The 56108-nt window shown below is 65.6% G+C and carries 53 protein-coding genes and 3 tRNA genes (1 of these 56 running past the window's edge); 30 read left to right on the forward strand and 26 right to left on the reverse strand.

What is annotated here, in order from left to right:
- Window positions 1-100: 100 nt before the first annotated feature.
- The 12 genes from dnaA to NFU08_RS05525 all read left to right on the forward strand — a co-directional run bounded on the left by dnaA (window position 101) and on the right by NFU08_RS05525 (window position 13419).
- A complete protein-coding gene (gene dnaA, locus NFU08_RS05470) occupies window positions 101-1525 on the forward strand; it encodes a chromosomal replication initiator protein DnaA (RefSeq protein ID WP_174178545.1) in 1425 nt (474 codons plus the stop codon).
- 524 nt (window positions 1526-2049) lie between these two features.
- The gene (dnaN, locus tag NFU08_RS05475) at window positions 2050-3174 is read left to right on the forward strand and encodes a DNA polymerase III subunit beta (RefSeq protein ID WP_174178547.1); all 1125 of its coding nucleotides are present in this window, start codon (window positions 2050-2052) and stop codon (window positions 3172-3174) included.
- A 66-nt stretch (window positions 3175-3240) separates the two neighbouring features.
- Window positions 3241-4179 carry a phosphogluconate dehydrogenase (NAD(+)-dependent, decarboxylating) gene (gene gnd / locus NFU08_RS05480; RefSeq protein ID WP_217432530.1) on the forward strand — a complete coding sequence of 313 codons (939 nt, stop codon included), beginning with the start codon at window positions 3241-3243 and terminating at the stop codon, window positions 4177-4179.
- A gap of 46 nt (window positions 4180-4225) precedes the next feature.
- Window positions 4226-5437: a DNA replication/repair protein RecF gene (recF, locus tag NFU08_RS05485; RefSeq protein WP_251421250.1), complete on the forward strand. Its 1212-nt coding sequence runs from the start codon at window positions 4226-4228 to the stop codon at window positions 5435-5437.
- Window positions 5421-5981, forward strand: a complete 561-nt coding sequence (locus NFU08_RS05490) for a DUF721 domain-containing protein (protein ID WP_174178553.1) — start codon at window positions 5421-5423, stop codon at window positions 5979-5981. The genes recF and NFU08_RS05490 overlap by 17 nt, the downstream gene beginning before the upstream one ends.
- Before the next feature lie 380 nt (window positions 5982-6361).
- Window positions 6362-8449: a DNA topoisomerase (ATP-hydrolyzing) subunit B gene (gyrB, locus tag NFU08_RS05495; protein WP_104186667.1), complete on the forward strand. Its 2088-nt coding sequence runs from the start codon at window positions 6362-6364 to the stop codon at window positions 8447-8449.
- A gap of 54 nt (window positions 8450-8503) precedes the next feature.
- Window positions 8504-11179, forward strand: a complete 2676-nt coding sequence (gyrA, locus tag NFU08_RS05500) for a DNA gyrase subunit A (protein ID WP_174178555.1) — start codon at window positions 8504-8506, stop codon at window positions 11177-11179.
- Entirely contained in the window at window positions 11176-11865 is a 690-nt protein-coding gene (locus NFU08_RS05505) for a DUF3566 domain-containing protein (protein WP_174178557.1), read from the forward strand. Before gyrA ends, NFU08_RS05505 begins: the two co-directional genes overlap by 4 nt.
- 97 nt (window positions 11866-11962) lie before the next feature.
- Window positions 11963-12036 (forward strand) — tRNA-Ile (locus NFU08_RS05510).
- Window positions 12037-12105: 69 nt separating this feature from the next.
- On the forward strand, window positions 12106-12222 hold the full coding sequence (locus tag NFU08_RS05515) for a DLW-39 family protein (RefSeq protein ID WP_219816817.1): 117 nt from the start codon (window positions 12106-12108) through the stop codon (window positions 12220-12222).
- A gap of 71 nt (window positions 12223-12293) precedes the next feature.
- Window positions 12294-12369: transfer RNA gene (locus NFU08_RS05520), tRNA-Ala, on the forward strand.
- Between the two features lie 99 nt (window positions 12370-12468).
- Window positions 12469-13419 (forward strand): DMT family transporter, encoded by a 951-nt coding sequence (locus NFU08_RS05525; protein WP_174178560.1) that lies wholly within the window; start codon window positions 12469-12471, stop codon window positions 13417-13419.
- A gap of 21 nt (window positions 13420-13440) precedes the next feature.
- Here NFU08_RS05525 and NFU08_RS05530 read toward each other — a convergent pair whose 3' ends face one another.
- Complete coding sequence (locus tag NFU08_RS05530) at window positions 13441-14316, reverse strand: glycosyltransferase family 2 protein (protein ID WP_174178562.1); 876 nt, start codon at window positions 14314-14316, stop codon at window positions 13441-13443.
- A gap of 149 nt (window positions 14317-14465) precedes the next feature.
- Window positions 14466-15383, reverse strand: coding sequence for a hypothetical protein (locus tag NFU08_RS05535; RefSeq protein WP_174178564.1), 918 nt, complete (start codon window positions 15381-15383; stop codon window positions 14466-14468).
- A gap of 155 nt (window positions 15384-15538) precedes the next feature.
- Here NFU08_RS05535 and NFU08_RS05540 point away from each other — a divergent pair, with 155 nt between their 5' ends.
- The 3 genes from NFU08_RS05540 to NFU08_RS05550 all read left to right on the forward strand — a co-directional run bounded on the left by NFU08_RS05540 (window position 15539) and on the right by NFU08_RS05550 (window position 17972).
- Window positions 15539-16084 (forward strand): peptidylprolyl isomerase, encoded by a 546-nt coding sequence (locus NFU08_RS05540; RefSeq protein WP_174178566.1) that lies wholly within the window; start codon window positions 15539-15541, stop codon window positions 16082-16084.
- A 9-nt stretch (window positions 16085-16093) separates the two neighbouring features.
- Complete coding sequence (locus NFU08_RS05545) at window positions 16094-16972, forward strand: rhomboid family intramembrane serine protease (protein WP_174178568.1); 879 nt, start codon at window positions 16094-16096, stop codon at window positions 16970-16972.
- Between the two features lie 532 nt (window positions 16973-17504).
- On the forward strand, window positions 17505-17972 hold the full coding sequence (locus NFU08_RS05550; protein ID WP_174178570.1) for a carboxymuconolactone decarboxylase family protein: 468 nt from the start codon (window positions 17505-17507) through the stop codon (window positions 17970-17972).
- A gap of 239 nt (window positions 17973-18211) precedes the next feature.
- Here the strand turns inward: NFU08_RS05550 and NFU08_RS05555 are convergent, their stop codons facing one another.
- Window positions 18212-18823 (reverse strand): DNA-3-methyladenine glycosylase I, encoded by a 612-nt coding sequence (locus tag NFU08_RS05555; RefSeq protein WP_174178572.1) that lies wholly within the window; start codon window positions 18821-18823, stop codon window positions 18212-18214.
- A gap of 51 nt (window positions 18824-18874) precedes the next feature.
- On the reverse strand, window positions 18875-19126 hold the full coding sequence (locus NFU08_RS05560) for a cell division protein CrgA (protein WP_066280063.1): 252 nt from the start codon (window positions 19124-19126) through the stop codon (window positions 18875-18877).
- A gap of 174 nt (window positions 19127-19300) precedes the next feature.
- On the opposite strand from NFU08_RS05560, the gene NFU08_RS05565 reads away from it, so the two are divergent.
- The 3 genes from NFU08_RS05565 to NFU08_RS05575 are packed head-to-tail and all read left to right on the forward strand — an operon-like array spanning window position 19301 to window position 20903.
- Window positions 19301-20095, forward strand: coding sequence for a class E sortase (locus NFU08_RS05565; RefSeq protein ID WP_174178574.1), 795 nt, complete (start codon window positions 19301-19303; stop codon window positions 20093-20095).
- A 2-nt stretch (window positions 20096-20097) separates the two neighbouring features.
- A complete protein-coding gene (locus tag NFU08_RS05570; protein ID WP_174178577.1) occupies window positions 20098-20265 on the forward strand; it encodes a hypothetical protein in 168 nt (55 codons plus the stop codon).
- A complete protein-coding gene (locus NFU08_RS05575) occupies window positions 20262-20903 on the forward strand; it encodes an aminodeoxychorismate/anthranilate synthase component II (protein WP_174178580.1) in 642 nt (213 codons plus the stop codon). Before NFU08_RS05570 ends, NFU08_RS05575 begins: the two co-directional genes overlap by 4 nt.
- A gap of 16 nt (window positions 20904-20919) precedes the next feature.
- On the opposite strand, the gene pknB is transcribed toward NFU08_RS05575, so the two are convergent.
- The 7 genes from pknB to NFU08_RS05610 are packed head-to-tail and all read right to left on the reverse strand — an operon-like array spanning window position 20920 to window position 30349.
- Window positions 20920-22875 carry a Stk1 family PASTA domain-containing Ser/Thr kinase gene (pknB, locus tag NFU08_RS05580; protein ID WP_251421251.1) on the reverse strand — a complete coding sequence of 652 codons (1956 nt, stop codon included), beginning with the start codon at window positions 22873-22875 and terminating at the stop codon, window positions 20920-20922.
- A 15-nt stretch (window positions 22876-22890) separates the two neighbouring features.
- Window positions 22891-24621, reverse strand: coding sequence for a protein kinase domain-containing protein (locus NFU08_RS05585; protein ID WP_251421253.1), 1731 nt, complete (start codon window positions 24619-24621; stop codon window positions 22891-22893).
- Window positions 24618-26078, reverse strand: a complete 1461-nt coding sequence (locus tag NFU08_RS05590) for a penicillin-binding transpeptidase domain-containing protein (RefSeq protein WP_251421255.1) — start codon at window positions 26076-26078, stop codon at window positions 24618-24620. Before NFU08_RS05590 ends, NFU08_RS05585 begins: the two co-directional genes overlap by 4 nt.
- Window positions 26075-27472, reverse strand: a complete 1398-nt coding sequence (locus tag NFU08_RS05595; protein ID WP_174178589.1) for an FtsW/RodA/SpoVE family cell cycle protein — start codon at window positions 27470-27472, stop codon at window positions 26075-26077. The genes NFU08_RS05590 and NFU08_RS05595 overlap by 4 nt, the downstream gene beginning before the upstream one ends.
- On the reverse strand, window positions 27469-29124 hold the full coding sequence (locus NFU08_RS05600; RefSeq protein ID WP_377085138.1) for a PP2C family serine/threonine-protein phosphatase: 1656 nt from the start codon (window positions 29122-29124) through the stop codon (window positions 27469-27471). Before NFU08_RS05600 ends, NFU08_RS05595 begins: the two co-directional genes overlap by 4 nt.
- 2 nt (window positions 29125-29126) lie before the next feature.
- Window positions 29127-29609: an FHA domain-containing protein gene (locus tag NFU08_RS05605; protein ID WP_066272737.1), complete on the reverse strand. Its 483-nt coding sequence runs from the start codon at window positions 29607-29609 to the stop codon at window positions 29127-29129.
- The gene (locus NFU08_RS05610) at window positions 29606-30349 is read right to left on the reverse strand and encodes a DUF3662 and FHA domain-containing protein (protein WP_174178591.1); all 744 of its coding nucleotides are present in this window, start codon (window positions 30347-30349) and stop codon (window positions 29606-29608) included. The genes NFU08_RS05605 and NFU08_RS05610 overlap by 4 nt, the downstream gene beginning before the upstream one ends.
- Before the next feature lie 375 nt (window positions 30350-30724).
- Between NFU08_RS05610 and NFU08_RS05615 the strand changes: the two genes are divergently transcribed.
- Window positions 30725-30807 (forward strand) — tRNA-Leu (locus NFU08_RS05615).
- 196 nt (window positions 30808-31003) lie between these two features.
- Here the strand turns inward: NFU08_RS05615 and NFU08_RS05620 are convergent.
- From NFU08_RS05620 to NFU08_RS05630, 3 genes are all read right to left on the reverse strand, one after another.
- Complete coding sequence (locus NFU08_RS05620) at window positions 31004-31702, reverse strand: FadR/GntR family transcriptional regulator (protein ID WP_251421257.1); 699 nt, start codon at window positions 31700-31702, stop codon at window positions 31004-31006.
- A gap of 10 nt (window positions 31703-31712) precedes the next feature.
- Window positions 31713-32840, reverse strand: coding sequence for an L-talarate/galactarate dehydratase (locus NFU08_RS05625; RefSeq protein WP_174178593.1), 1128 nt, complete (start codon window positions 32838-32840; stop codon window positions 31713-31715).
- 104 nt (window positions 32841-32944) lie between these two features.
- Window positions 32945-33643: a TetR/AcrR family transcriptional regulator C-terminal domain-containing protein gene (locus NFU08_RS05630; RefSeq protein WP_251421259.1), complete on the reverse strand. Its 699-nt coding sequence runs from the start codon at window positions 33641-33643 to the stop codon at window positions 32945-32947.
- A 139-nt stretch (window positions 33644-33782) separates the two neighbouring features.
- On the opposite strand from NFU08_RS05630, the gene NFU08_RS05635 reads away from it, so the two are divergent.
- On the forward strand, window positions 33783-35171 hold the full coding sequence (locus tag NFU08_RS05635) for an NAD(P)/FAD-dependent oxidoreductase (protein ID WP_251421594.1): 1389 nt from the start codon (window positions 33783-33785) through the stop codon (window positions 35169-35171).
- A gap of 112 nt (window positions 35172-35283) precedes the next feature.
- Entirely contained in the window at window positions 35284-35766 is a 483-nt protein-coding gene (locus NFU08_RS05640; RefSeq protein ID WP_174178595.1) for a pyridoxamine 5'-phosphate oxidase family protein, read from the forward strand.
- 63 nt (window positions 35767-35829) lie between these two features.
- Here NFU08_RS05640 and NFU08_RS05645 read toward each other — a convergent pair whose 3' ends face one another.
- Both NFU08_RS05645 and NFU08_RS05650 read right to left on the reverse strand, forming a co-directional pair.
- Window positions 35830-36438, reverse strand: coding sequence for a DUF6919 domain-containing protein (locus NFU08_RS05645; protein WP_174178597.1), 609 nt, complete (start codon window positions 36436-36438; stop codon window positions 35830-35832).
- Window positions 36439-36498: 60 nt separating this feature from the next.
- Window positions 36499-37101 (reverse strand): hypothetical protein, encoded by a 603-nt coding sequence (locus tag NFU08_RS05650; RefSeq protein WP_251421261.1) that lies wholly within the window; start codon window positions 37099-37101, stop codon window positions 36499-36501.
- A 154-nt stretch (window positions 37102-37255) separates the two neighbouring features.
- On the opposite strand from NFU08_RS05650, the gene NFU08_RS05655 reads away from it, so the two are divergent.
- Complete coding sequence (locus NFU08_RS05655) at window positions 37256-37636, forward strand: VOC family protein (RefSeq protein WP_251421263.1); 381 nt, start codon at window positions 37256-37258, stop codon at window positions 37634-37636.
- A 31-nt stretch (window positions 37637-37667) separates the two neighbouring features.
- Here NFU08_RS05655 and NFU08_RS05660 read toward each other — a convergent pair whose 3' ends face one another.
- Entirely contained in the window at window positions 37668-38072 is a 405-nt protein-coding gene (locus tag NFU08_RS05660; protein WP_066272755.1) for a DUF5997 family protein, read from the reverse strand.
- Between NFU08_RS05660 and NFU08_RS05665 the strand changes: the two genes are divergently transcribed.
- Window positions 38071-38877: a LysR family substrate-binding domain-containing protein gene (locus NFU08_RS05665; RefSeq protein WP_174178616.1), complete on the forward strand. Its 807-nt coding sequence runs from the start codon at window positions 38071-38073 to the stop codon at window positions 38875-38877. The genes NFU08_RS05660 and NFU08_RS05665 overlap by 2 nt on opposite strands.
- Window positions 38878-38994: 117 nt before the next feature.
- Here the strand turns inward: NFU08_RS05665 and NFU08_RS05670 are convergent, their stop codons facing one another.
- The 3 genes from NFU08_RS05670 to NFU08_RS05680 are packed head-to-tail and all read right to left on the reverse strand — an operon-like array spanning window position 38995 to window position 40939.
- Entirely contained in the window at window positions 38995-39657 is a 663-nt protein-coding gene (locus NFU08_RS05670) for a DUF3618 domain-containing protein (protein ID WP_174182320.1), read from the reverse strand.
- Complete coding sequence (locus NFU08_RS05675; protein WP_251421267.1) at window positions 39654-40085, reverse strand: phage holin family protein; 432 nt, start codon at window positions 40083-40085, stop codon at window positions 39654-39656. The genes NFU08_RS05670 and NFU08_RS05675 overlap by 4 nt, the downstream gene beginning before the upstream one ends.
- Window positions 40082-40939 carry a hypothetical protein gene (locus tag NFU08_RS05680; protein WP_251421269.1) on the reverse strand — a complete coding sequence of 286 codons (858 nt, stop codon included), beginning with the start codon at window positions 40937-40939 and terminating at the stop codon, window positions 40082-40084. The genes NFU08_RS05675 and NFU08_RS05680 overlap by 4 nt, the downstream gene beginning before the upstream one ends.
- 273 nt (window positions 40940-41212) lie before the next feature.
- On the opposite strand from NFU08_RS05680, the gene NFU08_RS05685 reads away from it, so the two are divergent.
- The gene (locus NFU08_RS05685; protein ID WP_174182159.1) at window positions 41213-41743 is read left to right on the forward strand and encodes a MarR family winged helix-turn-helix transcriptional regulator; all 531 of its coding nucleotides are present in this window, start codon (window positions 41213-41215) and stop codon (window positions 41741-41743) included.
- A gap of 76 nt (window positions 41744-41819) precedes the next feature.
- Here NFU08_RS05685 and NFU08_RS05690 read toward each other — a convergent pair whose 3' ends face one another.
- The 5 genes from NFU08_RS05690 to NFU08_RS05710 form a co-directional block, all read right to left on the reverse strand.
- Window positions 41820-42155: a hypothetical protein gene (locus NFU08_RS05690; protein ID WP_174182155.1), complete on the reverse strand. Its 336-nt coding sequence runs from the start codon at window positions 42153-42155 to the stop codon at window positions 41820-41822.
- A 30-nt stretch (window positions 42156-42185) separates the two neighbouring features.
- Window positions 42186-43442 carry a D-arabinono-1,4-lactone oxidase gene (locus tag NFU08_RS05695; RefSeq protein WP_251421271.1) on the reverse strand — a complete coding sequence of 419 codons (1257 nt, stop codon included), beginning with the start codon at window positions 43440-43442 and terminating at the stop codon, window positions 42186-42188.
- Between the two features lie 156 nt (window positions 43443-43598).
- Window positions 43599-45347 (reverse strand): amidase, encoded by a 1749-nt coding sequence (locus tag NFU08_RS05700; protein ID WP_251421273.1) that lies wholly within the window; start codon window positions 45345-45347, stop codon window positions 43599-43601.
- Window positions 45347-46441, reverse strand: coding sequence for an agmatine/peptidylarginine deiminase (locus NFU08_RS05705; protein ID WP_251421275.1), 1095 nt, complete (start codon window positions 46439-46441; stop codon window positions 45347-45349). Before NFU08_RS05705 ends, NFU08_RS05700 begins: the two co-directional genes overlap by 1 nt.
- A gap of 60 nt (window positions 46442-46501) precedes the next feature.
- Window positions 46502-47212 carry an alpha/beta fold hydrolase gene (locus tag NFU08_RS05710; protein WP_251421277.1) on the reverse strand — a complete coding sequence of 237 codons (711 nt, stop codon included), beginning with the start codon at window positions 47210-47212 and terminating at the stop codon, window positions 46502-46504.
- Window positions 47213-47426: 214 nt separating this feature from the next.
- On the opposite strand from NFU08_RS05710, the gene NFU08_RS05715 reads away from it, so the two are divergent.
- Both NFU08_RS05715 and NFU08_RS05720 read left to right on the forward strand, forming a co-directional pair.
- The gene (locus NFU08_RS05715) at window positions 47427-49001 is read left to right on the forward strand and encodes a sodium-dependent transporter (RefSeq protein ID WP_174182144.1); all 1575 of its coding nucleotides are present in this window, start codon (window positions 47427-47429) and stop codon (window positions 48999-49001) included.
- On the forward strand, window positions 48998-49135 hold the full coding sequence (locus tag NFU08_RS05720) for a methionine/alanine import family NSS transporter small subunit (protein WP_013599219.1): 138 nt from the start codon (window positions 48998-49000) through the stop codon (window positions 49133-49135). The genes NFU08_RS05715 and NFU08_RS05720 overlap by 4 nt, the downstream gene beginning before the upstream one ends.
- 70 nt (window positions 49136-49205) lie before the next feature.
- On the opposite strand, the gene NFU08_RS05725 is transcribed toward NFU08_RS05720, so the two are convergent.
- Entirely contained in the window at window positions 49206-51161 is a 1956-nt protein-coding gene (locus tag NFU08_RS05725; RefSeq protein WP_246256432.1) for an adenylyl cyclase, read from the reverse strand.
- A 292-nt stretch (window positions 51162-51453) separates the two neighbouring features.
- Here NFU08_RS05725 and NFU08_RS05730 point away from each other — a divergent pair, with 292 nt between their 5' ends.
- The 4 genes in view from NFU08_RS05730 to NFU08_RS05745 are tightly spaced (at most 2 nt apart) and all read left to right on the forward strand, a layout consistent with a single transcriptional unit that may run on beyond the window.
- Complete coding sequence (locus NFU08_RS05730) at window positions 51454-52746, forward strand: ABC transporter substrate-binding protein (RefSeq protein WP_174180810.1); 1293 nt, start codon at window positions 51454-51456, stop codon at window positions 52744-52746.
- 2 nt (window positions 52747-52748) lie between these two features.
- On the forward strand, window positions 52749-53741 hold the full coding sequence (locus NFU08_RS05735; protein WP_251421279.1) for a carbohydrate ABC transporter permease: 993 nt from the start codon (window positions 52749-52751) through the stop codon (window positions 53739-53741).
- Entirely contained in the window at window positions 53738-54655 is a 918-nt protein-coding gene (locus NFU08_RS05740; RefSeq protein ID WP_174180806.1) for a carbohydrate ABC transporter permease, read from the forward strand. Before NFU08_RS05735 ends, NFU08_RS05740 begins: the two co-directional genes overlap by 4 nt.
- Window positions 54652-56108 carry the 5' portion of a glycoside hydrolase family 1 protein gene (locus tag NFU08_RS05745; RefSeq protein ID WP_251421281.1) on the forward strand. 28 nt of this gene lie beyond the right edge of the window, so only the first 1457 of its 1485 coding nucleotides appear in the window; its start codon is at window positions 54652-54654; its stop codon lies beyond the right edge, outside the window. Before NFU08_RS05740 ends, NFU08_RS05745 begins: the two co-directional genes overlap by 4 nt.

Raw genomic sequence — 56108 nt, forward strand, 5'->3', positions numbered from 1 at the left:
CGGACTGTGCATAACCCTGTGGATGAAGCTGAATCCATCCTGGTTCATGACTTGCGGCTGCAGGCAATGCAGGCAAAGCAAGTTTTGAGGGAACCGATTGATGACAGTAGACGAAGCCAACCACGCCAATACTGTCGGAAGTTCCTGGCGGCGCGTTGTCAGCCTGCTGGAGCAGGACCACCGTGTTTCACCACGTCAGCGGGGCTTTGTCATCCTCGCCCAGGCCCAGGGCCTGATCGGTTCCACCCTCCTGGTGGCCGTCCCCAACGAGCTCACCCGCGAAGTGCTCCAGACCCAGGTCAAGGACGCACTGGATGATGCGCTGCACAACGTCTTCTCCGAGGACATCCGGTGCGCCATCGACGTCGATACCGATTTGGTGCCCATCCACACGGAACCTGAACCCGTCGTCGTCGAGCCGTCCTTCTCTGCGGACCAGCTGATCGAGCAGAAGCCGCAGCCGATGCTGCCCAGCACGTCGCACGAATTTGGCCGGCTGAACCCGAAGTACGTCTTCGATACCTTCGTCATTGGTTCGTCCAACCGCTTTGCCCATGCTGCCGCCGTCGCAGTGGCTGAAGCACCGGCCAAGGCGTACAACCCGCTGTTCATCTACGGTGACTCGGGTCTGGGAAAGACCCACCTGCTGCACGCGATCGGACACTACGCCCGCCGGCTCTACAGCGGCATCCGCGTCCGCTACGTGAATTCGGAAGAGTTCACCAACGACTTCATCAACTCCATCCGCGACGATGAAGGTGCAAGCTTCAAGACCACCTACCGCAACGTCGACGTGCTGCTCATCGACGACATCCAGTTCCTCGCAGGCAAGGACCGTACGCTCGAGGAGTTCTTCCACACGTTCAACTCGCTGCACAACAACAACAAGCAGGTAGTGATCACCTCGGACCAGCCGCCCAAGCTGCTGGCAGGTTTCGAGGACCGCATGAAGTCACGCTTCGAATGGGGCCTCCTTACCGACATCCAGCCGCCGGAACTTGAAACCCGGATTGCGATCCTCCGCAAGAAGGCGCTCAGCGAAGGCCTGTCCGCGCCGGATGACGCGCTTGAGTACATCGCATCAAAAATCTCCAGCAATATCCGTGAGCTCGAAGGCGCACTGATCCGCGTCACCGCGTTCGCCAGCCTCAACCGCCAGCCCGTTGACGTGGCCCTTGCCGAGATGGTCCTCAAGGACCTCATCACCGACGACGGCGCCCAGGAGATCACGTCCAGCCAGATCCTGCAGCAGACCGCCGAGTACTTCAAGCTGAGCATGGAAGAGCTGTGCAGCAAATCGCGCACCCGGACCCTGGTGACTGCACGCCAGATCGCCATGTACCTCTGCCGCGAACTGACGGACATGTCGCTGCCGAAGATTGGCCAGGAGCTTGGCGGCCGCGACCACACCACCGTGATCCACGCCGACAGGAAGATCCGCGAGCTGATGGCAGAGCGTCGTGTGATCTACAACCAGGTGACAGAGCTGACCAACCGGATCAAGCAGCAGCAGCGGGACTCGTAACCGCCGCCTCTATACCTTATTAACAGGTGCATGTGGATAAGCCTGTGGATACTTAAGGGGACAACCGCGGTTAATGGGCTTAAAACCCTTAAGGCGCCTGTGGATTCGAAAAATCGCGAAAAATGTTGTCCCCATCCACACCCTGTTTAAAACGTCCGCCGCCCACAGTCCATGAACAGGGCTTAACCCCCGGATTTCGCGGTGAGGGGGAGTTATCCACAGTTTCCACAGCAGTTATTAACACTACTAATCCCAAAAAATTGAAATCCCTCAAACAACAAGACCGGTCCGCCCTCCCGAACCTCTCCAGGTCGAGCGGCCCAAAGGGGCCTGGCTGACTGGGGGGATGGGTTAATCCCGGATCTTCCGGCTAAGCTGTCAGCAGCGCTCCCATCCTCGGGTTTTCGTGTGGTTCCGGCAGCACGGACCATGCAGGAACGCGAGCGGGGCACCAACTCTTCGGAACTCCCGGCGGGACGTTTCAGGTACAACAACGCAGCAGCAATGAAAGGCGGCACCCTTCCGTGAAGTTCAGAGTCGATCGGGACGTCCTGGCAGAAGCCGTCACCTGGACAGCCCGCTCGTTGTCTCCGCGGCCGCCTGTTCCGGTCCTTTCCGGGTTGCTGTTGAAGGCCGAAGCCGGCACCGTCAGCCTCTCGAGCTTTGACTACGAGACCTCTGCCCGCCTGGAAATCGCGGCCGACATCAGGGACGAGGGAACTATCCTGGTCTCCGGCCGGCTCCTGGCCGATATCTGCCGCAGCCTGCCATCGGCTCCGGTCGACGTCGAAACCGACGGCAACAAAGTCACCCTGACCTGCCGCCGCAGCAGCTTCCACCTGGCAACCATGCCGGAAGCCGAGTACCCGCCCCTTCCGGCGCTTCCGCCTATAAGCGGCACCGTTCCCGGCGACTCCTTTGCCCAGGCGGTGTCCCAGGTGATCATCGCTGCCAGCAAGGACGACACCCTGCCCATCCTCACCGGCGTGCGGATGGAGATCGAAGACGACCTCATCACGCTCCTCGCCACCGACCGCTACCGGCTGGCGATGCGCGAGGTGCCGTGGAAGCCGGTCACCCCCGGCATTTCAACCAGCGCGCTGGTCAAGGCCAAGACCCTGAACGAAGTAGCCAAGACCCTTGGCAACAGCGGCGACATCCACCTCGCCCTCGCCGATGACGAAAGCCGGCTGATTGGCTTCGAAAGCGGCGGACGCACCACCACCTCGCTGCTGGTGGACGGCGACTATCCCAAGATCCGTTCGCTGTTCCCGGATTCCACCCCCATCCACGCCACCGTGCAGACCCAGGAACTCGTGGAAGCAGTGCGGCGTGTCTCGCTTGTGGCGGAACGCAACACCCCGGTGCGTCTGGCCTTCACGCAGGGCCAGCTGAATCTGGACGCCGGCACAGGAGAGGACGCCCAGGCGTCCGAGGAACTGGAAGCGCAGCTTTCCGGTGAGGACATCACCGTGGCCTTCAACCCCCACTACCTGGTGGAGGGGCTGAGCGTGATTGAGACCAAGTTTGTCCGGTTCTCCTTCACCACGGCACCCAAGCCCGCCATGATCACAGCCCAGGCAGACGCCGACGGCGAAGACCAGGATGACTACCGCTACCTGGTGATGCCGGTCCGCCTCCCCAACTAACTCCACCGCCACCCTCGCCTCGCAAGCTCGGCCAGGGAACCCCGGCGGCCTGGGCCCAGACAGGTGTTGTCGTCCTGGGCCCCAAAACGACAGCCAACCCCGCGCAGAAAAGAGAGTCACGTGCACATCGGACTGATCGGCCTCGGCAAAATGGGGTTCAACATGCGCGAACGGCTGCGCAATGGCGGCGTTGAGGTCACCGGATACGACCGCAACCCGGACGTTACGGACGCCGCCTCCATCGATGAGCTCCTTGCTGCAGTTCCCACGCCGCGGCTCATCTGGGTCATGGTCCCTGCCGGCGACATCACCGACGCCGTCATCAAGGAGCTGGGCGAAAAGCTCGACGAGGGTGATTTGGTGATCGACGGCGGCAATTCCCGGTTCACCGAGGACCAGAAACACGGCGAACTCCTTGCCGCGAAGGGGATCCACTTCGCGGACTGCGGAGTGTCCGGCGGAGTCTGGGGACTACAGAACGGCTATGGCCTCATGGCCGGCGGCGACGCCGCCGATATTGAGCGCGCGCTTCCTGTCTTCGACGCCCTGCGTCCCGAGGGTAACCGGGCGGACAGCTTTGTCCATGTGGGCGGGATCGGCGCGGGCCACTACGCCAAGATGGTCCACAACGGGATCGAATACGGCCTGATGCAGGCATATGCCGAGGGTTACCAGCTGCTGGCTTCCAAGGACATCATCAGTGACCTGCCCGGAACTTTCCGGGCGTGGCAAAAGGGCACCGTGGTCCGGTCCTGGCTGCTGGACCTGCTGGTCAAAGCCCTCGATGAGGATCCGGGCCTGCAAAACATCGACGATTACGTTGAGGATTCCGGTGAAGGCAGGTGGACCGTGGAAGAAGCCATTGCCAATGCGATTCCGGCGCCGGCCATCACTGCCGCGCTGTTCGCCCGGTTCGAGTCCCGAGAAGACAGCTCCCCGGCCATGAAGATGGTATCCGCGCTGCGGCACCAGTTCGGCGGCCACGCCACCCGTCCCGCCAAGTAATACCCAGCAGGGAACCGCGAGGTTCCCGGAATTGCCGAAAAACCGCGTGTACCTAGAACACCTCTCCCTGACTGACTTCCGCAGTTATGCCCAGGTGGACCTTGCCCTGGGGCCCGGTGTCACTGTCCTTGTGGGATACAACGGCATCGGCAAAACCAACCTGATGGAGGCCATCGGCTACCTGGCCACGCTCAGCTCACACCGCGTCAGCTCCGACGCGCCCCTGCTCAAGTTCGGCACGGAACGTGCGCTGGTCCGGGCCCGGCTGGTCCGCGGGGAGCAGATCACCGTGCTGGAACTGGAAATCAATGCGGGGCGGGCAAACCGCGGACGCATCAACCGGAGCAATCCGGTGCGGGCACGCGATCTCCTGGGTATCTGCCAGACGGTCCTGTTCGCGCCGGAAGACCTGGCCCTGGTGAAGGGTGATCCTTCCAACCGGCGCCGTTTCCTGGATGAACTGCTCGCCAGCCTCGTTCCGCACCACGCCGCCACCCGCAGCGATTACGACCGTGTCCTCAAACAGCGGAATGCGCTGCTCAAATCAGCCCGCGCCGGCAAGTTCACGCCCGCCCATGAGGCGACCCTGGACGTGTGGGACCAGCACATGGCGAAAGCCGGGGCCGAACTGCTGCACGCGCGGCTTGAACTGGTGGAACGGTTGCGGCCGCACCTGGGCCGTGCCTACGCGGAGCTGACCGATGCCTCCAAACCTGCCGACGCCGTCTACCGCTCCAGCCTCCAGAACCAGATGGACGACGACGGCGCACCGCTGATGCGTGCCGCCGGCACCGTTGCCGGGGGTGATGCAGCGGATGTGGAGGACCTGCGCCAGCTGTCCGTGGAACAGCTGGCGGAACGGTACGTCAAGGCCTTCGCGGACTCCCGCCGCAAGGAGATAGAGCGGGGCATTTCGCTGGTGGGTCCCCACCGCGACGAACTTGAACTCATCCTGGGCCAGGCCCCGGCCAAGGGCTATGCGTCCCATGGCGAAACGTGGTCCATGTGCCTGTCCCTTCGGCTCGCCTCCTATTACGTGATGCTGGACGACACCCGGACCGGGGGTTCGGCTCCCATCCTGATCCTGGACGATGTTTTTGCCGAGCTGGACGTCCAGCGGCGGCGTAAACTGGCCGCAATAGTCTCCGGCGCGGAACAGGTCCTGGTGACCGCCGCCGTCGACGCCGACATCCCGGAAGAGCTCTCCGGACGGCGGGTGAAGGTCATCCCGGGAGGTATTGATGAGCAGGGACAGTGAAAAAGGCGGCGGGCTCCAGCCCGGCCGCGACCCCGACAACATCGATGCTCCCCAGGTTGCCCTGAACAGGATGCGGGAGGCCGCCGCAGCCCGCGGCGAGATCCGCAGGACCGCATCCCGCCCGGGCTCCGCCAAAGCCAAAAAGGGCATACGGGACACCCGCGGCTTCAGCCAGTTCCACGCCAGCGGCCGCGATCCCCTCGGCCTGGGAAAGGTGGTGGGACGCCTTGTGGCGGAGCGCGGCTGGACCTCACCGGTGGCGGTCGGATCCGTCATGGCCGAATGGGCCACCCTGGTAGGCCCCGAAATTTCGGCCCACTGCACGCCCGAGAGCTTCACCGACACCACCCTCCACGTCCGCTGCGACTCAACGGCCTGGGCCACCCAGCTCCGGCTCCTCAGCACCAGCCTTCTGGAGAAGTTCCGGGTGGAACTGGGGGACGGAGTGGTCACGAGCATCCAGGTTCTGGGCCCTTCCGCGCCGAGCTGGCGCAAGGGCGGCCGGTCCGTGAACGGGCGGGGTCCCCGCGACACCTACGGGTAGCGCCGGCAGCGGACTCTTGAAAATCGACGTAACGGCGTGTAGAGCCCTGAAAGGGCGGGAGGGTGTATAGGCACCCGGAGGCCGTCCTGCCAACGCGCCCAAGGCGCGGCCAATGGCCTCCGGGAGGCACACCACCGCCCGTGGAAGGCCCTGGAATGCGGGGAATTGGGCGCCTGCACGGTAGAATCGTTGTAGATAACTGGGCGCGGGTGAACGTTGACTGGGTCCGTTTTCCGCGCGTTTCAAGCCCGCGGAGTGCGGGTCCACCGTCAGCCATACATCGGCGCTACAAGTTTGTGCCTGTTGGCGGATGACTTTCCTGCAGTAACCGGGGAGGATTCGGCCGGCCATCATCGAGAACAGAGGAGTCGACAGCGCCTGTGGCTAACGACAATACAGATATTCTGGCAGCTGAACCCGCAGTCGAGGATGCCCGTACGCCTGACACCCCGGCCGCGCCAGGGACGCAGCGCGAATATGGCGCCAGCGACATCACTGTCCTTGAAGGCCTGGAAGCCGTCCGGAAACGTCCGGGCATGTACATCGGCTCCACAGGGCCGCGCGGGCTCCACCACCTGGTCTATGAAGTTGTTGACAACTCCGTGGACGAGGCACTGGCCGGCTACTGCACGCACATTGAGGTTGTCCTTCAGGCCGACGGCGGCGTGAAGGTTGTGGACGACGGCCGCGGCATCCCGGTGGACATGCACCCCACGGAACACAAACCCACGGTTGAAGTGGTCATGACCATCCTGCACGCCGGCGGAAAGTTCGGCGGTGGAGGGTACGCGGTCTCGGGCGGGCTCCACGGCGTGGGCATCTCGGTAGTGAATGCCCTGTCCAGCCGCGTGGATACGGAAGTACGGCGCCAGGGGCACGTCTGGCGCATGTCCTTCGCGGACGGAGGCAAGCCCCAGGGCAGCCTGGTCAAGGGCGAAGAGACCGACCGCACCGGCACCACCCAGACGTTCTACCCGGATCCGGCAATCTTCGAAGTCACCGAGTTCGACTTCGAGACGCTCCGCGCCCGCTTCCAGCAGATGGCCTTCCTCAACAAGGGACTCCGCATCACGCTCACGGACGAGCGCACTTCCGCTGAAGCGGACGGCGACGCCGACCTGGACCTGGACGCCGTGGTCACCGAGGGCGAGGTCAGCGCGGAACACCGCACCGTGGTGTACCAGTACGACGACGGCCTGCTGGACTACGTCAAGCACCTGAACTCGGGCAAGAAGGTCGACGTGGTCCACGAGGACGTCATCGCCTTCGAAACCGAGGACAAGGACCGGAAGATCGCCCTGGAAATGGCGATGCAGTGGACCAACGCGTACTCCGAAAGCGTCCACACCTACGCCAACACCATTAACACGCATGAGGGCGGCACCCACGAAGAGGGCTTCCGGGCTGCGATGACATCCCTGATCAACCGCTATGCGCGCGAAAAGGGAATCATCAAGGAAAAGGACGACAACCTGACCGGCGATGACATCCGGGAAGGCCTCACCGCCGTTATCTCCGTGAAACTCGCCGAACCCCAGTTCGAAGGCCAGACCAAAACCAAGCTCGGCAACTCCGAGGTCAAGGGCTTTGTCCAGCGCGTGGTCACCGACGGTCTGGGCGACTGGCTGGAGCGCAACCCGGGTCCTGCCCGCGACGTCATCCGGAAGGCGATCTCCGCAGCGCAGGCACGGATGGCCGCGCGGAAAGCCCGGGACAACGCCCGCCGGAAAAGCCCGCTGGAATCCTTCGGCATGCCCGGCAAGCTCTCCGACTGCTCCTCGAAGAACCCGGAGAAATGCGAGGTCTACATCGTGGAGGGCGACTCCGCCGGCGGATCGGCCAAGCGCGGCCGCAACCCGGAGACCCAGGCCATCCTTCCCCTGCGCGGAAAGATCCTGAACGTGGAGCGCGCGCGCCTGGACAAGGCGCTGGGCAACGCCGAGGTCCAGTCCATGATCACCGCCTTCGGCACGGGCATCGGCGAGGACTTCGACCTCTCCAAGCTGCGGTACCACAAGATCGTCCTGATGGCTGATGCCGACGTGGACGGCCAGCACATCACCACCCTGCTGATGACCCTGCTGTTCCGCTACATGCGTCCCCTGATCGAGAACGGCTACGTTTACCTGGCGCAGCCGCCGCTGTACCGCATCAAGTGGTCCAACGCCGCCCACGACTACGTGTACAGCGACCGTGAACGCGACGCGAAGCTCGTTGCCGGACAGGCTGCCGGGCGACGGATTCCCAAGGACAACGGCATCCAGCGCTACAAGGGCCTCGGCGAAATGGACTACACCGAGCTGTGGGACACCACCATGGACCCGGACCACCGCACGCTGCTGCAGGTGACGATGGACGACGCCCTCGCCGCCGACCAGATTTTCTCGGTCCTGATGGGTGAGGACGTCGAGTCCCGCCGAAACTTCATCCAGCAGAACGCCAAGGACGTCAGGTTCCTCGATATCTAGGACACGGTCCGATAGATATTCGATTACTGACATATACCTGAAACGGAAATTAATATGAGCGACGAAACACCCGAGAACCCGGCCTCCGAAGCCGGTACTCCGGACACCGTTCTTGAAGGCGACGTGCTGATAGACCGCGTGGAGCAGGTGGACCTGCAGACTGAAATGCAGCGGTCCTACCTCGACTACGCGATGGCCGTCATCGTGGGCCGTGCCCTTCCCGACGTCCGCGACGGACTGAAGCCGGTCCACCGCAGGGTCCTCTACGCGATGTTCGACGGCGGATACCGGCCGGACCGCTCGTTCAACAAGTGCGCCCGCGTGGTGGGCGAGGTCATGGGCCAGTACCACCCCCACGGCGACACCGCGATCTACGATGCGCTGGTACGCCTCATCCAGGACTGGACGATGCGGTACCCCCTGGCCCTCGGCCAAGGCAACTTCGGTTCCCCGGGCAACGACGGCGCTGCCGCCCCGCGTTACACCGAAACAAAGATGGCGCCGCTGGCCATGGAAATGGTCCGTGACATCGACGAGGAAACCGTCGATTTCCAGGACAACTACGACGGCAAGAACCAGGAACCCACCATCCTGCCCGCCCGTTTCCCCAACCTGCTGGTGAACGGCTCCTCAGGCATCGCCGTCGGCATGGCCACCAACATTCCGCCGCACAATCTCCGCGAAGTAGCCGACGGCGTGCAGTGGTACCTGGCCAACCCCACGGCCAGCCGCGAGGAACTCCTGGAAGAACTCCTGCTGCGGGTCAAGGGCCCCGATTTCCCCACCGGCGCCACCATCCTGGGCCACAAGGGCATCGAGGACGCCTACCGGACCGGCCGCGGTTCGGTCACCATGCGCGCAGTGGTGAACGTCGAGGAGCTCCAGGGCCGCACCTGCCTGGTGGTCACCGAGCTTCCGTACCAGGCCAACCCGGACAACCTGGCCATCAAGATTGCCGAACTCGTCAAGGACGGCAAGATCCAGGGCATCGCCGACCTCCGGGACGAAACCTCCGGCCGCACCGGACAGCGGCTGGTCATCGTCCTCAAGCGCGACGCCGTGCCCAAGGTGGTGCTCAACAACCTCTACAAGCACACCGAACTGCAGAGCAACTTCTCCGCCAACATGCTGGCGATCGTTGACGGCGTTCCCCGGACGCTGAGCCTGGACGCCTTCATCCGGCACTGGGTGACCCACCAGATGGACGTCATCGCCCGCCGTACCCGGTACCGGCTGCGCAAGGCCGAGGAAGAAGCCCACATCCTGCGGGCACTCCTGAAGGCGCTGGACATGCTGGACGAAGTAATCGCCCTGATCCGCGCCTCCAACACCACCGAAGCGGCCCGGGACGGCCTGATGGAGCTGCTGGACATCGACGAACTGCAGGCCAGGGCCATCCTGGACATGCAGCTGCGCCGCCTTGCCGCCCTCGAACGCCAGAAGATCCAGGACCGGCACGCCGAACTCGAAGCCATGATCGCCGAGTACAACCAGATCCTTGGCTCCGAGCAGCGCCAGCGCGAGATCATCAGCACCGAGCTGGGCGAAATCGTGGACAAGCACGGGGATGACCGCCGCACCAAGATCCTGATGGGCTTTGACGGCGACATGTCCATGGAGGACCTCATCCCCGAAGAGGAAATGGTGGTCACCATTACCCGGGGCGGCTACGTCAAGCGGACCCGCAGCGACAACTACCGTTCGCAGCAGCGCGGCGGCAAGGGCATCAAGGGGGCCCAGCTCCGTGGTGACGACGTAGTGGAGCACTTCTTCGTCACCACAACGCACCACTGGCTCCTCTTCTTCACGAACCTGGGCCGCGTTTACCGTGCCAAGGCTTACGAACTGATGGAAGCCGGCCGGGACGCCAAGGGCCAGCACGTGGCCAACCTGATGGCCTTCCAGCCGGACGAGCACATTGCCCAGGTCCTGGACCTGAAGGACTACCAGCAGGCTCCCTACCTGGTGCTTGCAACCAAGCGCGGTCTGGTGAAGAAGACCCGGCTGGAGGACTACGACACCAACCGCTCCGCCGGCGTTATTGCCATCAACCTCCGCGACGGCGACGAACTGGTGTCCGCGCAGCTGGTGTCCGAAACCGACGACCTGCTGCTGGTCTCCCGCAAGGGCCAGTCCATCCGCTTTACCGCAACCGAGGATGCGCTCCGCCCCATGGGACGTGCCACCTCAGGTGTCACCGGCATGAAATTCCGCGAAGAGGACGAGCTGCTGGCCGCCAACGTGGTGACCGACGGTTCGTACGTCTTCATCGTCACCGAGGGCGGCTACGCCAAACGGACAGCTGTTGAGGAATACCGGCTCCAGGGCCGTGGCGGGCTGGGGATCAAGGTAGCCAAGCTCGCGGAAGAACGCGGTGACCTGGTGGGTGCACTGATTGTCCAGGAAGAGGACGAGGTACTGGTGGTCATGGAGGGCGGCAAGGTGGTCCGCTCCTCGGTTGCCGGAGTCCCCGCCAAGGGACGCGACACCATGGGTGTCATCTTCGCCAAACCGGACAAAAATGACCGGATTATCGAGGTGGCACGCAACAGTGAACGGGGTCTTGAGGGCGAGGAATCGCCGGAGGATGACGTAACGTTGGCTGAAGATGGCGGATCCCCCGAGGATTCCACCAGCCCAGCAGTGGCAGAAGAATCACCGGCCGTTGAGTCAGAGGACGCCTCGGGCGACGCTGAGCCGAACGAAGACTACACGGAAGGTAACGAGTGAGTAATCCCGACTCATTTCCCAAGCCGAACAGCACCGCTCCCGACGGAAACCGGCCCTCAGCCGCACCACGGGTAAACGCTCCCGTCCGTCCGCAGCAGCGCCCGGCCGCCCCCGCTGCCGCCCCGGGTCAACGCCCCGCCGTTCCCGGCCAGCGCCCTGCCCAGGGTGACCGCCCGGCGCAGGGCCAGAACGAGCGTCCGGCGGGCCAGCCAGGCCAGCGCCCGGCCCCGGGACAGCGGCCCGCAGCAGCCGGACAGCGCCCGGCAGGAAGCGCCCCGGGCCAGGGCAACCCGGGACTCGTGAAGCCTGCTCCGAAGGCAAAGGTCCGGCGCGCCCGGCTGCTCATCAGCAAGGTGGACCCGTGGTCTGTCCTGAAGATGGCTTTCCTCCTGTCCGTGGCCCTGGGAATCGTCACGGTTGTGGCCGCCATTGTCCTGTGGACCGTCCTTGACCTGACGGGCATCTTCGACCAGGTGGACAGCCTGCTGGGCACGCTGGCCGGTTCCGAGGGCGGCGGCTTTGAGCTGAAGAAGGTGGCTTCCCTGGGCCAGGTGGCCTCTTTCGCCACCATCATCGCGGTGGTGAACGTGGTCCTGCTGACCGCGCTTTCCATGCTTTCCGCTGTGCTGTACAACATCTCCGCCACCCTGGTGGGCGGCATCGGCGTTACCCTCACGGACGACTAAGGTCCCCTTTCCGCGGGCCTGACAGCCGCGGAAAGGCCCGATTTGAGATCGGGCCGGGATGTGCTGTAAAGTCATGTCTCGGCCCGATGAGGCATCGGGGCGTATAGCTCAGGCGGTTAGAGCGCTTCGCTGATAACGAAGAGGTCCCAGGTTCAAGTCCTGGTACGCCCACGGAACCTGTGCAGGTTCAAGTGTAGGTTTGGATTGCGTAACCCGCAGCCGGACCGGAACGGGGAGCATGTGAAGAAGTTGCTAGTAGTGGCAGCGGCAATCGCAGGCGTCCTGCTCTACAGGAAAGCACAGGAATCCGAGGCCCGGAAAGATGTCTGGAGCAAGTCAACCGACACGGTGGACTAGCCCCGGAGCCCGGACCGGAGCTGGTCAAAGGCTCCCTGGTTCTAGGGTATGATTGACGGGTTGCTTCTTATGGGGGCATGGCGCAATTGGTAGCGCACCTGCTTTGCAAGCAGGGGGTTCGGGGTTCGAGTCCCCGTGCCTCCACCATAGGAAAGTCCCGGTCAGCGGAAACGCTGGCCGGGACTTTTGCTTTTCGCATCCGGAACCTGCAGCCATCCGGTCCCTGCCGCGCACTAGGGTAGTGCAGTGAACTTCTTTCTCGCAGCCGTCGGCGTACTGGGCGTCGCCTCGTCCGGTCCGCTGATTGCTGCCACCCTCGGGGCCACAACGGTCAGTGCCCTGGCCATCGCTTTCTGGCGCAACGCCATCGGCGCTGCCGTGATGGCCTCCCCCACCCTCATCCGGGAACCCCGGCAGTTCGGCAGGATCACCCACCGTGAGTTCCGCTGGTGCCTGCTGGCCGCCGTCGCGCTGGCCCTGCACTTCGCCTGCTTCATTACCTCCCTGCAGCTCACCTCCGTTGCCGCGGCCACGGCACTGGTGTGCCTGCAGTCAGCCTGGATAGCTGTGTTCCAGCTCTTCCGCGGGACCCGTCACCGGTGGCAGGTGCTGGCTGGCCTGGGCATCGCTTTTGGCGGCGTTGTTGCCATCACGGGATTCGACATGGGCTCGTCGCCGGATGCCCTGCTGGGTGACCTGCTGGCCGTCGCCGGCGGGGCGCTGGCCGGCCTATACACACTGGCGGGTGGAAAAGCCCGGCAAAGTATGACGACGGGCACTTACACCACGCTCTGCTACGGAATGTGCGCAGCCCTGGTTGCCGTACTGGCGCTCATTGGCGGGCAACCGCTGGTGGGGTTTGAAGCCGCCGGCTGGCTGGGGATCCTGGCCATCACGGTCTGTGCGCAGCTTGTGGGGCATACCGCCTTCAACCACCTGCTGGCCACCATGAGTCCCCTCCTGGTGTCGATGATCATCCTCCTGGAGATTCCGGGTGCCGCGCTTCTTGCCGCGGTCTTCCTCCACGAAACCCTTCCCGCCGGTACCTACGCCGGCCTGGGGCTTATCCTTGCGGGTCTCGCCGTCGTGGTGCTGGGCCAGCGGTCGGGCAAGGCCGCGCGCCGCGCAAGCCCAGCGGCAAACGGGCGGGAAGAACCGCCGTCGGACCGGCCGCTCGCGGAGTTGGGAACCGACTGATGCCGGTGTGCTGCGTGGCCTTTACTGACCGCCGCGGCGCACTGGCTGGGCGGTATTAACGGTGTGGATGGCCCGCAGGAGCTTGGCGGGGAAGTACACCGAGAAGAACACCACCATGGGAGCCTTCAGGGCCATCTTCTTGACGTTGTGGGCCTTGTAGGTCCGGTCGAAGCGGGTGACGTAGTAGCGGTAGTCCCGCGGTGAATCCTCAAGCCTGCGGGCAGACATCCCGGACACCATCTGGGGGCAGTACTGGATCTTCAGATCGTTCTCGGCCAGGTGCAGGGACAGGTCGATGTCCTCATGCATCTCGTCTCTCTCGTCACGGCAGGTTTCGGCCCGGATGGTTTCCCACGCGGTGGAACGCAGCGCCATGTTGGAGCCGAAGAGGAAATGGTATTGATGCTTGGCCAGCTTCAACATGAGCTGGCGCATCTTGTCGTCTGCCTTGAGGCCAAAGCGGCGCATTGGCATGTCGTAGTACACCACCGGGCCCGTGGCTGCCTGGACGGACTGGTCGAGGAACGCTTTCTGCACCTGCTCCACCCAGTCCGGTTCCACCACCGAATCGGCGTCGATCCTGCCCAGGACATCACCGGTGGCGTGGTCCAGCCCGAAGTTCCGGGTAGGGATCAGCCCCTGCTCCTTGTCCTGGCTGAGCAGGACGATGGGGGTCTCCGGGTACTCGAGCTGCATCTGCTGCACAATGCGGGCCGTGCGGTCCTTGGACAGATTGTCCACCACCACGATCTCGTGGGCCGGGACTGACTGGTAGATGGCAGCTATAAGGCACTGCCGGATGACGCTCTCCTCGTTGTACGCCGGGATGACAATGGACACGCGGGGCAGGTCTGCTGCGTCGTTCAAGGCATCCCCAGAGGATTGTTCGGCTGACATCGGTTCAAATCTAGCACCGAACGGTGCTCCGACTCCGAAGCACCGGAACGTCGGGAGACAGGAAAAGGGCCCCGCCCTGCGGCGGAGCCCTTTTCCGGCTGCTGGTCCGGCCCACCGGGACCGGGGATATCAGGACTGCTGCATTAGGACTATGAAGCGCCCTTGTCACCGTTGCCGATGTTGGAGGCGATGTTCTTGGTGGCGGTCTTGGCGTCCGTAGCTGCCTTGGCTGTGCTGTCAGCGGCATCCTCGGCCACGTGCTTGGCCTTCTCGCCGGAGTCCTCAGGCTTGTCGGCGGAAGCGCCTGCCTCGGGGGCTGCCGGGGCTACCGGTGACTCCTGGACCTCGTTCACCGTGGTGGCGGGGACGGGTGCAGGCGTGGGTGTTACCGGCGAGGGGGTCTTCCAGGGGTCTTCGACCGGCTTGGAAGCCTTCCACGCGGCGACACCGGCTGCAACCGCAGCCGCAATCACACCGAAAACCAGCCAGCCGCGCTTCTTCTTGGGGGGTTCCGGCTGTGCAAGCTGGATGCCCACCGTGCGGCCGGCTTCGGTTGCTGCCGCCTTAAGCTGGGTACCGGTGGCCTGCGCCTGTTCCTGGATGGCGTGGATGATTCCCGCGTCACCGAGTTTGTGGGCGACTGCGTCCACCCGTGCCGGCGCATTCTCCAGCGTGCGGTGCACGGCGTCGGAGGCGGAACCGATCTGGTCCGAAAGGCGCGGGAGGTACTCCACAACCACGCGGTCACGGGCGTTCAGGATCACCGGGGTGGCCTTGTCCAGGGCCTCATGCAGGCGGGGCGAAGCGTTGTCCACGGCATCGTTGATCCTTGGAGCGAGCTGGGCCAGGCCGTCCTGGATGCGCGGGGTCACTGTGGCAACACCGTCGGCCAGGTTGTGGGCGGCGGACTTCAGGCCTTCCTGGACCTTTGGCGATGCGGTGTCCAGGCCATGCTGGAGGCGGTCAATGGCTGCTTCCACACGGGGGGCTGCCCAATCCTTGGCATTCTCCACTGCGCTGGTGACTGACAGTTCAAGGTCACGGGCAATACGGTCCGACTTCTTCACAACTACCTCCCGATTAATGTGACGGTTCTGTGGTTAGCCTACGTGGCTTGGTGTTCACCTGCTATTCCCCCAGCGGATTTTAGGAGGATTTCACCCAGCGCGGAACTGCGGCGGCAGCCGTTCGCGCCCTGGGCTGCCGTGGAAGAATAGGGCCTATGACTGCCATCGCAACTGCAAAAGCAACCATCCACACCAGCCTCGGCGACATCGTCGTCAACCTGTTCGGCAACCACGCCCCGAAGACGGTCAAGAACTTCGTGGGCCTCGCCACGGGTGAGCAGGCATGGACCCACCCGGAGACGGGCGACGACAAGAGTGGTACGCCCCTGTACAACGGCACCATCTTCCACCGCATCATCAAGGACTTCATGATCCAGGCCGGCGATCCGCTGGGCCGCGGCACGGGCGGTCCGGGCTACCAGTTCGACGACGAGATCCACCCCGAACTGAGCTTCAACCAGCCCTACAAGCTGGCCATGGCCAACGCCGGCATCAGGATGGGCAAGGGCACCAACGGCTCGCAGTTCTTCATCACCACCATCCCCACCGACTGGCTGCAGGGAAAGCACACCATCTTCGGTGAGGTGGCAGACGACGACTCCAAGAAGGTTGTGGATGCCATCGAGGGCGTGCGCACCGGCATGGGCGACCGTCCGGTGGAGGACGTCACCATCAACAGCATCGACATCGAACAGCTGTAATACCGCACCATGAGTTACGGAATTCCGGCGGCTGAGCCGTCCGCCCAGGTTCCGGTGTGCCCACGGCACCCCGACCGGCCCTCCTACGTCCGCTGCCAGCGCTGCGGACGACCGGCCTGCCCCGACTGCCAGCGGGCGGCCGCCGTCGGATTCCAATGCGTTGACTGCGTCAACGAAACAGCACGCACGACGCCGGAGGTGCGGACCGTCTATGGCGGTGCCGTAGCGACCGGCAAACCTCGGGTGACGTTCGGGATCATCGCTGTGTGCGCCGTTGTGTATGCCCTGCAGTGGCTGATCCCGGGCCAGGTGGTCTATGAACAGTTCGCCTACAACAATGTGTTCGCCACGCCCCAGTACGGTGTGTTCGAACCATGGAGGATGCTCACCGCCGCGTTCCTGCACTCGCCGGACTCGCTCCTGCACATCATCCTCAACATGTATACGCTGTGGATTTTCGGCCAGGCGCTGGAGCCCCTTCTGGGCCGTGCCCGCTTCCTCGCGCTGTACCTGATCTCGGCCGTGGGCGGTTCCGTGGGATACCTCCTCCTGAACCCAGTCCTTGTGCCGGGCCAGGGGCTTGTAGGCGTCGTGGGTGCCTCCGGCGCGATCTTCGGCCTCTTCGGGGCCATGCTGCTGGTGCAGCGCCACCGGGGCGGTGAGACCCGCCAGCTCTGGGTGCTGATCGCCATCAATGGGGTGATCGGGTTCCTCATCCCCCAGATCGCCTGGCAGGCGCACCTGGGCGGACTCATCACTGGCGGCCTCTGCGCCGCGGTCCTGGCATATGTCCCCCGCGGGCCGCGGCAGCGGCTCCTCCAGGCCGCAGGACTGGCCGGAGTTCTTCTCCTGCTCATTGCCGTCAGCTGGCTTAAGATCTCCCTGTAGGTCCAGGTTCAAGCAGCCGATACCCACACCACGCACAAGAAACCCCCGCCGTCCGCAGGACGGCGGGGGTTTCGTTTTCCACAGCCCTTATCCACAGTGTTGGTAACTTACAGGCGTGTAGTTCATCGGTCGGACCCTTCCAGACCGCTGAATTGCGGCTGTTTTCCCCAGAACAGGCCTGTTTTTCTCCACAGTTGTGGATAACCTCTGGGGATAGGGGTGTGTTTAAGTGGACAAACCGGCCAAGGGATGAGGTTCTGTGGATAACCTCGGGGAAATTGCTTCCCTAAGGGCTCAGGCCGCTGTTCAGGAGGGAACTATCAACACCGTTATGCACACTGTTAATAAACAACAAGGCTGTAGTTCACCTCTGTGTACAGGCCCGCATGGCAGCGTGCAGGCCTCCGGCGTCCAGGTTGTCTCCGGCCGTATCCACAACTGTGGATAACTTGTGGGTATCGGCATGTTGGTAAGTGGACAATTACCGGGCGCCTACCCTTGGCTTACGTCCGTTTTCCCGACAGGAGGGTCCATGACTGCGACCACCAAGCACATCTTCCTCGACAAGCAGCACCCCGCCGTATGGCGCGCGCTCAACGGCCTGGGGCTCAAGGTCAAGGAAGCGGCGCAGGAAGTCGGGATGGAACCCAAGACCGTGGAGCTCCTGCACGTGCGTATCTCGCAGCTGAACGGTTGCGCCTACTGCCTGGACGTCCACGTCAGGGACGCGGTCCAGGCCGGAGAGTCTCCACAGCGGCTGGCGGTGCTGTCGGCCTGGCGGGACACTGCGCTGTTTACCGAGAAGGAGCGTGCAGCCCTGGCGCTGGCAGAGAGCATCACAACCCTCCCCGGCCACAGCTCCCAGGAGCAGGAGGAAGCCTACGCCCGGGAACACCTGACGGAGGAGGAGTTCTCCGTGGTCAGCTGGCTGGCCATTGCCATGAACGCCTTCAATCGCGTGTCGATCACCAGCCACCACCCGGTCCGCAAAGAGCGCTAGGCCGGGAACGGGCCTCTCCCGCCGTTATCCACAGGTATTCCACACTGTTAATAACTGCGTCCGGGATGCAGGATGAGCGCCTCGCGCTGTCGCGGCGGGGATCGGCGCCCTGAATATCCCCCGATGGGCGGGTGGCTGTGGATAAGGTTCCCAACAGCTGGGGAAAGCGAGCAGCTTCCACGGGCGTACTGCCACCGCTTGCGTGGTCGCCGCGGCAAGTCTGCCCGGGCGGCGTCCGCCTAGCCTGCGTCCGGCCAAATCCCCGATGAACCGCGCCGGTGGCTTCCCACCAGATGGGTGTCCACCATGCCGATGGCCTCCATGAGGGCGAACATGGTGGTGGGACCCACGAAGGCGAAGCCCCTTTTTCGCAGGGCCTTGGAAAGGGCAATGGATTCCGCCGACTGGGTGGGGATGTCCGCATGGGTCCGGGGGCGGGGGGTTGCTTCGGGCTGGAACCGCCACACAAAGTCCACCAGGCCGCCGTCCTGCCGCAACGAAAGGGTCGCGCGGGCATTAGTGACCGCGGCACGTATCTTCAGCCGGTTCCGGACAATGCCGGCGTCCTGAAGCAGCCGCTCGACGTCGGCATCGGTGAACTGTGCGACGGCGTCGGGGTTGAAGCCGGCAAAAGCTGTCCGGAACGCGGGGCGCTTGCGCAGGATAGTGGCCCAGGAAAGTCCTGCCTGGAATCCTTCCAGGCAGATACGTTCGTAGAGGCCCTGCTCATCCCTGACGGGCATGCCCCATTCATGGTCGTAGTAGTCCCGCAGCAAGGGGTCGGAGGACGCCCACGCCGGGCGGGCCAGGCCGTCCCCGCCCAGCAGGACACCGTGATCGTCAGGGGGCATGCGTTTCCCTCGGGGTTAAGGTCCGGCCTGCCGGCCGTCCGGGAAAGGAACCTATGAGCGCCAGCGGGTGGTCATCAGGAAGCCGACAATGGCGATACCGAACCCGGCCACGATGTTCCATGATTCCCATGCCTGGACGGGGAAGCGTCCTTCGCTGATGTAGAACGTGATGATCCAGAACAGGCCGATGATCATCAGTCCGAACATCACGGGCTTGAACCACACCGGGTTCGGCTTGTACGTCTGGGAAGAAGCCTGGGGGGCGGTGCTGGCAGTCTTCTTGCGCGGCTTTGACTCGGGCACTGGCTCTCCTTGGCGGGCTGAGGCAAGCTCGGCGTTCCGGGCTTGGTATCCTGCAAGAAGGAAATTGCCAGCGGTCTGCGCGATCTTGGTCAAATCTGGATTCTTACTAGCAGCCAATTCTAGCCGTAGTTCGTGGGCCGCCGGTGCCCGATGGAACCGCCCCGAGGAGAACGCGTGGTGTTGCAGGAGAAGGCGGGCCGAACCGCTGCGGCGCCCGCCGGCGTCGTAATTCTGCGTGGAGCAGTCCAGGTGGTTGGCGAGCTGCTCATCACCGCCGGGATCATCCTCCTGTTGTTCGTTGCATGGCAGCTGTGGTGGACCAACGTCGAATCGGACGCCAGGCAGAGCGAAGTGATCAAGGAATTCGCCCAGGACCTCGGTGGCGCTGCCCCGGCCGCACCAGCCGCCCCGGAAGGCTCTGCGCCATCTGCCGGGGAGGACTTCGGCGAGCCGGTGGTGTCCGCCGCACCCGGCCACGCCGGCACTATCGGCATCATGTACATTCCGCGGTTCGGCGCGAACTACACCCGCCCCATCGTGGAGGGCACCACCAGCGATGTTCTGGACACCCTGGGGCTGGGACACTACGGCACCACCGCCATGCCAGGAGCGGTCGGCAATTTTGCCGTTGCCGGGCACCGCCAGACCCACGGCGCCGTCCTGGACAACATCCACACCCTGGTTCCCGGGGACAAGATCTACGTCCAGACCAAGGACGGCTATTACGTCTATGTGTTCCGCAACAACCAGATCGTAATGCCATCGCGCACCGACGTCCTGGAACCGGTGCCCACACTCCCGGGGACCGTCCCCACCGAAAGATACCTGACCATGACCAGCTGCAATCCCCGCTTTGGGGCCGAAGAACGCATCATCGCCTACTCGCTCCTGGACAGTTGGCGCCCCGCCTCGGCGGGACCGCCCGCCGAAATCGCGGACCAGGTGGCTGCGGCGATCGGAAAGGGCTGAGCATGTACGGCTGGATCTTCCGGCATCTTCCCGGACCCCTCTGGCTGCGGATTGTCACCTCATTGGTGCTCGTCGCTGCCGCACTGGTATTGATGGTTCAGTTCCTTTTTCCCTGGATGTCCGAATACACCCAATTCACCGACTCAACGATTGGTTCAGCAAGCCAGTGACCACAACCAAAATCCTCGTGGTGGATAACTACGACAGCTTCGTCTACACCCTGGTGGGCTACCTTCAGGAACTCGGCGCCGAAACCACGGTTGTCCGCAATGACGACGTCACACTGGCGGAGGCCATTGAATTGGCCAGCACCCGCGACGGTGTGCTCATCTCACCCGGTCCCGGCAACCCCGCGGAAGCCGGGGTGTGCATTGAACTGATCAAGTGGTGCGGCGAGAACAGCGTGCCCATGTTCGGTGTATGCCTTGGGCACCAGGCACTGGCGGAGGCCTTCGGCGGGAAGGTCACGCACGCTCCGGAGCTGATGCACGGTAAAACGTCCCTGGTACAGCACATCGGCACCAGCGTCTTCGCCGGACTCCCCTCCCCCGTGACCGCCACGCGCTACCACTCGCTGGCAGCCGTCCGCGAATCGATTCCTGACGTCCTTGAGGTCACTGCCGAGACCGCAACAGGTGTGGTGATGGGACTCCAGCACCGGACGGCGCCGCTGTGCGGTGTGCAGTTCCACCCGGAGTCTGTGCTGACCGAAGGCGGCTACCAGATGCTGGGAAACTGGCTGGAGTCGCTGGGGATGAAGGGCGCAGCCGCCCGGGCAGCCAAACTGAGTCCGCTGATCCAGCACTGACCTGCAGGCTGACCCGTCAGTCGTCATCCTTGGTGGAGGTCGGCTTGGGCGTCGGTGTCGCGGTCGGCTCGGGGCTTGGCGGAGGCGGCGGCGGAGCTTTGGCCACCACAATCGTGACGGTCCTTCCCTGTTCCACGGTGGCGTTGACCGGATCGCTTTGGTCCGTCACCCTGCCTGCCTCCACTTGGGCGTTCTCCACCTCGATCACCGCAGGGACCAGGCTCAGTTCCTTCAGCGCGGCTTCAGCCTCTTCGCGGGTGCGTCCCCGCAGTTCCGGAAGCGCAACCTTGCCCGTGGACACGATCAGCTCGACGCTGGTTCCCACACCGACCATCTGGCCCGGCGCGGGGCTGGTGGTGATCACGATTCCGGCGGGAACCGTGGCGCTGTTGGCTGTAGTGGTGGACGGTGCGCCGGCCAGTCCGCTTTGCCGCAGTATATCCCTGGCCGCCGCTTCCGTCTTCCCCGGGAGGCTTTCGGGAATCATGACGGCGCTGGGGCCCTCGGAGATGTTCAGGACCACCTCCGCCCCAGGATCCATGGACGCACCGGACTCCGGTTCGGTGCCGATGGCCGTGCCCTTGGGAATGGTATCGTGCTGCGACCGGACAATCCTGGGCTTGAGGTCGGCGTTATACAGTTCCTGCAGCGCCGCTGACTCTGTCATGGCAGCGACCACCGGGATCTGGACTTTCGGTATTTCCGGGGCAGGCCGGTTGACGGTGCTGTACAGCCACAGCCCGCCGCCGGCGAGGACGAGCAGGGTGAAGACCACCAGGGTGGCAATCCATGCACGACGGCGGGACTTCTGCCGGGGGCTCGGCTCGCGTTCCGGAGGGAGGCCAAGCGGCAGCGCCTCGGCCTGGGGCCGGTCATCGAAACCGGCGGCCAGGGGGAAAGCGGCCCCTTTGTCACCGGCGGAGGCGTGCGTTGCCGCCAGCCTGCCGGTGGGAGCATCGTCCAGGAAGCCCGCCCCTGTAATACCAAATGCTTCGGTGGCCGGAGCCGTCGGGGCAGGGACATGGTCGTTGGGGTCGGTCGGCGCTTCGGAGGCGGCTACCGCGGGAACAGGCACCCCCGACCGGGCAGCGCGCAGGGCACGGCGGAAGGCCGCCGCATCCTGGAACCGGTCGTCGCGGTTCTTCTGCAGGGCTTTAGCGAGCACACTGTCCAGGGCCGGAGTCACTTCGGGATTGAGGGTGCTCGCCGGCTCGGGTATCTCCCGGACATGCTGGTACGCCACCGAAACCGGACTGTCGCCGACGAACGGCGGACGGGACGTGAGCATCTCGTACAGCAGGCAGGCAGCGGAGTAGAGGTCGCTGCGCGCGTCCACCGCTTCGCCGCGGGCCTGTTCGGGAGACAAGTACTGGGCAGTGCCCACCACGGCCTGGGTTTGGGTCATGGTGGCCGAAGAATCCGCGATGGCGCGGGCGATCCCGAAATCCATCACCTTCACCGAGTTGGTGCTTTCGCAGTACATCACATTGGCCGGTTTGATGTCCCGGTGGACGATCCCGGCCTTATGGCTGTACTCGAGCGCCCCCAGGACGCCCATGCAGTAGTCGATGGCCTGGCCAATGGTGACGTCGTGGCCGCGGATCAGTTCGCGGAGGGTCTTCCCCTCCACGAACTCCATCACGATGTAAGGCACCCGGACGTCCTCGGAGCCATCGTGGACGAGGTGTTCGCCTGTGTCGTAGATGGCGACGATGGAGGAGTGGTTGAGGGCGGCCACAGCCTGTGCCTCGCGCTTGAACCTTGCCTGGAACTGCGGATCACGGGCAAGGTCCGGGCGCAGCAGCTTGATGGCCACCGTCCGCCCCAACCGGGTGTCCACGCCGCGGTATACGTCTGCCATGCCACCGCGCCCAATCAGGCCGCCCAGTTCGTAGCGGCCACTCAGGACGCGGCGGTTATCCACCGGGAGGCTGTCCTCACGGTGCAACGGGGTGCGCGGTGACTCATTCATGGGATGTCCTGGCGGCTACGGGTTGCAGGTTGGGGGCGTACCCGGCTGCTGGCCGTCCGTGCAGTCGGGCAGAGGTGACTCCAGGGTGGGCGCCGCCACCGACGAGGTGGTGGGCGCCGCGGTTGGAGCCGGAGCTGGGGCAGATGTTGTGGGTGCGGGCTCGGGCGCCACGGCGTAGGTAATCGTTACGGGTGAGCCAACTTCCACCAGGCCCGACCGCGACAGTCCGATGACGGTGTTGGGCGCAGCATTGGCATCGACCTGTGGCTCAACGCTGACATCGAGGTTGAGCGCCGAAAGTTGCGACTGGACTGTCCGGTAGTCCCTTCCGAGGTACGCCTCCGGAATCACGTTGACGGTTTCCGTCGTTGGAGTCGTGGTCGGCGTCGGCGTCGAGCGGGTCTGCGTGGGGGTGGCGGACGGGGTTGTCCTGGTGGGGCTGGCGCTGCTCGGTGCCGCGCTGCTCGTGGTCCCCGCGGACGTGGGGTCCTCGGAGGGGAACAGGATTCCCCGCTGGCTGAGGAAGAACCCCACCAGCGCAAACAGAAGCAGCAGGATCAGGGCGATCAGGGGCCAGGTCCAGGGACTGCGGCCCTTGCGCTGGGGCTCATCGGCGGGCTCGTCGTCGTAGGTTGTTTCTTCCGGAACCCACTTGCGCTCCGCGGCGAGGGCGTTGGCCCGGGCCAGCGTCCCCTGGGGGGCGTCGGCGTCAGCAGCTGCCCCCGCAGCGCCGGCTGCCGCTCCTGCGGCTGCACCCGCCGCACCCGCGCCAACCACCGGCAAGGCGGAAGTCCGGCTTGGGGAATCATCCCGCTGTGCGCCGATGACGCCGGTCGGCGCCGTCGCAGTGTCCACCGGAGCCGTGATGGGGCCGGTGTCGGCATCGAAGAGGAGCATTCCGGGGACGGCTGCGCGGGCCGCGCTAATGTCGCCGTTGCGGATGGCTTCTGCTGCCTCGGCCAGCTTGATGGCGTTCTCCGGCCGGTCCTTGGGGTCCTTGGCCAGCATGGACATCAGGAGGGCGCGGACCGGGGTGGGCAGTGATTCCGGCAGGGGTGGCGGTGCGTCATTGACCTGGGCGAGGGCAATCGCAATCTGGGATTCGCCGGAGAAGGGGCGGTGGCCGGTCAGGCACTCATAGCCGATGACGCCGAGCGCGTAGATGTCCGACGAGCCGGTGGCCGTCTGGCCGGTGGCCTGCTCGGGTGCAAGGTACTGTGCGGTGCCCATCACCTGGCCGGTCTGGGTGAGCGGCACCTGGTTGGCAAGCCGGGCAATGCCGAAGTCTGTGACCTTGACCCGCCCGTCGGGCGTGATCAGGAGGTTGCCTGGCTTCACGTCGCGGTGCACCAGGCCCTGCGCGTGCGCAACGGAGAGGGCACGGGCGGTCTGCGCGATGATGGACAGCGTGCGGTCCGGCGAGAGGACCTGCTCGTGTTCGATGATGCTGCTCAGCGGCTGGCCGGGGACCAGTTCCATGACCAGGTAGGCGGAACCTTCCTCCTCGCCGTAGTCGAAGACGTTGGCGATGCCCACGTGGTTCAGGAGCGCCGTGTGGCGGGCCTCGGCGCGGAAACGCTGGAGGAACCCGGGATCGCCCGTGTACTCCTCTTTCAGCACCTTGATCGCGACGATGCGGCCCAGGACGAGGTCTTTCGCCTTCCACACTTCACCCATGCCACCAATCGCGATCCGCGTGGTCAGCTGGAACCGCCCGCCGAGGGTGATTCCGGTTGTAGGCCTCACTTATTCAACACCGCCTCAAAAATTCTCTTCGCGTTCGGACTGGTCAGCTGTGCTCCGGTGGTGATGTCCACGCCTTCCATGACGATCGTGACACCCACCTGCGGGTTGTTTGCGGGGGCAAAGCCGGTGAACCAGGAGTTGTTGGTTCCGTTGCCGAGCTCGGCGGTTCCGGTCTTTCCTGCCACCTGGACGCCGGGGACGGCGGCGCGGTTTGCGATACCTTCGCTGACCGCGCTTACCATCCACTCCGTAATCTGGTTGGCGATGTCCGGGGTGGTGGAGGTCCGCAATTGCTTCGGCTGCGGTTCATCAATCACCCGGAGGTCCGGGGACCGCAGGGTCTTGATCAGGTTGGGCTGCATCTGGACGCCGTCGTTTGCGATTGCCGCGGTCATGAGCGCCACCTGCAGAGGCGTCGCCCTGACATCCTTCTGGCCGATGACGGACTGCGCCAGGCCGGGGCCGTCGAGGTCGTCAGGGAAGGTGCTCCCCCTGGCGTAGTCCAGCTTGAGCTGGTCACCCATGTCCTGGCCGAATCCAAACTTTGCCGCCTGTTCGGCGATGGCGTCCCGGCCCAGGTCCAGGGCGATGCTCGCGAAGGGGGTATTGCAGGACTGCTGGAGCGCAAAGGCGAAACTGGCTGTGTCCCGGGTATAGCAGTTGCCCCCCGCGTAGTTGGGCAGGCGGTACTCGATGCCTTCGAAGGGCAGCTCCGCAGGGTTGGGTAGTTCGCTGTCCTTGTTGTACTTCCCGGATGACAGGGCCGCTGCGGTACCTACCAGCTTGAACACTGAGCCGGGGGCCAGCAGTTCCCCGGTGGGTCCGCTGACGTTCGGGTTCAGGTTGATCCCGGGCACCTTGATCAGTTCATTCATGCTGGCGTCGGCTGCGGCGAGGTCCTGGGTGGCCACCAGGTTCGGGTCATAGGACGGCTTGGACACCATGGCCAGGATGGCTCCGGTCTTGGGGTTGGTGACCACAATGGAGCCGCGCTGCCCGTCCGGAATGAGGCTGTAGGCGAGTTCCTGGATCTCCGGATCGATGGTGAGTTCCACCGATGCGCCCTTGGGCTGGTTTCCGAGGAACAGTTGCCCCACACGGTCCAGGAACAGCTGGTCCGAGTTGCCGGCAAGCTCCGCTCCCATGGACTGCTCCAGGCCGGTGGCGCCGAAATTCTGCGAGAAGTAGCCCGTGATTCCCGCGTAGGCCTCCGGCTGCGGGTATGTGCGCTGGAAGGCGCAGGTCTCCGAGCCGGTGTCCACGGACTCCGCCACGGGGGATCCACCCACAATGATGGCGCCCCGGTCGTTGCAGAAGCTTTGCAGGACGGCGCGCTGGTTCCAGGGGTTGGCCTTGAGTTCGTCGGCCCCGATCACCTGGACGTAGCTGATGGCTCCGAAGATGAGCGCGAACATCGCGATGGCCGCCACCCATGAATGCCGTATTGCCTGGTTCACAGGTGTTTCACCGCCTCGGTAGGAGTATCAATGCCTGGTGCTTCCGATCCTTTGCCCGGCGGCAAGGGAGTGGTGTCCACGGGGCCGCGCGCAGTGTGCGAAATCATCAGGAGCAGGCCAACAATGATCCAGTTGGCCAGCAGGGACGAGCCACCGGCCGCCAGGAACGGCGTGGTGAGGCCCGTCAGCGGGATCAGGCGTGTGACGCCCCCGATCACCACAAAGCACTGCAGCGCCACGGCGAAGGACAGCCCGCACGCCAGAAGTTTCCCGAATGCGTCGCGGGTGCCCAGGGCAGCCCGGAAACCACGGGTGAACAGCAGCAGGTACATCAGGACGACGGCGAAGAGTCCGATGAGCCCCAGTTCCTCGCCCAGGGAAGCGATGATCATGTCGCTGTTGGCGAAGGGGACCAGGTCCGGGCGGCCCTGGCCCAGTCCGGTGCCGACCAAACCGCCGTTGGCCATGCCGAAAAGGCCTTGAATGATCTGCCGGCTTCCGCCGGGGAACCGGTCGTAGACCTCCGGTGTGAAGGCGTTGAGCCAGCCATCGATGCGCAGCTGCACGTGGGAGAAGACCTGGGCGGCCACGAACCCGCCGCCGGCGATGAGGGCCAGGCCTATGACAACCCAGCTGATCCGGCTGGTGGCCACGTAGATCATCACGATGAACAGGCCGAAGAACAGGATGGAGGAGCCCAGGTCGCGCTGGAAGATGAGCACACCGATGCTGACCAGCCACGCGGTGATCATGGGGCCCATGTCCTTGAACCGCGGGAACTGCAGCGGCCCCACCTTGCGGCCCGCCAGCAGGATCAAATCGCGGTTGGAGGAAAGATAACCAGCGAAGAATATAGCCAGGGTGATCTTCGCGACCTCACCGGGCTGGAACGTCATGGGGCCTAGGCGGATCCAGACCCGGGCGCCGAGGATTTCGCCGGCCGTGATGCCTGGGACAAGCGGCAGGATCAGGAGGAGCGCGCTGGCAGCCAGCGAAATGAAGGTGAACCGGCGGAGGACCCGGTGGTCCTTCAGGAACCAGATCACACCGATGGCCACGGCCATGGCGATAAGTGTCCACCGCAGCTGGTTGTTGCCGGTGTCGTCGCCCGGGGCGTCCAGGCGGTGGATCATGGCAAGCCCCAGGCCGTTCAGCGCCACCACGAGCGGAAGTATTACTGGATCGGCATATTTTGCGCGGAAGCGAAGGACCCCGTGGAAGACCAGGGCAGCGACGGCCAGGAGGCCGGACTGGAACCAGAAGTCGGAATCAAACGCATTCTCCCGGTCGATGCCCACCAGCATGTTGGCGCCGATGCCGACGGCGAGGGCAAGCAGGAGCAGCGCGAGTTCAACGTTGCGGCGCGGTTTGGGCATGGTGCTGAGCTGGCTCATTGGACCGCCTCGCAGGTGACGGAGGGGCTGGGCGTTGGGGACGGACCGGCTGCCGCTGGAGAAGCGTCCGGGGCCGGTGCAGCGGCAGCGGAGGCCGTGGGCGCCGGGGCAGGGGTGGATGCTGCCGGGGAGGGAGAAGGCGTGGGGCAGTCCTGTTCAGGAGACGTGGTTCCGGTGAGCTCAAGGTTCTTGACGATGCGCTGGGCGTCGTACAGGTCGTTGGCAGGAACGGTCTGGCGTACGCGCTGCTGGGAGAAGGGCGGCAGGGAATCCATCCGGATCTCCGTGACGGTCTCCAGGCTGGACAGTCCGATGGGTCCGAGGCGCTGGGAAACCCCGTTGTAGATGGCCACCCGTGAATCGAATTCGCCAACGTAGTACCGGGTCTGCGTCCAGGCATAACCCAGCCACAGGCCAATCGTCAGTGCCAACAGCACCGAAGCGGCGATGGTCCAGGTGACCCACCTGCGCGGTTTGGCCGGTGCCAGGGTGTCCTCAGCGTCGTTGCCGGGCTGTTCGGCCCTGTGGGTCAGGAGGGTTGCAGCCCTGCGCGCCACGGTGCGCCCCGCGATGGTGGGGATGGAACCGGACTCTGCGGCCGCCGCGGCAGCCCCCACAAGTGCGTGCGGCCGTGACGCCAGCTCCTCCCGGAGGACTTCGGCGGACAGATGCTCGCCCAGGTGCGGGTCGGTGGCGCCTGACTGCACGGACGGAGCGCCGTCGGCGTCCTTGGAGTCTCCCGGGTCCTCCGCTTCTTTTGAGTCAGGGTCCCCGGCGGCGTTACTGGCCGCCGGTGGGGTGTCTTTCCGCGCTGCCGCGGCAACGGCCAAGGCAGCATTCGTGGAAGGAATGACTTCGACGGCGGCTGTACTGACGTCGTCGGGCGTTTCTTCGACGATTTCCACCATGATTACGGTGACGTTGTCCGGGGAACCGGCTTCGAGGGTCAGGTCCACCAGGGTTTCCACGCACTCGCGGAGGTCCTTGGTTTCCCGTACCGTCCGTTCCACGGCGTGGCCCGCAACGTAGTTGAGGCCGTCGGAGCAGAGCAGCCAGCGGTCGCCCGGCCGTACGTCCAGGGTGTCAAGATCAAGTTCGGGACTGGCGTCGACATCGCCCAGCACCCGCATCAGGACGTTCTTGTGCGGATGGCTCTCGGCTTCCTCCGGGCGGAGCCTGCCTTCGTCGATGAGCCGCTGGACGAACGTGTGATCCACGCTCACCTGTTTGAACTCGCCGTCGCGCAGGCGGTAGGCCCGGGAATCGCCGATGTGCGCGAAGTGGAGCTTTCCCTCGGCCAGCAGGAGGGCGGTGACGGTGGTGCCCATTCCCGCGAGCTTCGGGTTCTGGTGCACCAGTTCGGACAGCAGGGAATTCGCGGTCTGGATTTCGTCGGCAAGGACCGTGCCGGCGTCGCCGTGATAGCCGCCGCGGTCCAGGTGGATCATGTCCAGGACGGTGGCGGCGGAGGCAACATCGCCGCCTGCGTGGCCGCCCATTCCGTCCGCGACGACGGCGAGGTGCCGGCCTGCGTAGGCGGAATCGTCATTCTTGGAGCGGATGCGCCCGACGTCGGAGCGCGCGGCGAAGCGCATGATGAGGGGCCGCTGCGGGGGCTGGTGCCCGTTTGCGGGGGATTGCGTGGCGGCCACGGCTATGGCCTCAATTCGATGACCGTCTTGCCGATTCTCACGGGTACCCCTGGCTCAACCGGCAGGGCACGGGTAAGTTGCTGGTCCGCCAGGTACGTTCCGTTCGTTGAACCGAGATCCTCGATGAACCAGCGGCTGCCCTGGGGGAACAGCCGTGCATGGCGGCCGGAGGCGTAGTCGTCCTCCAGGACCAGCGTGGCCTCCTGGGCCCGTCCCAGGAGGATGGGGCTGGCGGCAAGCGGAAGGGTGGTTCCCTTCAGCGGTCCCTCGATGACTACCAGCTGGTGGGCCTGCTGCTTTACCGGCTGCGGGGCGGCCTCCGCCAGGCCCGGGTTCTTGCGGACCTGGCGTTGGGTTGGGGCGCCGGACGCTGCCTTGCGCCCCACCATGAGGTCCCTCCGCATCGCGGAGACGATGCTGAAAATCAGCACCCAGAGGAGCAGGAGGAAGCCAAAGCGCAGGGCCGTGATGGTCAGGTCGCTCATGCGCGGCCGCCAGGACCGGCAGGCAGAAGGCGGAAGATGATTTTTGTCCGTCCCATAGTGATGGTGGAGCCGTCAGTGAGCTCGGTGCTCCCTGACACCTTCTGCCCGTTGACGTAGCTGCCGTTGGTGGAGCCCATGTCCACTGCGCTGGTCACGCCGTTGGCCGTGCGGATTTCCAGGTGGCGGCGCGAAACGCCGGTGTCCTCGACGTGGATGTCGGCATCGGAAGACCTGCCCAGTACGATGGACGGCGCGTTGAGGGAATAGCGCTGCCCGTCGATGTCCAGGACGGGCTGGAGCCGGACCGGCTGCCGGCTGGGAGCGGCCGGTACGTTGGAGCGCGCGGGGGCACCAGCCGGGGAACCCTGGGACTTCTCGGTGGAGGAGAGGATTTCAAAGTCGCCGGCGCGCAGGTCCGTGTCCCGGCGGAAGGAAATCCGCACCGAACCCTGAAGCGTGTAGCCCTGGCTGCGGACGTGGTTGATCACCACATCGCAGAGTTCTTCGGCCAGCGGGGTGCCCCATTCCTGGGCCCTCTTGAAGTCGTCTTCACTGAGCTGGACGTCGAAAACGTTGGGCGCCAGTGTGCGGCCGGCAGAGACCGTCAGGGCCTTGTGGTCCACCTCGCGGCGCAGGCGGCTGGCGATTTCCACAGGCTCAACCTGGGCGCGGGAGCCGGTGGAGAAGACGCCCCGGACAGCCTTTTCAATGCCGCGTTCAACTTTGTCCAGCAGACCCATGATTCTTCTCCTTTCCCCCCGGCTGCGGGGCAGTTTCCGTTCCGGAACTTCACCCGCCGTGCAGTTCACAACTCAGGAGCGTGCGCGCGTGCGGCAGCCACTCCTACATCCGATACTACTGGGCAGGCCTGTGAATGACCTTAATCAACAACGGCCCGCCGCCTGCAAAAGTTCACTCCAACGCCGCAGCCGCGCCGGATCCGGCGCCTGTTCCGCCCCCTTGGCGGGGCCCGAACCAGCGGGTCCCGCCGGGGCCGGGCAGGCGCACGGGAGCCCAATTGGTAATTTCCGTCCACTGTCCGTTATGCTTGATCTCGCTGCTTTTACAAGGTTGCGGATCCGGGAAACCGGCCGTGGTTGGGTGAAAGAAGTTGCGCGCGAGTGGCGGAACGGCAGACGCGCTGGCTTCAGGTGCCAGTATCCGAAAGGGTGTGGGGGTTCAAATCCCCCCTCGCGCACACAAACAGGAAGAGCCCCGGTCTTAGGACCGGGGCTCTTTTGCGTTCCCAGAGTTTGGGTAAAGCCGGTTGCACCGCTGTGTGGACTTTTCACCCCGGGGTTACGGGGTGTTGTGTCCAGACCCGGGTGCCTCAAGGCCCGGTTCGACGACGGGAGCCTGGCTTGGTGCCACGCGGCGGCGATAGTTCGCGGACGCTAGGGACGCGCCGATGCCTTGAACCGGCGTCGTGAATTCGCCAGGTGGCTGCGCATGGCAGCAGCGGCAGCGGCCGCATCCCCGTCCGCGATGGCCTCAGAGATGGACCGGTGTTCCTGCACCACCTGGTCAAAGTGGTCCCGGGCGTAGTGTTCGACGCCGGTCATCAGCCGGGTGCGCGGCATCGCGATCATCGTCTGGCCCAGGGCCGAGAGGCAGTCCGAGTAATAGGGGTTGCCGGAAGCGGCGGCTACGGCCCGGTGGAACTCAAAGTCCGACTTCATGGCGTGGGCCGGGTGCCCTGCGCTGGCGGTGAACTCCTCCAGCGCTGCGGTGACGGCCCGCAGCTGCCGCTCTGTGTGGTTGCGCGCTGCCAGCGCTGCGGCCTCCGCTTCGACCCCCATGCGGAACTCCAGCAGGTGCAGCCGGTCCTCCATGGTGGCCACCGGACGCGCCCCCGGAGCAGGGGAGGGTCCGTCCGACGGCGGGGTGAGGGCAAAGCTGCCCCGTCCCCGTTCGGTTTCCACAAGTCCTTCGGCCTGCAGCCGGGTCAGCGCGGCACGCACCACGGTACGGCTGACGCCAAAGTCGCTGATCAGGGTGTTTTCGCTGGGGAGCTTCTCGCCCGGCTGGATGACGCCGTCGACGATGCGGGTGCGAAGGTCAGCGGCGAGGTCCGCGGTGAGGTTCCGGCTCATGGCAACTAGGTTACGCGCCGAACTCCACTGATTCGGTGGTCCAGGCGCGCGCCTGGTCGCTCAGGGTGATGCCCAGGCCGGGACGGTCCGGGACGATCATCCGGCCGTTCTTGGTTTCGAGGCGTTCGTTGAACAGCGGATCGAGCCAGTCGAAATGCTCTACCCAGGGCTCGCGCGGGTAGGCAGCGGCCAGGTGCAGGTGGATCTCCATGGCGAAATGCGGGGCCAGGCCCAGGCCGCGCTCGTCCGCCAGGGCGGCGAGGCGCAGGAACTGGGTAATTCCGCCCACCCGGGGCGCATCCGGCTGGATGATGTCGCAGCTGTTCGCGCTGATGAGGCCCTTGTGTTCGGCCACGGAGGCGAGCATCTCCCCGGTGGCGATGGGAGTGTCCAGGACCTGCGCCAGGTGCGCGTGGCCCTCGAAGTCGTAGGCGTCCAGGGGCTCTTCGATCCAGATGAGGTTGAACTCCTCGAGCTGGCGTCCCATGCGCAGGGCGGTGGCGCGGTCCCACTGCTGGTTGGCGTCCACCATCAGTGGGACGTCCCAGCCAATGTGCTCGCGGATCCCGGCGACACGGCGGAGGTCCTCCTTGCTGTCCGGCAGGCCGACCTTGATCTTGATGCCGCCGATGCCCTCCTCCAGCGACTGCGTGGCGCGTGCCTTGACTTCCTCGAGGCTGGCGTTGAGGAATCCGCCGGAGGTGTTGTAGGTCTGCACGGAGTCGCGGTACGCGCCCAGGAACTTGGCCAGGGGCAGGCCGGCCCGCTTGGCTTTGAGGTCGTAGAGGGCAATGTCGATTGCGGCAAGGGCCTGCGTGGCCACCCCGGAGCGGCCTACCGACGCTCCGGCCCACAGCAGCTTGGTGTAGATCTTCGCGATGTCATTGGGGTCCTCGCCGATGATGCCCCCGGCGACCTCCCTGGCATGTGCGTACTGTGCCGGACCGCCGGCGCGCTTGGAGTAGCTGAAGCCGACGCCGGTGTGCCCCAGTTCCGTGGTGATCTCGGCGAAGAGGAAAACGACCTCGGTCATGGGCTTCTGCCGGCCCGTGAAGACCTTAGCGTCGCTGATGGGAACGGCGAGGGGCAGGCGGGCGGTGGACAGCTTGACGTGCCGGATCAGGTCGACGGTACTCACGGGTTCTCCTTCGGGCGGGACCGGGCTCCTTCGCCCGCCCTCTTAGGATATAAGTAGGGTACTTGTATTACAAGTGGTGCCAGGTCTGTCGTGAGGAAGCTGGACTAAGCCCGCTGCTCCCGCAGGGCGCCCAGTCCTGCAATGAGCGCCTCAAGCCCCAGGCTGAACGCCGCATCTGCGGGCGGCCCGTCCACCTGTCCTGCGGCACTCCGCACCGCAGCCGTGAAGTGCGGTGTTGCCTCCGCCATGGAGCCCGACTCGAAAATGTCGGCCGGTGCCGTCACGTCATAGGCGGAGCCGAAGATGAAGGACTCCAGGGCCACGATGGAAGAGACAATCCGCTCCTGCGGGAATCCGGCGTCGAGGAAGCCCTTGCTGACGGTCTCGTACATGGCCAGGGTCTGCGGCGCGTCAGTCACCGGCAGGACCGCGATGACAGGAATGAGCGGCGTGTGCTCGGCGAAGACGTTCCGGTAGCTCCAGGCCCAGCCCCGGACGGCATCCTCCCACGGTGCCGGGCCGAAGCCGGATACATCCACCAGGGAAGTGAGATGGTCCTCCACCAGGAGCAGGACGTCCCGCTTGGCAGCCACGTGGTTATAGAGGGCCGACGGCGCCACGTCCAGTTCCCTGGCCAGTGCGGCCATGGTGAGGCCGTCATATCCCTTGCGGTTGATCAGTTCCAGTGCCGCCGCGGTGATTCCGGCCTTGTCCAGGACGGCGGCCGACGGCCTGCCGGCCCGCCGCCTCTGGGTACCGGCACTCCCCGGGGGGCGCCCCTCAGTGGCTGATACTGCCGGCATGCCTGCCCTTTCGTCGGTGGTCTCCAGCATTATTCCACCGGGCACTTCCCGTCCATGACAGGAGCGGCTATAGTTCTAATAAATGAATGCCGTTCATTTAGTGGTCCCCGTCACCTGGCAGGACCAAAGAGAGGACATCATGCTGAACCTGAACCGCGACGTCGTGGTCGTTGGAGCCGGGCCGTCCGGACTCACCGCAGCCCGTGAACTGAAGAAGGCCGGCCTGACCGTTGCCGTGCTGGAGGCGAGGGACCGCGTGGGCGGCCGCACCTGGACCGGCACGGTTGACGGCGCCATGCTGGAGATCGGCGGCCAGTGGGTCTCGCCTGACCAGACCGTACTCCTGGAACTCCTGGACGAACTGGGCCTGCAGACGTACCCCCGGTACCGCGAGGGCGAGTCGATGTATATCGGTGCGGACGGGGTTCCTGTGCGCTACGCCGGCGATTCGTTCCCCGTGGACCCGGACACGCAGGCGGAGATGGACAAGCTCACCGCACTGCTGGACGGGCTGGCAGCGGACATCGGTGCCACCGAGCCGTGGGCGCACCCCAAGGCGCGTGAGCTGGACACCATCTCCTTCCACCACTGGCTGCGGCAGCACTCGTCCAACGAGGAAGCGTGCAACAACATCGGCCTCTTCATCGCCGGCGGCATGCTCACCAAGCCGGCCCACGCCTTCTCCGCCCTGCAGGCTGTGCTGATGGCGGCGTCGGCGGGGTCCTTCACCCACCTCACGGACGAGGACTTCATCCTGGACCGGCGCGTGGTGGGAGGAATGCAGCAGGTCTCCCTGCTGCTCGCGCAGGAGCTGGGGGACGACGTCGTCCTTAACTCCCCGGTGCGCACCATCAACTGGGAGCCGGACGCCGAAGGCCACCGCGTCAAAGTGGCCTCGGACGGGGCAACCGTCAACGCGCGGTTCGTGATCATGGCCGTGCCGCCCAACCTCTACTCGCGGGTCTCCTTCAACCCGCCGCTGCCCCGCCGCCAGCACCAGATGCACCAGCACCAGTCGCTGGGCCTGGTCATCAAGGTCCACGCTGTCTACAGCCGCCCGTTCTGGCGGAACTCCGGCCTGTCCGGCACCTGCTTCGGCGCCGGATCCCTGGTCCAGGAGGTGTACGACAACACCAACTTCGGTGACACCAGGGGCACCCTGGTGGGGTTCGTCTCGGACGAAAAGGCCGACGCCGTCTTCGAGCTGGGTGCCAACGAGCGGAAGCGGGCCATCCTGGAGTCCATTGCCGGGTTCCTCGGCGCCGAGGCGCTGGAGCCGGAGGTGTACTACGAATCGGACTGGGGCTCCGAGGAGTGGACCCGCGGCGCCTACGCCTCCAGTTACGACCTCGGCGGCCTGCACCGCTACGGCAAGGACCAGCATGCCCCGGTGGGGCCCATCTACTGGTCCTCCTCGGACCTGGCCGCCGAAGGCTACCAGCATGTTGACGGAGCCATCCGGATGGGCCGGCAGACGGCGGCCCGGATCCTCGAAGTGGCCCGCGTGGCCGTCCCGGCTGGAGCCTGACCCCGGTTTCAGCGCAGGGCGGACAGCTCCTTCCGAGCTGGAAAATAAGCATGCTTACCAATAGGCTGGCCCGAGGGGAATTACCCCCGCACGCAGACGAACGAGGTGAGATATGACTGACACTGAGAGCATCAGCAAGGTTACGGACATCATCAACGGTTCCCACATCGGGATGTTGACCACCATCAACGAAGAAGGCGCCCTCGTCAGCCGGCCGCTGGCTGTCCAGGAGGTGAAGGACGACGGCGACATGTGGTTCTTCACGGGGCTTGGCACCTCCCAGGTGGCCCACGTCAGGGCGGACCCCCGCGTCAACGTCTCCTTTGGCAAGAACACCGAATGGGTCTCCGTTGCGGGAACGGCCGAGGTTGTCACGGACCGGGAGAAGATCCGCGAGATGTGGAACCAGGCTGTCGAAGCATGGTTCCCGGACGGCCCGGACACCCCTGAGGTGTGCCTGCTCCGCATTGACTCGGACTCGGCCGAGTACTGGACCAGCCCCGGCGGCACCGCTGCCACGGTGCTCCAGTGGGTCAAGTCCAAGGTCACCAACAGCCGGATGAGCGTGGGCGAGAGCGGCACGGTAGACCTGTAGGGCCTGCCAGCGGATTCGATGGGCGGGGCGGCTGAGGCCGCCCCGCCCTTCTGCTGTATGCCTTTAACCGGGCTCCACCGCCAGGAGGGCGGCCAGCACCTCCGGCAGCAGCAGGTCGTTCCGGCCCCAGACGGGGTCGAAGACCTCCACATACCAGGAGTCGGCGAGCAGCAGGGCGAGGGAATCGTTGGTTTCGTCCGCCCAGTCGCGGATCTGTTCCTCGTCCACCGGATTCTCGCTGGAGCCCAGCACCGTGGTGACTTCCGTGCCCGCCAGCGTCACCGGGATCGCGGCATTGCTGGACTCGCCGGGGGCGTGCGCCACAGTGACCAGCTCCGTGCGGGCTGACAGTCCGATCAGGGCCGAGGCGGCGGCCGCGGAGCAGAACCCCGTCACGTACTGCCGCTGCGCCGCAGGGCCCGGGCGGAGGCCGGGCTGGGACTCCTTGGTGAAGAGTCCGTTGCGGTTCAGTTCCGCGAGGGAAGACGCAATGGGCCGGGTTTCGTCGTCAAAGCCGGGGGCGAAGGTTCCGGGCTGGTACTGGCTTTCGCCTTCCAGCCAGCGGGCAGTCAGTTCTCCGGCCGCAGCCAGGGAGGTGGCCTGCCGCCAGACACCGCGGTCCTCCAGCCGCCGGCCGAACTGGTCATGGGTTGGCAACTCCTGGGGATCCATCATTGGATGCTATCGCCGCAGGGTTCCCCGTTCCACGGCATACGACACAGCGGGTAACGTCTAGGCCTGTTCCGCCGGGACGCCCGCCGCCTTCTCGGCAGCGGCGAGGGTGGCACCCAGGCTGGTGACGGCGTCGGGATATCCCCGGTGGGGTGCAGCGCGCAGTTCGTCAGCTTGCCGCATGGCCTTGATGAGGGCTGAGGTTTCGGGGGTCCGGACGTCCGTCAGCGCCGGATAGTCAATGGAGCAGGCCGGATCCAGCTCATACCGCCGCCAGCGGGCGATCAGCTCGTCGTGCCGGGCCTGCGCCGCAAGGTGCGCGGACTCCATTGCCCGGTGGTCCTCGCGTGCCGTTCGGCGCGCAAGGTACTTCGGCGTCGCCCGGTAGGCGGCCACGCCGGCGGCAATGCCGGCTCCGCCGAGGAACAGGCCCGTCCACGGTGAGATCAGGGTGGGGATCAGCAGGGCGGGGGCGGCAACGGCTGCCCCGAGGAACAGGTCCCAGAACAGCTGGTCCGAACGCCCGGTTGGCCCGTTACCGCCGGCAAGGGCGCGGCGCCGGACCACAAAGACGGTGACCGCAACACTGGCAACCAGCACCGGGCCGCACAACAGCAGGGCCCAGGTTCCCTGGACCAGTCCCTCGACGAAACCTTCCCCCATGGCGGACACCTGACTTCCAGCGCGTGCCCGGGCCGCGGAATCCCGGGCTGGTCATTCCATTCCACCCCGTTCCGGAAGGCCGGTCAATGGTCCGGACGGCCGGGGCCGGAACCGGCATCTTTCCGGAGGGCGGAACGCCACGTACCGTGGGTCCATGAGACTCAAAATGTGCAGCATCCACGTCAAGGACCCCGCCGCGGCCCACGCCTTCTACACAGGAACCCTGGGCTTCGAGACGCTGATGGCCATGCCCGAGCACAACCTGTTCATCATCAAGGACCCCGGCTTGGACGCCGGCTCCGTGGGGTTGCTGCTGGAGCCCAGCGACAACCCGATCGGCGCCGCGTACATGAACGCCGTGCACGACGCCGGGCTCCCGGCCATCGTGTTCGGCGTGCCGGACGTGCGGGCGGAGTATGAGCGGCTGCTGGCGGCGGGGGTCAGCTTCAAGGGCGAGCCGGCCGAGGACCCTTCCGGGATCAGCGCCGTGTTCGACGACGGCTGCGGCAACTACATCCAGCTGCACCAGGACTGAGGGTCCCGGGTCAGTTGCGGAGCGTGCGGGGCTACTCGGCCTTGGCGCGGGCCTTCTTGGCGTCCTTCTTCGCGGATTCTTCCTTGACCCGCTGGGCCTCGGCCCGGACGGCGGCGTGCGTGGCCCGCTCGGTGACCAGCCACTGCGGGGGAGCCTGAAGCAGCGCGGTGATCTCCGCCGTCGTCAGCGCTTCCTCAACGCCGCCGCGCGCCAGGCCGCTGATGGACACGTTCAGCTTCTGCGCCACCACCGGGCGGGGGTGCGGGCCGTTGCGGCGGAGCTCGGCAAGCCACTCCGGCGGGTTGGCCTGCAGTTCGGCGAACTCGGCGCGGGTGATGGTCGAGTCCTGGAACTCCTGCGGTGTTGCGGGCAGATAGATGCCAAGTTTCTTGGCAACAGTGGCCGGCTTCATGGACTGGGAGTTCGCAGAGGTCATGCTTCAAGGGTATCCGGGCGGACGGTACTGTGAAGACGTGCCCTCCCACGACATCCCCCAGACAACCGGTCCCGGTGACCAGGACCAGCCGGCCGGGCAGGCGGAAGACACCGCCCCCCGCCTGCTCCGCATTGCCTATGTGGCCGGGGTAACCCCGGGCAAATGGATCCGGCGGTGGGAAGAGCGGATGCCGGACGTTCCGCTGCAGGCGTTTATGTCCGACGACGGCGCGCAGGTTGCGGTGCTTCGCGAGGGTTCAGCGGACCTCAGCTTTGTCCGGCTCCCCGTGGAGCGCGAAGGCCTCAGCGTCATTCCGCTGTACGAGGAGCAGCCGGTAGTGGTGGCGCCCAAGGGGCACGAGATTTCCGTGTTCGAGGAAGTGGCCCTGGCCGACCTGGAACAGGAATCCTTCCTTGACGTGGCTGCACTCGGAGGCCCGGAGCCCGCGCTGCAGGTGGTGGCCACGGGCGCCGGGCTGGCCATCCTCCCCATGTCCGTTGCCCGCCACTTCAACGTCAAGGACACCGTGGCGCGGCGGCTCACCGGTGCCCCCGGCACCGAAATCGCCATAGCCTGGCCGTCGGAGTCAACGGACGAGGTGATCGAGGAGTTCATCGGGATTGTACGCGGACGGACAGCGCAAAGCTCCCGCCAGCCGTCGGCCCAGCCGGTGAAAACCAAGAAAGAGCCCAAGCCGGACCGTAGGGGTACCGGAGCCAAGAAGGCGCCTAAGGTGGCCCAGCGGTACGCGCCGAACCCGGACAAGGGGCGCGGCAAGGGTTCACGGAAGAAGGGCAAGCGGTAACAGGCTTGGTCCCATGAGCGCGGGGACGGCAGGCTCCAGCCGTGCAGGCGGCAGTCACAGCGTTAACGGCAACAGGCCGGCTCCAAAAGGAGCCGGCCTGTTGCTTACCCAAGCACTTTAGGTGTTTTTTACGTTTGAGGTGGCGTCGGTGGCGCGGTCTTTGACGTCGGTGGCGGCGTGTTGGCCTTCGGCTTTGACGTTTTGGGCGGCGTCGGTGGCGGTGGCCTTGACGTTTTCCATGGCTTCCTGGGCGGGTTCCTTGAGGTCCTGGACCATGTCCTTGGCGGCGTCGGTGACCTGGGTGGCCAGGGGCTGGGCGGCGGTTTTGAGCTGGTCCGCGGCTTCGCGTTCTTTTTGGCTGGCCGGGATCAGGGAGGAGATCAGCATGCCGGCGCCGAAGGCGATCAGGCCTGCGGCCAGGGGGTTGCCCTGGGTTTTGGCTTTGACCTGGTCCGGTGCGTTGGAGATCGCTGTTCCTGCGTCGCCGAGTTTGGCCGCGGCGGTGTCCTTGGCTCCGTGCAGGGTGTCCCCGGTGGAGTGCAGTGCGTTGCCGGTGTGTCCGGCGCCGGTGTGGACGGTGTTGTGGACGGTGGTGTTGGCTGAGTCTGCTGCGCCCATGATTTTCTCCTTGACCCCGCTGACAGTGTCTTTGAGCTTGTCGGTCTGTCGGTGGACGATGTTGGATGGGGTGACTTTGTCTGCCACGGCGTCGACGTTGGTGCCCAGGCGTGCGCGGGTGGCTTCTATGTCTGAACGGATTGCGTCCGGGTTATCGCTCATCGGTTTACCTCACCTGGTTTTAGGGTTGGGGGTATTTCGGACAGGGTTTCCCCGGTCTGGGGCAGGCCTTTGACCTGTTTGAGTTCCTTGCGGCCGATCGAGGCCAGGACCGCGGCGATGATGCCCCAGACCACGGCGACGATCAGGGCGGCCCAGCCCAGCGGCATCAGGGCGCCCAGGGCGAACATCAGGCCCAGGGACAGGAAGAGAAGGACGAAGTGTCCTGCCACGCCTGCCCCGGCGAGCATGCCCGAGCCCTTGCCGGCCTTCGTGGCCGACTGCTTCAGCTCGGCCTTGGCCAGCTCGACTTCCTGGCGCATCAGCGTGGACAGGTCACGGGTCACGTCCCCGAGCAGCTCACCCAGCGAGGCGTTGTCCGCCTTCTGGTGCGCCGCACTCGGAGCGGGTTCCGGAATGGAACTGCTCACAGCTGGCGTCCTTCCGATGACCGGTAACCGCCGTCGGTGCTGCGGTAGGAGCCGTCCTCGTCCCGGTAGGGGTCGTCCTCGAACCGGAGGGGAGTCTCTTCGGCCGTGCCGGAGGGCAGGGAAGTAGTGGATACCGGAGCACCGGCGCCCACAACAGGCTCGCTGTAGAGGTCGTCGTTACCGGCTGCGTAACCCGTCTCCTGGTGGAGGGGTGCAACCGGCTGGTTCTGCACGGACGGCTGCGATGGTGAGCCATACGCTGCGCCGCGGGACTCGGGTGCGCCTGCGGTCAGGCCGCGGGTGAGCCGGCCGGCCAGGACGCCCGCTCCGGCTGCAAGCAGCAGGAAAGTTCCGGGGTTGTTGCGGGCAAACCGCTGGACCTCGCCGAGAATGTCGCCCGGCTGCTTGTTCTCCAGCCAGGAGGCCACGGTGTCGGTGGTGCCGGCAGCCTGCCGGATCAGGTCGCTGGCCATGCCCTGCTGGTCCGACGCGTCGGCCATGCTGTGCAGCTGGCTGGAAATGGTGCGGATGCCTTCGGCAGCCTTCTGCTGCTGGGTGCCGGCCTGGCTTGTCAGGCCTGACTTCGCCTGGTGCAGCAGGTCCTGCGCGCTGTGCTTCGCCTCGGACGCCACGTGCGCGGCTTCGTCCTTGGCGGACTGCGCTACGTTCTGGGCGGACGTCGCGGCCTGGCCGGCAACATTGGACGCCTCTTCCTTGGCCGCCTGGCTCTTGGAGGTTCCGGCGGAACCCCCAGCGGGGGTGGTGCCATAGTTTTCTTCGGCACCTGCTGCGGTCACACCGTAGGGATCGGTGGTTGCAGTGCCGGGGGTCTGGGGCCATTGGTTCTCTGTCATCGGGCTCTCTTTCCTGAAGGGTCAGCTGGCGATCAAGAACCAGCAACGCTGGCTAGTAGTAAGCATGATTACTATTTAGATACTAAGCACACTTTCCATTTGAAGCGCAAGAGGGTCGCCTAATAAGGGGGCCTCAGGGAGCATGCTGGGCCCGGCGGATAGTAAGCCTACTTGCGAATTGGATGCTAAGCATGCTTATTGTAGAGAACGTAGCGACGCAACAAGAGGTGATAACACCCTGCACTTCGCCACCCACAGGAAGGCCACGGCCCGATGACCAGCAATCTCGATCCAGATGCCCGCACCAGCTACCGCCTGATTTCTGTGGCGGCCAGGCTGGTTCAACGGCGCCAGGACGACGCCCTGGCGCACTTGGGCCTGACCCGCGCGGCTGTAATAGCCCTTGAAGGCCTTGCCGGCGGGCCCTTGAACCAGGAACAGCTCGCCGAAACGATCCGGGTCCAGAGCCAGACCCTTGGACGGGTCCTGATCCGGCTGGAGGGCGCCGGTCACATCACCAGGACGCGCCAGTCCGCCGACCGCAGGCAATTCAAGGTGGAACTCACGGAATCAGGGGAAGCCATCCTTGAGGCCGCGCGCCGGGAAGAAATAAATGCCTACCCTGATGATCCCAACATCAGCTGGAAGGTCCTCAGTGAGGAACTGTCAAAGTTCGTGAATGCACTGCCGGCAAGCCGGAACCAGGAGGTGGTCCCGTTTGCTCCGCCCGAGCACCGTACTGCAAGGCGCCCCCAGGGGCCGCGCGGAACCGGCCTTCGCGGCATGGACCAGTCAGGCCACTAAGGCGGGCTGGCCCGGCACCCCAGGCCGGCACTGAAACGGGCTATGGGCCGTTCCGGCCTGCGCCGGGCGGCTAAGCCTAAGCCGAGCAGGCGTCCTCAAGTGCCTGGACGGACTCTGCCGGCACCTCGTCTCCGGCTTCCGCAATCTGGCCCAACGGCGTCGTAATTTCAGCCGGGACCCCGGCCGTGGACGCTGCAGAGACGAGGCCCGCCAGCAGTTGCTTGTCCTCAACGCTGACCAGCCCATCCTGGACCACAGCGCAGATCTGGCGCTTTACTTCGGCAGCGCCGGCCGTTGCCACCTTCGAGGCGGCGTCGCTGACGGCGTTGCCCGCTGCCTCCTCAACGGCACCACAGCCGGAAAGGAGCAGGAGCAGGGGAGCGGCGGACAGGACTGCGAGGCGGCGGTTCATCAGCCCAGCCTATCGGGTGGGCACAACGTGCTACCGCGCGCTGGCCGCCGGTACCCCCAGGATGCTGTCCAGCAGCCCGTTCCGGAACTTGCCGTCCGGATCGTGCGCCGACGCCAGTGAACGGAAGTCGGCGAAGCGGGGGTACAGCGATTCCCAGTCGTGCCCTGCGGGGGAGAAGAGCTTTCCCCAATGCGGACGGGCCCCGAAGGGCCTCAGCAGATCCTCGAGTTCCGGCAGGACCGCTTCCACGTCGGGCTGCAGCGGCCTCCACGTAAAGTGCAGGGCGACGCTCTGCTGCCGGTAGAAGGGGCTGAGCCAGAACTCGTCCGCGGCACCGGTTCGGATCTCCGAAACAAAGAGCAGCTGCGCGAGCTTGTCCGCGAGTCCGCGGACTGCCTCAATGGCTTCCGGGGCATGCTCCAGCGGGAGGATGAACTCGCTCTGCAGCTCCTCACCCTTGCTCGGCGTGAACTCGTGGCGGAAGTGGGGAAGGCGGTCCAGCCACCGGCCGGGTTCGTCCAACTGCACTGTGCAGTTTTCCGCGGACATGTCCGGCAGCGGGTGCCGGGGCCGCACGGCAGCGGTGGCACCGAACAGCCCGTCCAGGGGCGGCTCCGAGTCCAGGGCCTTGAGCCAGACCTGGCTGATGGAATCCCCGGCATAGTCCGTGAAAAGGCTGACGCTGTAGGCGCTGGACACGAGTTCGCGGAAGCTGCCCAGCGCCTGGTCCCACGGCAGGTTCTCCAGAACGCGCTGGCGCATCCGGAAGCTCGGCTGGACGGCGAGTTCCAGGCCGGTCGCGATCCCCAGGGCGCCGAGTCCCACCACGCTGGCCAGGAATTCGTCCCCATCGGCGCGGGTGAGGGAAACCTGTTCGCCGGACGGCCGCACCAGGTCGATCGCCTGGACGGCTCCCGCCAGGGACTGGTTGTTGACGCCGGAGCCGTGCGTTCCGGTCTGGACTGCGCCCGCCACGGAGATGTGCGGGAGTGACGCGAGATTACGAATGGCGGCGCCGGACTGCTCCAGGGCGCGGCACAGTTCCCCGTAGCTGACGCCGCCGCTGACCCGCACCGTGGTGCGGTCCGGGGAGAGTTCGATCCGCTGGGGCAGCGCATCCAGCAGCACATGCACGCCGTCGGTGTCGCCCACCCGGTTGAACGAGTGCCGCGATCCAAGGGCCTTGACCCGGCCGGCACCGGCCACGATTCCGGCAAGTTCTTCCACCGAGGCTGGCCGCCGGACCTCCGCGGAGGCGTATTCAAGGTTCCCTGCCCAGTTCTTCATTGAGTCGGCTTTCCGGTTGGAGGTGCAATTAGCTCCCTCAACTGTCAGCGCTAACAATCACAGTGTCAAGGCGCGTTCACTCTGCCGGGCGGCGGCCGTCCACGGGGTGCTGCGACAAGCGCGCACCTGACTTTCTATCGCTGTAAACCTGCCGGGTCACCCGCTTGTGCGGGGCGGCGGAACCCTGCGCCTGCCGGTGGCTTCAAACGCGGCAGCAAGCCGCAGCAGGGCTGTATCGCTGTAAGCCCTGCCGGCAAAGGTCAGGCCCACGGGCATGGCGATGTCCCCGGCAAGCCCCATGGGGACCGTCACCGTGGGAATGCCGAGATGCCGCGGAACCAGGTTGCCGTTGGACACCCAGACGCCGTTGCGCCACGCCAGGTCTGCCGAGCGCCCGTTGCGGTCCGCGTCGGCGGGGCCGATGTCGGCGGCTGCCGGGAAGACCGCGGCGTCGAGGCCCAGGCCGTCCATCCACTGCTCCAGGTCAACGCGGCGTGTTTCCTCCAGCCCGCGCAGTCCCTCGGCCAGGTGGGGGATGTCCACGAGGGAGGGGACCCCGTGCTTCCGGATCCAGGCGGGATAGTCGCTGATGTCGTCGTCGAACCCGTGGTACCGGTCCGGCAGGGAACCGTCCGGAGCGGGGAAGATGGCAGCACCGTCGACGTCGGCCAGCCGGCAGAGGTCCGGGTCCCCGTTGGCATCCAGGAAGTCGTTCCAGGCCCAGGCTGAGAGGTCCACAATCTCGCGGCGCAGGTATTCCGGCGGCACCAGGCCGCGGGTGGCGATGGTGGGCGCGCCGGGCCGGTCGCCCTCGTAGTTGGACACCACCGGGAAATCGACCTCGACGACATGGGCGCCGGCGGCTTCGAGGTCCTGCCGCGCGGCGTTCCACAGGTCGATGAAGGACTGCCGGGTTTCGATGCGCTGCCCGGTGGGGCCGCCGATCCCGCCACCGGGGGCCGTTCCGGCCTCCGGGTCCGCGTTGATGTACATGCGGGGGATCCCCAGCCGCTTGCCGGCGAGCACCTTCCCGGCGGCGGTGCTGTCCCGGACCGTGAGGTCCAGGTAGGAGGCGGGGCGGACTTCGGAGGCCCTGGGGATCGGCACCCACTGCTGGACCCGCCAGAAGTCGCCCCGGGTTTCTGCGTCATCCGCCACCACAACATCCAGTACCTCCAGGAGGTCGGCCATGGTCCGGGTGTGCGGCACCACCACGTCCATGGTGGGCACCAGCGGCCAGTTGCCGCGGACAGAGATGACGCCCCGGGACGGGGTGTAGGCGCAGAGGGCGTTGTTCGACGCCGGCGCCCGGCCGGAGGACCAGGTTTCCTCCGCCAGCCCGAAGGCGGCGAAGCTGGCGGCCGTGGCCGTTCCGGACCCGTTGGAGGATCCGGAGGCGAAGGCTGCCGTCAGGTAGTCCGCGTTGTAAGGGCTCTCGGCGCGCCCATATACGCCGCGCTGCATACCTCCGTTGGCCATGGGCGGCATGTTGGTCAGCCCGATCAGGACGGCACCGCCCGCGCGCAGCCGCCCGATGGTGAAGGCGTCCTTCCTGGCCACCAGATCCTTGAAGGCGGGGGACCCTGCGGCCACGGTGAGGCCGGTCGCCTGGTAGCTGTCCTTCGCGGTGTAGGGGATGCCGTCCAGGGGGCCCAGCGTGGCGTTGCGGGCACGGCGTCCGTCGGACGCCCGCGCGTCGGCTATGGCGTCCGGGTTCATCACCACCAGCGCGTTCAGACGTATTCCGGACGAGTCATATTTCGCGATCCGCGCCAGGTACAACCGCACCAGTTCCTCACTGGTGACCTTCCCGTCCTCCAGTGCCGCACGGAGTTCGCTGAGGGAGGCCTCGACGACGTCGAAGCTGCCCTGGGTGCCAGGCGAGCCGGCCGTCCCGGAGGGCATCACGCCGCACCTCCGCCAGCTGCCGGCTGCTGCTGGGTGATGCAGTGGATGCCGCCGCCAAAGGCGAAGATATCGCGCGCGTCCACCAGTTCCACGGTGCGGCCCGGGTAGGCGCGCTCCAGGATGCCGGCGGCAATGGCGTCATTGGGATCGTTGAAGGCGCACAGGACCACCACGTTGTTGGCCACGTAGTGGTTGATATAGGACCAGTCCACAAAGCCTTCCTCGTCCTTCAGGGCGGTGGGGGCGGGAACATCGATGATCCGGAGGGGCCGTCCCTGGGCGTCGACCTCGCCCGACAGGACGTCCCGGAGTTCCCGGTAGACCTCGTAGTCCGGGTGGGAGGGGTTGTCCTGGCGGTGCAGCAGGATGGTGCCCGCGCCGGCGAAGGCGGCCACGATGTCCACGTGCCCGCGCGTGCCGAACTCGCCGTAGTCGCGGGTGAGTCCGCGGGGAAGCCAGATGGCCTTGGTGGTGCCCAGCGCGGCGTGGATCCCGGCCTCCACCGAGTCCCTCGTGGCTCCCGGGTTGCGGCCGGGATCCAGCTGGACGGTTTCCGTCAACAGCACGGTCCCTTGACCGTCCACATGGAAGCCGCCACCCTCGTTGACCAGGGAGCTGGACCTGACGGTTACGCAACTTTCCGCCGCGACGGTGCGGGCAACGTCCTTGTCCTTGTCCCACGCGGCCCATTCCTGGGCGCCCCACCCGTTGAAGATCCAGTCCACCGCAGCCAGCGAGCCGTCCGGCCGGTGCACGAAGGTGGGTCCGCTGTCCCGCAGCCAGGCATCGTCGAGGGGAACCTCGAGCACCGTAATGCCGTCGCCGAGCCATTCGCGGGCTGCGGTGGCATCGCGGGGGTCGGCCACCACAGTGACGGGTTCGTAGCGGGCGATGGTCTGCGCCACCTTGGTCCAGGCGGCGCGGGCGCGGTCCAGGGTGGGGCTTCCTGCTTCGCCGAAGGTGTCGTTGGGCGGTGGAAAGGCCATCCACGTGCGCTGGTGGGCTTCCCATTCGGCAGGCATGTGGGTGGCCGTGGCGTCGGTGGCAGTGGCGTCCAGGAAGGCTAGCGGGGAGGAATAAATGAATGACATTCACTTATTATGGATTCGAGAATGCCCGCAGGCAAGGGATTGGGAAAAATTAAGCTCCGGCTAGCTGGTAGCCGTCCTGTCCACGGCAGCCGTGATGGCCCGGGCCAGTTCCGCTGGCTTGGTGAACTGGGGCCAGTGGCCGGTGGGCAGGTCCACGTACTCCACGTCCCGCATCCTGGAAAGCTCCGCCACAAAGGGGTGGCCCCCCTGAATCCACTCCTGCAGCAGCGACGACGGGAACTCGCACGCAATGACGGTGGCGGGCACGTCGTAGCGCCTGTCGTCCTGCAGATGCTGCTGGTCGTAGGCAACGCCCCTTGGCTGCGGAATGGCCCGTGCCCGGAAAGCCTCGCGGAGGCCGTCGTCGAGGTCCACCAGGTCGGCGTCCTCGAACGCTTCCCACGGCGGCAGCGGAACGTCGTCGCCGTCGGCCGGCAGTTCATCGTTGATCACGCCGCCCTCACCCAGTGGCCCGCTGTCCACGTAGACCGCACGTTCCACCCGGTCCGGGCGGGAGTCCAGGGCGCCGTGGATGATGGCGCCGCCGCCGGAATGGCCCACGAGCACCACCTTGTTGTCCAAGGCATCAATGGCGGCAACCACGGCATCGATGTGGTCCCGCAGGCCGATGCCGGAGCGGTCTGCGTCGACGGATTGCATCCCGGGAAGCGTGAGCGGGTGTGGCCGGTGGCCCGCCGCCTCAAGCGCCGGTGACACCTTCTCCCACGACGAAGCGTCCAACCAGAAACCGGGAACCAGGATGATGTCCATGGTGGAACCCTACTCCCGGCGGAGGGGGGTGCGGGTGATCCGGGGGCATGCGGAGCACCAGGGCTTTCGCGCAGCCCCGGCGGGCAGTAAAGTCCCCGAGTAGCCTGCGTTTCTCCGACGTGACCTGAGAGGGAGCCCTCATGAAACGGCCAGAATGCTTTTGCGGACCCGCCGGCGCCGTGCCGGGCCCAGGCGCGGCCGGAGGTGTGGAGGCATGAGCGGCTCACCGTCGCAGGGCCAGGCCGCTCCGGCGAAGCGTGAGACGTTCTCCTCGCGCCGGCTGTTTATCCTCTCGGCCATTGGCTCGGCGGTCGGCCTGGGCAATATCTGGCGTTTTCCCTATATCGCCTATGACAATGGCGGCGGCGCCTTCCTGATCCCGTACCTGGTGGCATTGCTGACGGCCGGCATCCCGTTGCTGTTCCTCGATTACGCCGTGGGCCACAAGTTCCGCGGGTCTGCGCCGCTGGCCTACCGCCGGCTCCACCGTGCAGCCGAGCCGCTGGGATGGTGGCAGGTGCTGGTGTGCTTCGTCATCGCGGCCTATTACGCAGTGATCATCGCCTGGTCGCTGATGTACACCATCTTTTCCTTCACGGAGGCGTGGGGTGACGACGCCGAGGGCTACTTCTTCGGGAACTTCCTGGCCGTTGCGGAGGCCCCGGGCATCGGCTTCACCTACGTGCCGTCCGTCTTCTTCCCGCTCCTGCTGGTCTGGGTGGCGGTCATCGTCATCATGGTGGCCGGAATCCGCAAGGGCATCTCCCGCGCCAACTCCATCCTCCTGCCCTTGCTGATGGTGATGTTCCTTCTCCTGGTGGTCCAGTCGCTCTTCCTTCCCGGCGCAGCGGAAGGCCTTAACGCGTTCTTCACGCCGGACTGGGCCGCACTCGCAGATCCCTCTGTGTGGGCTGCAGCCTACGGACACATCTTCTTCTCGCTGTCCGTGGGCTACGGCATCATGGTTACGTATTCGTCCTACCTCAAGCGCCGGACGGACCTTACCGGTTCCGGCATGGTGGTGGCCTTCTCCAACTCCGGATTCGAAATCCTCGCCGGCATCGGTGTTTTTGCGGCCCTGGGGTTCATGGCACAGGCAGCAGGCACGGGCGTGAACGACGTCGTGACCCAGGGCATCGGCCTTGCCTTCGTCGCATTCCCCACCATCGTGTCCCAGGCACCCTTCGGCGGGCTCATGGGCGTGCTCTTCTTCGGATCGCTGGTGTTCGCGGGAATCACCTCCCTCATTTCCGTGCTGGAGGTAATCGTGGCCGCCGTGCAGGACAAGCTCGGCTGGGGCCGGGTCAAGGCTTCAGTGGTGGTCAGCGTGCTGGTGGCAGCTGTCTCCCTGGGCCTGTTCCCCACTGCTACGGGCCTCTACCTGCTGGATACCTCGGACGCTTTCGTCAACAGCTTCGGAATCACCCTGGGCGCGCTGGTCACCGTGGTGGTGCTCGCGTGGTTCCTGCGCAAGCTGCCGCTGCTCTCGGCCCACCTGAACCGCGTCTCAACCATCAAGATGGGGCGGGCGTGGATGGTGCTGGTGGCCGGGGTGGTGCCCCTCGCCCTGATCTACATGGTGGCCAACGAGTTCATCAGCAAGATCGGCACCACCTACGAGGGGTACCCCGAGTGGTTCGTGGGCCTGTTTGGCTGGGGCATGGCCGGCGCACTGGTGGTTTTGGCCCTCATCCTGACGGCCATTCCCTGGAGCCGCACTTCCAAAGCCCACCATGACCCCGAATACGACGACGTGGTCAAAGAGGATGCACAGGAGGCGGCACCATGACACCCATCGCCATCACCATGATGATCATTGCGATCCTCACTGTCTGGGGCGGGCTGGCACTCGCGCTGGTCAACCTCAAGAGGCACCCCGAGGACGAGGGCGCCCTGCCCGAAGAGCACGCACCCGAGCTCTAGGGAGCGCGGCCCCAAGCGTGTGGCCAGCAGTGTGCGCGGACGGGCTTAACCGTCCGTCCGCGCACCCCGCCTACGGGAAGCTGGGGACGTAGCTGGGCACACCGACGGCGTCCGTTGACACGGGAGCGCCGGTGTCATTGATGACGTGGTCCAGGGTGCCGGCGCCCAGGTTGACCGTGAGCAGGCTGTGCAGCTTCACGCCCGGCGTCACCGGCACCTCAAAGCCCCGGGTGGCGTGGATGGTGGGGTCCACGTTGTTGTAGACGTAGCTGCCGCCGCCCCAGAGTTCGTGGGTTGTGACGGAGTCTGCGATTTTGTAGCCGGCCCAGCCAAGGACCCCGTCGTGCTGCCAGGCGGCCTGGTTGGGCGCGTCGTAGGGCAGCTCATTCTGGAAGAAGACCGTCCTGCCGTTCTCGCCGTTCCAGATGACGTTGTACTCCTGGTAGTGCTCCACGAAAAGGCCCGTGGCGGTGACGTTGTCGCCGTTGATGATTACGCCGTTGCGGCCGGTGTTGGTGGTCCAGCCCACCCCGTTGCCGTGGTCGGCGCGCCAGGCCCAAATGTGGTCCAGGAGGACGTTGTCGCTGTTGACCTCCAGGCTGACCGAGGCTTTGCCCACGTGCGGTCCGCCGATGCGGAAGAACACGTCATGGAGCGTGGTGGGATTGGCAGGATCAGTGTGGACAGCCGAGCTGGCAGGCCCGCTGCCCTCGCCCTGCCGCGGCTTGCCGATCCGCATGAGCGCGGGTGAATTCACGTCGCCGGCGTCGATCGTGACGGCTGCGATGTCCACGCCGGGCACATCCGCAACGGTCAGCGGGACGGCGCCGTTGACGGCGGTGAGGGTGGCAATGCCCAGTCCCAGGACGATGGTGTTGGCCCTCTTGACCTCGATGCTCTCATCAATGCCGTAGACCCCGGGGGTGAGCAGCAGGTTCTTGCCGCGTGCCAGCTGGGAGTTGATGGTCTTGACCGAATCCGAGGGGCGGGCCACATAGAAGTCCGACAGCGGGATGCTGCGCCCCGCCGTCGGGCCGTTTTCCCAGGTGGTCCCGGAGGATTCCATGCGGACGGCGGGAACGAACACACTGTACTCACCCGAAGAATCCAGGGTGAGGTAGGGCTTCTCCCGGCTGATCGGTGTGCCGGCGAGTGTGGTGTACGGCGGGTTGGGGAAGGACTGCGCCGGCGCTCCGTCCACCCCGGAGAAGACCTGGTTCCAGACGCCGTTGGACCAGTTGCCAATGCTGCTGTCACGCACGAAGTACTGCTGCTGCGAGCCGTTGATGACATCGCCCGTCTTCGAATCGGAGATGAAGCCGCCGCTGGCGTACTGCGGCCCGGCGGTGCAGTAGTCCATGAGGGAGAGGTTGCCGCCAGTGATGTTGATCCGCCGCATGGGCGACGCCTGCGAGGCCGCCCAGAAATTCGCGGAGCTGCGGCAGCCCTCGAGGCCGGTGACGTTGATGGTGAGGTTGGACAGGGACCGCCAGAAGTTGTTCAGGGCGATGCAGTTATCCGCAGTAAGGCACCGGTTGTAGACGTCCACATGCCCGTTGATGGTGACATCCGTGGGGGAAGCGCCCAGCCCCGCCACCTCGGTGGAGTAGCCCACCTGGACGATGAGCGGCTCCTCGGCGGTGCCGTAGGTTCCCGGCTTGAACAGCAGTGAGTAGCGTTTGGATCCCATCTCATCGTCCACCTGTTCGGCAGCAATGGAATCTACGGTTGCCTGGATCTCGGCCACCGGCATGCTGGGGTCAAAGATCCGGACATTGGGGCCAAAGTCCGGCTCGGCAGCCTGGGGAAGGGCAGGGGGAGCCTTCGGTACGGGAGCCTGTTGCACCGATGCCTGCGCAACGGGGGGAGTGCCCGGCGCGGCGGCGGCCACGGTCCCTCCGCTGGCGACCAGGCCGGCCAGGAGTGCGACGGTGCCGGCGACGTGCCGGCGACGGCCATGGTTGCGAGGGTGCGGGCCGTGCGGCCTGTCGGCGCGCGGAGAAAGGGGGACGTGGGCTAGCGGCATTGCTGGTCCTGTTCGTTGGTGGGATTCGTCGAGCCTGGGCGGCAGGAAAAAGCTGCGGCGGTGGGAGCGCTCTCGTCGGGGAAGCGTAACACCGCTGAAGGGCACCGGCAAGGGTGGGGTGGAAGCGCTCCTACGGCGTCTTGACAAGGAGTTGTGAGGTGGGACACCATGTGGTGAGAGCGCTCCCACATTCGGATCACGGTCCGGCCCAGTTCTACCGCTCACCACCTTTTCGCCTTCGACCGTTGCGCCGGTCGGCAGGGCATTTTTACCTGACGAAGGAGTCTTTCCTGTGAAAAACCCAACCAAGTTCTCCGTGCTGTCCGCTGCGGCCGCGTGCCTGGCCCTGTCGCTGTCCGCCTGCGGATCCTCCGCTCCGGAAAAGGGTGGCGTGAACGACGCCACCGGCTCCGGCCCCGTAACTCTCACGGTGGGCACCTTCAACGAGTTCGGCTACGAGGAGCTTTTCGAAGAATACGAAGAGCTGAACCCCAACGTGACCATCGAGCACAAGAAGGCGGCAACCACCAACGAAGCCCGGGACAACCTCACCACCCGGCTGGCCGCCGGCTCGGGACTGTCCGATATCGAGGCCGTAGAGGTAGACTGGCTTCCGGAACTCCTGCAGTATCCGGACCGCTTTGCAGATCTCTCCGACCCCGCCGTCGAGGGACGCTGGCTGGACTGGAAGGCCGAGGCCGCCACCACCGCTGATGGCAAGCTGCTTGGCTACGGCACCGACTCCGGCCCTGAGGCCGTCTGCTACAACGCCGAGCTGCTCAAGAAGGCCGGCATGCCCACCGAACGTGGGGAAGTTGCCGCGATGCTGGGAACCACCTGGGACAGCTACTTCGAAGCGGGCAAGGCCTACAAGGCCGCAAGCCCCGATTCCGCCTGGTTCGACTCGGCAGGGGCGATCTACCAGGGCATGAGCAACCAGCTGGAAAAGGTGTACGAGGAGGAGGACGGCACCGTCATCGCGACGGAGAACCAGAAGGTCAAGGACACCTACAACCAGGTCCTCAAGGCCTCCACCGAGGACGGACTGTCCGCCCACCTCAGCCAGTGGAGCGACGACTGGGCCTCCGGATTCCAGACCGGCGCCTTCGCAACAACCCTCTGCCCGGGCTGGATGCTCGGCGTCATCGAAGGCAACGCAGCCGGGGTCACCGGCTGGGACGTTGCCAACGTCTTCCCCGGCGGCGGCGGAAACTGGGGCGGGTCCTACCTGACGGTTCCCACCCAGAGCGAGAACCAGGCCGAGGCCAAGAAGCTGGCAGGCTGGCTGACCGCGCCTGAGCAGCAGATCAAGGCATTCACCGCCAAGGGCACCTTCCCCAGCCAGAAGGAGGCACTGGAAAGCCCGGAACTGCTGGGCCAGACCAACGAGTTCTTCAACGGCGCCCCTACCGGCCAGATCTTCGCCGAACGCGCCAAGGCTGTTGACGTGACCCCGTTCAAGGGAACCAAGTACTTCGCCATCAATGACGCCATGCAGCAGGCCCTCACCCGCGTGGACGTCGACAAGTCGGACGACGCCGCCTCCTCCTGGGAGAAGTTCGTCACCGCAGTGAAGTCCCTCTAGGCATGGCTGTCACCGACCGGGTCAAGCCCCGGAGGGCAGGGGGACCGTCCCTGCCTCCGGAAGGGACGAAGGGTGTCCGGCGCCTGGCCTTCTCGCAGCAGGTCTCCAAGTGGGACGTCAAGCTCTCCCCCTACCTCTACATTTCGCCATTCTTCATCCTGTTTGCCGTCACCGGGCTTTTCCCGCTGGTGTACACGGCATGGGTTTCCCTGCATAACTGGAACCTCATCGGCGGGCAGGGGAAGTTCACGGGCCTGGAGAACTACGCCTTCGTTGTATCCCAGCCCTACTTCTGGAACGCAGTGGGCAACACCTTCAGCATCTTCATCCTGTCCTCCGTTCCCCAGGTTGTCATCGCCCTGGTGATCGCGGCGGTGCTGGACGCGAACCTGAGGGCCAGGACGTTCTGGCGGATGGGGGTCCTGATGCCGTTCGTGGTGGCGCCAGTGGCGGTAGGCCTGATCTTCAACAACCTCTTCGCGGACCAGTTTGGGCTGATCAACGAGATGCTGAAGGCGGCAGGGCTGGACCCGGTCCGGTGGCATTCCGACTCCGTTGCGAGCCACCTGGCCATCGCCACCATGGTGAACTTCCGCTGGACCGGCTACAACGCGCTGATCTTCCTCGCCGCCATGCAGGCCATTCCAAGGGACGTGTTCGAGGCGGCGACGATCGACGGTGCCGGCCGGCTGCGGCAGTTCTTCTCCGTCACTGTTCCCATGCTGCGGCCCACGGTGATCTTCGTGGTGATCACCTCCACCATCGGCGGCCTGCAGATTTTCGATGAGCCGCGGGTCTTTGACCAGTCCGGCCTGGGCGGAGCGGACCGGCAGTGGCAGACGCTGACCATGTACATCTGGGAACTCGGCTGGGGCCAGCGCAACTTCGGCAGGGCTTCTGCCGTGGCGTGGCTGCTCTTCCTGATCATTGTGGTGATCGCCCTGCTCAACTTCCTCATCACCAAGCGCATCGCAAGCCAGGGAGGCCGCAAGTGAGCTCCATCCCCATGATCGAACAGACCGCCGGGAAAGGGGCAGCCAAGGCGGCAGCGAGGCGCGGGCCAGGTGCCAGGAAACCAAGGTCCGGCCACGGAAGTGACCGCCGGCCCGGCTTCCTCACCTACGGATTCCTGGGTGCAGTCCTGTTGGCGTCCCTCTTTCCGCTCTATTGGTCCTTCCTGGTGGGAAGCCATGACAACACGGTCCTGAGCCGCGGCATCCCGCTGCTGCCCGGCGGGAACTTCCTGGCCAATGCCGCGAAAGTCTTTGACAGCATCCCGTTCTGGAAGGCGATGGGCAACAGCCTGATCGTCTCGTGCGTGACCGCGGCGTCCGTCGTCGTGTTTTCCACCCTTGCCGGATTCGCCTTCGCGAAGCTCCGCTTCCGCGGCAGCAAGGGGCTGCTGGTGTTCGTCATCGCTACCATGGCGGTTCCCACCCAGCTGGGCGTCGTCCCGCTGTTTATCGTGATGTCTAAGCTGGGGTGGACCGGCTCGCTGTGGGCGGTCATCATCCCCGGCGTCGTGACCGCCTTCGGCGTGTTTTGGATGACCCAATACCTGCGTGACGCCCTCCCGGATGAACTCATCGAGGCCGTGCGGATGGACGGGGCGTCCATGATCCAGGCCTTCTGGTACATCGGGTTCCCGGCCGCGCGCCCTGCGGCCGCCATGCTCGCCCTGTTCACCTTCGTGGCCACCTGGACGAACTTCTTCTGGCCGTTCATTGTCCTCGACCCGTCAAACCCCACCCTTCCAGTGGCTCTGCAGCTGCTGCAGGCCGCGCACTTCGTGGACTACTCCGTGGTCCTGGCGGGTGCCGTCCTGGCCACCGTCCCACTCCTGCTCCTGTTCATAGCGGCGGGACGCCAACTCGTATCCGGAATTATGCAAGGAGCAGTCAAAGGATGAGTTCCACCCAACTTCCGTTCCCGGAGGGTTTTCTCTGGGGCGCGGCAACAGCTGCCTACCAGATTGAAGGCGCAGCACACACCGGCGGCCGGCAGGACTCCATCTGGGATGTGTTCTCCCGGCTGCCCGGTGCCGTGGCCGACGGCCACAACGGTGACGTGGCCTGCGACCACTACCGGCGCTACAAGCAGGACGTGGCGCTCATGGACCGGCTGCACATGAAGGCCTACCGGTTCTCCACGTCCTGGGCCCGCTGCATGCCCGACGGCGTCACGCCCAATCCGGAAGGGATCGCCTTCTACTCGCGCCTGGTGGATGAACTGCTGGCCGCCGGGATCACACCGTGGCTGACCCTCTACCACTGGGACCTGCCGCAGGCGCTTGAGGACAAGGGCGGCTGGGCCAACCGGGACACGGCCTACCGTTTCGCCGAGTACGCGGCGCTCATGCACGGCGTCCTAGGCGACAGGGTCCGGATCTGGACCACCCTCAACGAACCGTGGTGCTCGGCGTTCCTGGGCTATGCGGCCGGCGTCCATGCGCCGGGACGGCAGGACCCGCGGGCAGCACTTTCCGCCGCCCACCACCTGCTGCTCGGCCACGGCCTGGCAGCCCGTGCGCTGCGCCGCGAGGATCCGGACGCCTCAGTGGGCATCACCCTGAACCTGACGGTCCCGGATCCGCGGGATCCCGGCAGCGAGAGCGACAGGGACGCGGCCAGGCGGATCGACGGCCAGTTCAACAGGATCTTCCTGGACCCGCTGTTCAGGGGGGAGTACCCGGCCGACCTGCTGGCAGACGTGGCGCACCTTGGAATGGCTGACCTGGTGCAGGACGGGGACCTCGAGATCATATCCACGCCGCTGGACCTGCTGGGCGTCAATTACTACCACGGTGAATCCCTCACGAAGGACCCGGCGGGACCCGGGGAACAGGCGGGGCAGGAGACGACGTCGGCTCCGGGGCAGGCAGCCCGCCCGGTGTCCTCCCCGTTCGTGGCAGCCGACGGCGCCCGCTCGGCACCACGGGGCCTGCCGGTGACGGGAATGGGCTGGGAGGTCCAGCCGGAGGGGCTGCGGCGCCTGCTCAACAGGCTGCAGGGGGAGTACACGGGTCCGGCCGGGATCCCCATCTACATCACCGAAAACGGTGCAGCGTACGATGACGTCCCCGACGAGGCGGGCTTCGTGGACGACCAGGACCGGCTGGGGTTCTTCGCGGCCCACCTCCAGGCAGTGCATGGCGCCATCGCGGACGGCGTGGACGTCCGGGGGTACCTGGCCTGGTCCCTGCTGGACAACTTCGAGTGGTCCTTCGGCTACCACCAGCGCTTTGGCCTGGTGCGGGTGGACTATGCAACCCAGGAACGCATCCCGAAAGCCAGCGCCTGGTGGTACTCGGCGGTGGCGGCGGCCAACGCGATTCCGGCCGGCACCCACCCCGTGCTGCCTTC

The organism is Pseudarthrobacter sp. NCCP-2145, assembly GCF_023708005.1.
GTDB classification, from domain to species: domain Bacteria; phylum Actinomycetota; class Actinomycetes; order Actinomycetales; family Micrococcaceae; genus Arthrobacter; species Arthrobacter oxydans.

What these genes read in the sequence shown, in the direction of transcription:
- dnaA (WP_174178545.1), top strand. Translation starts at nt 101, where the DNA reads ATGACAGTAGACGAAGCCAACCACGCCAATACTGTCGGAAGTTCCTGG.
- NFU08_RS05490 (WP_174178553.1), top strand. Translation starts at nt 5,421, where the DNA reads ATGAGCAGGGACAGTGAAAAAGGCGGCGGGCTCCAGCCCGGCCGCGAC.
- gyrA (WP_174178555.1), top strand. Translation starts at nt 8,504, where the DNA reads ATGAGCGACGAAACACCCGAGAACCCGGCCTCCGAAGCCGGTACTCCG.
- NFU08_RS05530 (WP_174178562.1), bottom strand. Translation starts at nt 14,316, where the DNA reads ATGTCAGCCGAACAATCCTCTGGGGATGCCTTGAACGACGCAGCAGAC.
- NFU08_RS05540 (WP_174178566.1), top strand. Translation starts at nt 15,539, where the DNA reads ATGACTGCCATCGCAACTGCAAAAGCAACCATCCACACCAGCCTCGGC.
- NFU08_RS05545 (WP_174178568.1), top strand. Translation starts at nt 16,094, where the DNA reads ATGAGTTACGGAATTCCGGCGGCTGAGCCGTCCGCCCAGGTTCCGGTG.
- NFU08_RS05550 (WP_174178570.1), top strand. Translation starts at nt 17,505, where the DNA reads ATGACTGCGACCACCAAGCACATCTTCCTCGACAAGCAGCACCCCGCC.
- NFU08_RS05555 (WP_174178572.1), bottom strand. Translation starts at nt 18,823, where the DNA reads ATGCCCCCTGACGATCACGGTGTCCTGCTGGGCGGGGACGGCCTGGCC.
- NFU08_RS05570 (WP_174178577.1), top strand. Translation starts at nt 20,098, where the DNA reads ATGTACGGCTGGATCTTCCGGCATCTTCCCGGACCCCTCTGGCTGCGG.
- pknB (WP_251421251.1), bottom strand. Translation starts at nt 22,875, where the DNA reads ATGAATGAGTCACCGCGCACCCCGTTGCACCGTGAGGACAGCCTCCCG.
- NFU08_RS05595 (WP_174178589.1), bottom strand. Translation starts at nt 27,472, where the DNA reads ATGAGCCAGCTCAGCACCATGCCCAAACCGCGCCGCAACGTTGAACTC.
- NFU08_RS05605 (WP_066272737.1), bottom strand. Translation starts at nt 29,609, where the DNA reads ATGAGCGACCTGACCATCACGGCCCTGCGCTTTGGCTTCCTCCTGCTC.
- NFU08_RS05610 (WP_174178591.1), bottom strand. Translation starts at nt 30,349, where the DNA reads ATGGGTCTGCTGGACAAAGTTGAACGCGGCATTGAAAAGGCTGTCCGG.
- NFU08_RS05620 (WP_251421257.1), bottom strand. Translation starts at nt 31,702, where the DNA reads ATGAGCCGGAACCTCACCGCGGACCTCGCCGCTGACCTTCGCACCCGC.
- NFU08_RS05630 (WP_251421259.1), bottom strand. Translation starts at nt 33,643, where the DNA reads ATGCCGGCAGTATCAGCCACTGAGGGGCGCCCCCCGGGGAGTGCCGGT.
- NFU08_RS05635 (WP_251421594.1), top strand. Translation starts at nt 33,783, where the DNA reads ATGCTGAACCTGAACCGCGACGTCGTGGTCGTTGGAGCCGGGCCGTCC.
- NFU08_RS05640 (WP_174178595.1), top strand. Translation starts at nt 35,284, where the DNA reads ATGACTGACACTGAGAGCATCAGCAAGGTTACGGACATCATCAACGGT.
- NFU08_RS05645 (WP_174178597.1), bottom strand. Translation starts at nt 36,438, where the DNA reads ATGGATCCCCAGGAGTTGCCAACCCATGACCAGTTCGGCCGGCGGCTG.
- NFU08_RS05650 (WP_251421261.1), bottom strand. Translation starts at nt 37,101, where the DNA reads ATGGGGGAAGGTTTCGTCGAGGGACTGGTCCAGGGAACCTGGGCCCTG.
- NFU08_RS05655 (WP_251421263.1), top strand. Translation starts at nt 37,256, where the DNA reads ATGAGACTCAAAATGTGCAGCATCCACGTCAAGGACCCCGCCGCGGCC.
- NFU08_RS05665 (WP_174178616.1), top strand. Translation starts at nt 38,071, where the DNA reads ATGCTTCAAGGGTATCCGGGCGGACGGTACTGTGAAGACGTGCCCTCC.
- NFU08_RS05660 (WP_066272755.1), bottom strand. Translation starts at nt 38,072, where the DNA reads ATGACCTCTGCGAACTCCCAGTCCATGAAGCCGGCCACTGTTGCCAAG.
- NFU08_RS05670 (WP_174182320.1), bottom strand. Translation starts at nt 39,657, where the DNA reads ATGAGCGATAACCCGGACGCAATCCGTTCAGACATAGAAGCCACCCGC.
- NFU08_RS05680 (WP_251421269.1), bottom strand. Translation starts at nt 40,939, where the DNA reads ATGACAGAGAACCAATGGCCCCAGACCCCCGGCACTGCAACCACCGAT.
- NFU08_RS05685 (WP_174182159.1), top strand. Translation starts at nt 41,213, where the DNA reads ATGACCAGCAATCTCGATCCAGATGCCCGCACCAGCTACCGCCTGATT.
- NFU08_RS05690 (WP_174182155.1), bottom strand. Translation starts at nt 42,155, where the DNA reads ATGAACCGCCGCCTCGCAGTCCTGTCCGCCGCTCCCCTGCTCCTGCTC.
- NFU08_RS05695 (WP_251421271.1), bottom strand. Translation starts at nt 43,442, where the DNA reads ATGAAGAACTGGGCAGGGAACCTTGAATACGCCTCCGCGGAGGTCCGG.
- NFU08_RS05700 (WP_251421273.1), bottom strand. Translation starts at nt 45,347, where the DNA reads ATGCCCTCCGGGACGGCCGGCTCGCCTGGCACCCAGGGCAGCTTCGAC.
- NFU08_RS05705 (WP_251421275.1), bottom strand. Translation starts at nt 46,441, where the DNA reads ATGTCATTCATTTATTCCTCCCCGCTAGCCTTCCTGGACGCCACTGCC.
- NFU08_RS05710 (WP_251421277.1), bottom strand. Translation starts at nt 47,212, where the DNA reads ATGGACATCATCCTGGTTCCCGGTTTCTGGTTGGACGCTTCGTCGTGG.
- NFU08_RS05715 (WP_174182144.1), top strand. Translation starts at nt 47,427, where the DNA reads ATGAGCGGCTCACCGTCGCAGGGCCAGGCCGCTCCGGCGAAGCGTGAG.
- NFU08_RS05720 (WP_013599219.1), top strand. Translation starts at nt 48,998, where the DNA reads ATGACACCCATCGCCATCACCATGATGATCATTGCGATCCTCACTGTC.
- NFU08_RS05725 (WP_246256432.1), bottom strand. Translation starts at nt 51,161, where the DNA reads ATGCCGCTAGCCCACGTCCCCCTTTCTCCGCGCGCCGACAGGCCGCAC.
- NFU08_RS05735 (WP_251421279.1), top strand. Translation starts at nt 52,749, where the DNA reads ATGGCTGTCACCGACCGGGTCAAGCCCCGGAGGGCAGGGGGACCGTCC.